Here is a 54,594-nt window from a genome sequence, read left to right as displayed (position 1 = left end):
ATATCGTCTCCAAGGCGGTGCTCGAGGCGCAGGGGTCGGTGTTCACCAACAAATATGCCGAAGGGTATCCGGGTAAGCGCTATTACCAGGGCTGTCACCCGTCCGACGAAGTCGAGCAGCTGGCGATCGACCGGGCGAAGCAGCTGTTCAATTGCGGCTTCGCCAACGTCCAGCCGCATTCGGGGGCGCAGGCCAACGGCGCGGTGATGCTCGCGCTGACCAAGCCCGGCGACACGATCATGGGGCTGAGCCTCGATGCGGGCGGGCACCTGACCCACGGCGCGCGCGCGGCGATGTCGGGCAAGTGGTTCAACGCGGTGCAATATGGTGTGACCGCCGACACGCATCTGATCGATTTCGACCAAGTCGAGCGGCTGGCCAAGGAACACCGCCCGAAACTCATCATCACCGGCGGGTCGGCCTATCCCCGCCAGATCGATTTCGCCAAGTTCCGCAGCATCGCGGACGAGGTCGGCGCGCTGTTCATGGTCGACATGGCGCATTTCGCGGGCCTCGTCGCGGGCGGCGTTCATCCGACCCCATTCGGCCACGCGCACGTCGTCACCACCACCACGCACAAGACGTTGCGCGGACCGCGCGGCGGGATGGTGATGACCGACGACGAGGCGATCGCCAAGAAGATCAACTCGGCGGTCTTCCCGGGGCTGCAGGGCGGCCCACTGATGCACGTCATCGCCGCCAAGGCGGTCGCGTTCGGCGAGGCGCTGCGCCCCGATTTCAAGCTCTATTCGGCGGCGATCATCGAGAATGCCAAGGTGCTCGCCGCGACGCTCAAGGAACGCGGGTGCAACCTCGTCTCGGGCGGGACCGACACGCATCTGGCGCTGGTCGACCTCACCCCGCTCGGGGTCACCGGCAAGGATGCGGACGAAGCGCTTGAGCGCGCTGGCATCACCTGCAACAAGAACGGCATCCCCAACGACCCGCTGCCCCCGGTCAAGACCAGCGGCATCCGCGTCGGATCGCCCGCCGGGACGACGCGCGGATTCGGTCCCGCCGAGTTCCGCGAAATCGGTAATATGGTGGCGGATGTGCTCGACGGATTGGCCAAAAATGGCGAGCAGGGCGACGCGCAGGTAGAAAATGCTGTGCAGCAGCGTGTTAATACGCTATGTCACCGTTTCCCGATCTACCAAGGACTGTAGAGATGACCGAGAATCTGACCCGCATGTGCCCGCATTGCGACGCCGCTTTGCCCGAGGGCGCCAAATATTGCCCGAGCTGCGGCGCCTATGTGACGGGCGACGGCGAAAGCACGTTCGAATCGGCCAAGACCTTCGTGATGAACAGCGCCGCGGAGGCCGAGGCCGCCGCGCGCGGGCTGCTCAAGGACGAGAACGCGCAGAAGATCGCCGGCGGCGCCGCGGTCGGCGCGGTGGCAGCGATCCTGCTGCCGATCTCGATGGCGACCGGCGCCCTGATTGGTGGCGGCATCATGGCGTATAATCGCTTCGCCAAGAAGGCGTGACGCGATAGGGTCCGTATTCGAAAGGATATGGACCCACGATGCGGTGCCCGTTTTGCGGACATGAAGACAGCCAGGTAAAGGATTCGCGCCCGACCGAGGATGGCGCCGCGATCCGCCGCCGCCGCCAGTGCGAAGGGTGCGCGGCACGCTTCACCACGTTCGAGCGCATCCAGTTGCGCGAGCTGACCGTGACCAAGAGCGAGGGGCGCCGCGAACCGTTCGAGCGCGAGAAGCTGCTCCGCTCGATCGAGATCGCGACGCGCAAGCGCCCGATCGAAGGCGTGCAGATCGAGCGGCTGGTGTCGGGTATCCAGCGCCAGCTCGAGACGCTGGGCGAGGCCGAGATATCGTCCAAGCGGATCGGCGAATTGGTGATGGAGGGGCTGAAGGGCCTCGATTCGGTCGCCTATATCCGCTTCGCGAGCGTCTATCGCGATTTCAGCGAGGCGAAGGACTTCGAGGAATTCGCGGGGAACGTGAGCGAGATGGGGAAGCCCTAGACTCGTCCGTCATGCCAGCGGAAGCTGGCATCTCTTGCGAGGAAAATTACGGCCTGAGACCCCAGCTTTCGCTGGGGTGACGGCATCTAAGCCGCCTTGCGCAACTCCAGCCGGCCCCAGATCTCGACCAGCGCGTCGGTCAGTTCGCGCATCATGCCTTCGTCATGCGTCGGCCCCGGCGTGAAGCGCAGGCGTTCGGTGCCGCGCGGCACCGTGGGGTAATTGATCGGCTGAACGTACACGCCGTATTCGGCGAGCAGGATGTCGCTGATCTTCTTGGCCTTGACCGGGTCGCCGACCATCAGCGGCACGATATGCGTGTCGCCGGGCATCACTGGCAGGCCAGCGTCGGTCATCATTCCCTTGAGCAGTTTCGCCGACGCCTGCTGCGCATCGCGCTCGGTGGTCGATTCCTTGAGGTGCCGCACGCTCGCCAGCACGCCCGCGACCAGCACCGGCGACAGCGAGGTCGTGAAGATGAACCCCGGCGCGTAGGAGCGGATCACGTCGATGATCGTCTGGTCGGCGGCGACATATCCGCCCATCACCCCGAACGCCTTGCCCAGCGTGCCCTCGATGATCGTGATGCGGTCGGCGACCTGGTCGCGCTCCGAAATCCCCCCGCCGCGCGGACCGTACATCCCGACCGCATGGACCTCGTCGCAATAGGTCAGCGCGTTGTACTTGTCGGCGAGGTCGCAGATCGCCGCGACGGGGGCGATGTCGCCCTCCATCGAATAGACGCTTTCGAACGCGACCAGCTTGGGAACGTTGGGGTCCTCGGCGGCGAGCAGTTCCTCGAGATGGGCCAAGTCGTTGTGCCGGAACAGCCGCTTCTCGCACCCCGAATTGCGGATCCCCGCGATCATCGAGGCGTGGTTGAGCTCGTCGGAGAAGATCACGCAGCCGGGGAGCAATTTGCCGAGCGTCGCGAGCGTCGCCTCGTTCGAGACGTACCCGCTGGTGAACAGCAACGCGCCTTCCTTGCCGTGCAGGTCGGCGAGCTCGGCCTCGAGGTCGACATGGTAATGCGTGTTGCCGCCGATGTTGCGCGTGCCGCCCGACCCCGCACCCACGTCATGGAGCGCTTCCTCCATCGCCGCGACGACCTTGGGGTGCTGGCCCATCGCGAGATAGTCGTTCGAGCACCATACGACGATCGGCTTGGGCCCGTTATGCCCAGCGAAGCAGCGCGCGTTGGGGAACGCGCCCTTGTTGCGCAGGATGTCGACGAAAACGCGGTACCGCCCCTCGGCGTGCAGCCGGTCGATCGCCTGGCTGAACACGCGGGCATAGTCGACGGGGCGCGAAGTCGCGGAATCGCTCATGGTGATTTGCCCGTTAGCGCGGCTCGTCGCGCATTTCCATCGAATATGCGTGCAAAACGTGCAGCCGCAATCGCGCTTTCCATCGGCAAGCGAGCCGCAGCGCGGCGCTAGAGCGATTCGGCGCGGTCGATGCCGTAACGTGCGAGCGCTCGCGCCAAGTGGCGCTCGGCATCGCCGAACCGGGTGAACACCGCGCGATGCACCGGGGCGGCCGGCCATGCTTGCCCCGCCGTCAGATGCGCGACGCGACGTGCGATCCCCGCCGCGCCATCGACGAACCGCACCGCGCGCGGCGCCACGGCGGCGAGTTCCTCGACCACCAGCGGGAAATGCGTGCAGGCGTTGACCACGACGTCGATCCGCTCGCCACCGGGTTGGTCGAAAAGGCCTGCGACCGCGGCGCGATACGCGGCTGGATCGGCGTCCTCGCCGCGTAACTTGGCCTCGGCCAATTCGACCAGCGCCGCCGATCCGTGGCGCAGCACCGTGCAATCGGTCGCAAACCGCGCCGCCAAGTCGTCGACATAGGGTTGGCGCACGGTGGCGTCGGTGCCGAGCACGCCGATCGTGCGCGTCTCGCTCAGTTCGGCGGCCGGCTTTATCGCCGGCACCGTCCCAACGATCGGAATGTCGAGCGCGGCGCGGACGTGGCCGAGCGCGATGGTCGAGGCAGTGTTGCACGCGATCACGATCAGCCGCGGATCGTACCGTTCGGCCAGCCGCCCGAGCAGCGCCGGCACGCGCGCGGCGATCTCCGCCTCGCTCTTGGTGCCATAGGGAAACGCCGCCGAATCGGCGACGTAGACCAGGCTCGCTTGCGGCAGCAGGTCGCGCAGCGCGGCGAGCACCGACAAGCCGCCGACGCCGGAATCGAACAACAGGATCGGGCGGTCGTCCATGCGCACCGGCCTGTGGACTGGCCCGGACGCGTGATCAAGATCAGTGGCGGTGGGCAACGGCTTGTTCTATATTCGCAACGACAGGGGGTGAAGCTTTGCCGACCGAGTATCTGTGGGGGCCGCCCGCGGCCGCGATGCTGTTGGGGTATCTGCTCGGCTCGATTCCGTTCGGGCTGATCCTGACGCGCGCGTTCGGTGCGGGCGACGTGCGCGCCATCGGTTCGGGCAATATCGGCGCGACCAACGTGCTCAGGACCGGGCGCAAGGAACTCGCGGCGGCGACGTTGCTGCTCGACGGCGCGAAGGGCGCGGCGGCGGTGCTGCTCGCCGCCTGGCTGTTCCCCGGGCATGAAGTGCCGGCGGCAGCGGCGGCGTTCCTCGGGCATTGCTATCCCGCCTGGCTGAATTTTCGTGGCGGCAAGGGGCTCGCGACGCTGCTCGGTATTTGCCTCGCGCTCTATTGGCCGATCGGGCTGGTCTTCGCGGTCGTGTGGCTCGCCCTGTTCGCGGTGCTGCGCATATCGTCGGTCGCCGGCATGGCCGCGGCGGTGGCGACGCCGGTGGCAGCGGCGTGGTTCGCGCGGTTCGACTTCGTGCTGTTGTTGCTCGCGCTTGCCGCGCTTGCCTTCTGGAAGCACCGCGCCAATATCGACCGGCTGATCCAGGGCACCGAGCCGCGCGTCGGGAGCAAGGCCGAAGAGAGTCAAGGTTGAGCGACCCGCGGATCGCGCGGCTACGGTTGATCCGCACGGCCGGGATCGGACCGATCACCTATCGCCAGCTGATCGCGCGGTTCGGCAGCGCCGAAGAGGCGATCGCCGCGCTGCCCGATCTCGCCGCGCGCGGCGGCGGCCGGGCGCCGCGGGTCGTTGACCCGACGGTGGCCGAGCGCGAGATCGCCGCGGTCGAGAAGCTTGGCGCGCGGTACCTGTTCCTCGACGATGCCGACTATCCCCCGCTCCTCGCCGAGCTCGACAATGCTCCCGCCGCGATGACGGTGCGCGGCGATATCGGCCTCGCGCGCCGCACCACCGTCGCGATGGTCGGCGCGCGCAACGCCTCGGCGGCGGCGTGCCGGTTCGCGCGCGGGCTCGCGGTCGAACTGGGGCGCGAGGGTGTGGTGGTCGTCTCCGGCCTGGCGCGCGGGCTCGACAGCGCCGCGCATCTGGGATCGCTCGCCACCGGCACGATCGGGGTCATCGCAAGCGGGATCGACATTGCCTTCCCGCCCGAAAATCGCGATTTGCAGGAGCAGGTCGCCAGCGAAGGCCTGCTGATCGCCGAACAGCCGCCGGGGATGGAGCCGCTCGCGCGCAACTTCCCGCATCGCAACCGGATCATCGCGGGGCTGGCGATCGGCACATTGGTGGTCGAGGCCGCGCCCAAATCGGGATCGCTCATCACCGCGCGGCTGGCGAACGAGGCCGGGCGTGACGTCATGGCGGTACCCGGCAGCCCGCTCGATCCGCGCGCACAAGGGTGCAACCAGTTGATCCGCGAGGGCGCGACGCTGGTGCAATCGGCGGCCGATATTCTCGAATCGATCCGCCCGATCGACGCGCGCATGGTGCGCTCGCCCGGCAGCGACTTCGCCGCGATGCCGCCCGCCGAACCGGGTGACGCCGACCGCACGCTGATCGCCGGCCTGCTCGGGCCGGTTCCGGTCGCGACCGACGAACTGATTCGTCAGTCGGGGCTGCCCTCGGCGGTCGTCGCGACGATCCTGCTCGAACTGGAACTCGCGGGCCGGCTCGAACGCCATGCCGGGGGAAGGGTGAGCCTGACATGACCGAAAAGCACACCTCTTGGCTGTTCCGCGGTGCCGCGATCTACGGCGCGATCCTGTTGCTTCCGGTCTATTTCCTCGAAGGCCGCGTCGCCGCGCCCGCCGTACGGCTGTCCGCGCCCGAATATTTCTATGGCTTCGTGGGTGCCGCACTTTCGTTCCAGATCCTCTACTGGATCGTCGGCGGTGCGCCGCGCAAATACCACGCGCTGATGCTGCTCGGCGTGGTCGCCAAGCTGAGCTTCTGGATTCCGACCGCGATCCTGTGGGGTATGGGCCGGACCGCGACGAGCACCTTCGCGCTGGTGTGCGGCGACCTGGTGCTGGCGATCGCCTTCTTCGTCGCTTGGATGTCGCTGCGATCGGGGGATTGACGCCTCCGCCCAAGCCTCCCCACCTTACACGCGTACACGTGAGGGGCGCCTTTTTCAGTCATGCAGCTTGTCATCGTCGAATCGCCGGCCAAGGCCAAAACCATCGAGAAGTATCTCGGTTCGGACTATCGCGTGCTCGCGAGCTACGGCCATGTCCGCGACTTACCGCCCAAGGACGGGTCGGTGAAGCCCGACGACGGCTTCGCGATGGATTGGGAGAATTATCCCGACAAGGCCAAGCAGCTCAAGGCGATCACCGACGAGGCGAAGAAGGCCGACCGGTTGATCCTCGCGACCGACCCCGACCGCGAGGGCGAGGCGATTTCGTGGCACGTGCAGGAAGTGTTGCGCGGGCGAAAGGCGCTGCCCAAGGACGTCCAGCGCGTGACGTTCAACGCGATCACCAAGGCGACGGTGACCGAGGCGATGCGGCATCCGCGCGAACTCGACGAGGATCTGATCGACGCCTATCGCGCGCGCCGCGCGCTCGATTATCTGGTCGGGTTCACGCTCAGCCCCGTGCTGTGGCGCAAGCTGCCCGGCGCCAAGTCGGCCGGGCGCGTCCAGTCGGTAGCGCTGCGGCTGATCGTCGACCGCGAGATCGAGATCGAGGCGTTTACGCCCCAGGAATATTGGTCGGTCGCCGCCACGCTCGAACAGGACGGCACGCCGTTCACCGCGCGGCTGGTCAAGTGGAACGGCGACAAGATCGACCGCCTGACGATCGGCGCCGAGGGCGATGCGATGCGCGCCAAGGCCGATGTCGAGAATGGCCGCTTCACCGTCCAGTCGGTCGAGACCAGGCCCGCAACGCGCAATCCGCCGCCGCCGTTCACCACCTCGACGCTGCAACAGGAGGCGGCGCGCAAGCTCGGTTTCTCGGCCAGTCACACGATGCGCGTGGCGCAGGGTCTCTATGAGGACGGCGCGATCACGTACATGCGCACCGACGGCGTCCAGATGGACGGCAGCGCGATTTCCGCCGCGCGCCACGCGATCACCAACCGCTATGACGCCAGCTACGTCCCCGACAAGCCGCGCATGTACCAGACCAAGGCGAAGAACGCGCAGGAAGCACATGAAGCGATCCGCCCGACCGATTTCGCCAGGGACCGCGCCGGGTCGGGCGACCATGCGCGGCTGTACGACCTGATCTGGAAGCGCGCGATGGCGAGCCAGATGGCGTCGGCGCGGATGGAGCGCACCACGATCGACCTGGCCGACGGCACCGGTCGCCATGGCCTGCGCGCGACGGGGCAAGTGGTAATCTTCCCGGGGTACATGGCGCTGTACGAGGAAGGGACGGACGACAGCGAAGACGAGGACGGCCGCCGTCTGCCACGCTTGCGCGACGGCGACGTGCCGGCCAAGCGCGAGGTGACTGCCGAACAGCATTTCACCCAGCCGCCGCCGCGCTTTTCCGAAGCGAGCCTCGTCAAGCGCCTCGAGGAACTCGGCATCGGGCGCCCGTCGACCTATGCCTCGACGATCCAGGTACTCAAGGACCGCGACTACGTCCGCGTCGAGAAGAACCGCTTCTTCGCCGAGGAATCGGGGCGGCTCGTCACCGCCTTCCTCGAGCGCTTCTTCGAACGCTATGTCAGCTACGATTACACCGCCGGACTGGAGGATGAGCTCGACGAGATTTCGGGCGGGCGCGCGCAATGGCAGGCGGTGCTCGACGCGTTCTGGCGCGACTTCAAGCCGCGTACTGCCGAAGTGATGGAGTTCAAGCCGTCCGAAGTCACGCAGCAGCTAGACCAGTTCCTCGCCCCCTATCTGTTCCCCGAGAAAGCCGACGGCGGCGACCCGCGGCTGTGCCCCAATTGCGGGCAGGGCCAACTTTCGTTGCGCGGCGGCAAGTTCGGCGCGTTCATCGCCTGCTCCAACTATCCCGAATGCAAATACACCCGCCGCTTCGCGCAAGGCGGGGCCGAGGGTGAGGACAGCGGGCCCGAAGGGCTGGGCAAGGACCCGGCGACCGGCCTCGAGGTCGAGCGCAAGTCGGGGCGGTTCGGGCCGTATATCCAGCTCGGCGAGGGCAAGGACGCCAAGCGCGCGTCGATCCCCAAGGACATTCCCGAGCTCGATCTCGAATGGGCGCTCAAGCTGCTGAGCCTGCCGCGCGAAATCGGCGCGCATCCCGAGAGCGGCAAGACGATCACCGCGTCGATCGGGCGCTACGGCCCCTATCTCGCGCACGATGGCAAATATGCGCGGCTGCAGTCGACGACGGAGCTGTTCGAGACGGGCATGAACGCCGCGGTGGTCAAGCTGGCCGAAGCGGCGGCGAATGGCGGGCGACCGCAGCGCGGGAGCCAGGCGCCGCTCAAGGTGCTCGGGCCGCATCCACGCACCGAAGCCGAGATCAAGCTAATGGAGGGGCGCTACGGCGCGTACGTCACCGATGGCACGACCAACGCGACTTTGCCGAAGTCGATCGACAAGGATGCGCTGACGCTGGAGGAAGCCGCGCAACTGATCGATGCGCGCGCCGCGACGGCGCCCGCCAAGGGCAAGCGCAAGCCTGCGAAGAAGAAGGCGGCTCCGAAGAAGAAAGCGGCGGCGAAGAAGGGCTAGTCGCGTTGAGGGTGAGCCGGGGCAGCCGTGACGAAAAAGCTACCGATGTAGGATTTCGTTTGATCTACCCTGGCCGATGCGCAGCCCGTCGAGCCCGCTTTCCGTTCTCCTCGCCTCACTGGTTCGGTGGGGCGCCGCTGCGCCGCTTCGCGATGGCGTCGGGGTGGCAGCACAGGTGCTTGGCTGCCGCGTGGATAGCGCGGTCGTCGCGCCCGTGGCGCGCTGGTGTCGCGTTCGGGACGCCTTACAGGCGCAAATCGGACCCAATTGGCCCATCGCCGTGCGAGTGTGAACTTTGCGCGGATGGGAAGTGACTCAGGCCGCGCGGCGGCTCGTTTCGTTGAGGAACGCGCGGGCCGCGGCCTGCGCCGTGGCGATTTCGCGTGCGGTCATTTCGTCGGCGACTTCGGCGCGGCAATATTGCGCCGCTTCGTGGCCGCGCACCGCCGCCAGGTTGAACCATTTGTGCGCCTCGACCAGGTCGATGTCCGCCCCCGAGGTGCCGGTCGAATAGACCACGCCGAGCTCGTAATAGGCGTCCGGATCGCCGCGCATCGCGTCGCGCATCCGGCTCTCGATCAGAAACTGCGCACTCTTCAGGCTGCTGCCCATGTCGCCAACCCCTTTTATCCCTTTGGCCGAATCAGATTGGCCGGGGAGGGGTCAACAAATGGTTAACGCGCTTTAACCGTGTTTTTCGTAGGCGCTATCGCGAGGTTGTCGATGAGGCGGGTGGTCCCGATCCGCGCCGCGGCGAGCAGGCGGCGGGGCTGGCCGGGTACAGGTTGGCCCAGTGTCGCGGCATCGACGAGCTCGACATAATCGACGGCGAACCCGGCATCGGCGAGCGACGTCAAGGCGGCAGCGATCGCGCCGTCCTCGCCTGCCTCGATCGCCCGCCTAGCCTCGGCCAGCGCCTTGGCCAGCGCCGCCGCCCGCGACCGCTCGTCGGGGGAGAGGTAAGCATTGCGCGACGACAGCGCCAAGCCATCCCCCTCCCGCACCGTCGACACCCCGACAATCTCCAGCCCGAAATCGAGATCGGCGACCATCCGCCGGATCACCGCGAGCTGCTGGAAATCCTTCTCGCCGAAATAGGCGGCATCGGGCCGCACCTGGTTGAACAGTTTCGCGACCACCGTCGCCACCCCATCGAAATGTCCCGGTCGCGCGGCACCATCCTGCCCCTCGCTCACCCCCGACACCGATACGTTGGTCGCGAACCCCGCCGGATACATTTTCTCGACCCCCGGCATCCACAGCAGGTCGCAGCCATGCGCGGTCAACAGCGCAATGTCCGCCACGGCCGGGCGTGGATAGCGCGCGAGATCCTCGTTCGGGCCGAACTGCTTGGGGTTGACGAAGATCGACGCGACCACCCGCGCGCCGGTCGCTCGCGCCGCATCGACTAGCGCCATATGCCCGGCATGGAGTGCGCCCATCGTCGGCACCAGCGCCACCCGCGATCCATCGGCGCGCAATGCCGCCACCGCGAGTCTCAAATCGGGCAGGCGATGGACGGTTTGCACGAGCCTATGCTTTCGATAGAGGAAGCCCACGCCTCTAACGGGCGCGGGTCGGGTCAGGCAACAAGGTCAGCATCGTGGCGAACGGCCGCACACACACTATCGTCTTCGCCAACGAAAAGGGCGGCACCGGCAAATCGACCACCGCGGTCCATGTCGCGATCGCACTGGCCGCCCGCGGCGCGCGTGTCGCCGCGCTCGACCTCGATCATCGCCAGCGCACGCTCGGCCGCTATCTCGACAATCGCGCGGCGACGATCCGGGCAACCGACCGCGACCTGCCGATGCCCGAATATGAGACGCTGAGCGACCAGACCGTCGAAGCGTTCGATGCCGCGGTCGACCGGCTGACGGGAGATGCCGATTACCTCGTGATCGACACGCCCGGCCGCGACGATCCGATCGCACGTGAGGCAGCCACCCGCGCGGACACGTTGGTCACGCCGATGAACGACAGTTTCGTCGATTTCGACCTGATTGGCCAAGTCCATCCCGATACGTTCAAGGTGACGAGGCCGAGCTTCTATTCCGAATTGATCTGGGACGCGCGCAAGGCCCGCGCGAAGGCAGACGGCGCGACGATCGACTGGGTCGTGCTGCGCAACCGCCTCCAGCATATCGAAGCGCGCAACATGCGCCGCGTGTCCGACGCACTCGACCAGCTGGCGAAGCGAGTCGGCTTCCGCATCATCCCGGGGCTCGGCGAGCGCGTAATCTATCGCGAGTTATTTCCAAAAGGCCTGACGATGATCGACAGCCGCGAGTTCGGCGAGATGGGGCTGAGCCACGTCGCCGCGCGGCAGGAGCTGCGCGAGATGATGGCCGCGCTCGCGCTGCCCGAGCCGGTGCTGCCGCTCTTCGCATGATCGCCAAGCTAATCGTCGCGCTGGCGGTCGCCTGGGCCGGCTGGTGGCTGTGGCAGGGGCCGAAGAAGGCCCACACCAGTGGACGGCGGCCGCAAGCGCCGAGGTCGCCCGCACCGCCGCCGACGGACCATGACGCCGCGCTCACCATCCTCGGCCTCGGGGCTGGCGCCAGCCCCGCCGATATCCGCGCCGCGCATCGCCGCTTGCTGCTTGCGGTCCACCCCGACCACGGCGGATCGGCCGACCTCGCGCAGCGCGTCAACGCCGCGCGCGATACCTTGCTCAAGCGGCAGGATTGAACTTTTCGGCGGCCTGACCGATTGGGCCAAAACCCTACAGGACACGCCATGACCCATCGCTTCGACCCCTCATCGCTCCGCGAGTACGATATCCGCGGGATCGTCGGCAAAACGCTGTCCACCGACGACGCGCGCGCGATCGGGCGCGGCTTCGCTACCGTCGTGCGCCGCGCGGGCGGCACGCGCGTCGCGGTCGGGCGCGACGGGCGCACCTCGTCGCCGGCGATGGAGGCCGCGCTGGTCGAGGGGCTGCTCGCCTCGGGCGTCGATGTCGTGCGGACCGGCATGGGCCCGACCCCGCAGCTATATTATGCCGAGGCCGAGCTTGAGGTGGATGGCGGCATCCAGATAACCGGCAGCCATAACCCCGCCGAGTATAACGGCTTCAAGATGGTCCTGCAGCACCGCCCGTTTTTCGGCGAGGACATCCAGAAGCTCGGCCGCGCGGCGGCGGAAGGCGACTGGGAAGAGGGCGCAGGCAGCGTTTCGGATGTCGATATCGTCGACAATTACGTCGGCCGGCTGTTGGCGGGCTATGCCGGCGGCGCCTACCGGATAGGGTGGGACGCAGGCAACGGCGCCGCCGGCCCGGTGATCGAGAAGCTGACGAAGCTCCTTCCGGGTGAACATCACCTGCTGTTCACCGATGTGGACGGCAATTTTCCCAACCATCATCCCGATCCGACCGAGGAAAAGAACCTCGCGCACCTCAAAACGCTTGTCGCGGACAAGAAGCTCGATTTCGGAGTGGCTTTCGACGGCGACGGCGACCGGATCGGCGCGATCGACGGCGAAGGGCGCGTGATCTGGGGCGATCAGATTCTGTCCATTCTGGCCGAACCTGTGCTCAAGGAACTGCCCGGCGCGACGATCATCGCCGACGTCAAGGCGAGCCAGGCGCTGTATGACCGCGTCGCCAAGCTCGGCGGCACCCCGTTGATGTGGAAGACCGGACATTCGCTCATCAAGACCAAGATGAAGGAAACCGGGTCGCCGCTCGCAGGCGAAATGTCGGGGCACATCTTCTTCGCGCACGATTTCTACGGCTTCGACGACGCGCAATATGCCGCGGTCCGGCTGATCCGCGCGGTGCACATGATCGGCAAGTCGATGACCGAGATCAGGAGCGCGATGCCGGCGATGGTCAACACGCCCGAGATGCGCTTCCAGGTCGATGAGAGCCGTAAGTTCGCGGTGGTCGACGAAGTGCTCGACCGGCTCGAGACCGAAGGCGCGACGGTCGACCGCACCGACGGCGCGCGCGTGACGACGCCCGACGGCTGGTGGCTGCTCCGAGCGTCGAACACGCAGGACGTGCTGGTCGCGCGCGCCGAAGCGAAGGATCAGGCGGGGCTCGCGCGCCTGCTCGCGCAAATCGATCGCCAACTCGCCATGTCGGGCCTCGTGCGCGGGCCGCAAGCGGGGCACTAGTGGCTTTTCGCGGCTGAAACGCCCATCTCGGAATGATGGCCAGCGCCCCCCCCTCGATCATCCGCGTCGTCGACCTCGAGACCACCGGCGAGACGCCCGGCGCGCATGGCGTGTGCGAGGTGGGGTGGCAGGACGTCGCGCTGGGCACGGACGGGCGCTGGGAGCTGTACGGCGAGGGCGGCAGTCGGCTGATCAATCCCGGCCGCCCGATCCCGCCGATCACGCAGGCGATCCACCACATTCTCGACGAACAGGTTGCCGATGCGCCGTTATGGTTCGACGCCGCGCGCCCGGTGCTCGATCCGTACCCGCGCCGCCTCGCACTCGCCGCGCATCGCGCCGACTTCGAAATGAAATTCTGTACGCCCAACATGACTCACGGGGCCGAGTGGATTTGCACGTGGAAGTGCGCGATGCGGCTGTGGCCCGATAGTCCGAGCTTCTCGAACCAGGTATTGCGTTACTGGCGCAAGCCGCACGGGATCGATCACGAGCGCGGTCTCCCAGCGCACCGCGCCTTCCCCGACGCGTACGTTACTGCCTTCCACCTCCGCGACATGCTCAACGAAGCGTCGGTCGAGCAATTGCTCAACTGGTCGCGCCAGCCCGGGCTGCTCCCACGCGTCCGCTGGGGCACCGATCGCGGCAAGGACTGGACCGAGATTTCGGAAACGAGTCTCAACGGCTTCCTGACCGACCGCGACCCCGATGTCCGCTTCACCGCCGAAACCGAAGTCGCGCGGCGGCGTGGCGGGGGCGCGGTGGGGCGGCCCAATCTCCAGGGCATGCTCCTCTGAACCGACTGATCTCGATCAAGGCGGCGTTGCTGGCGTTTCGTTTCGCCCCCGGCTAGGCCATCGCGATGTCGGGCGTAGTGTTGAAACGACTGGGGGCGCCCGAGGGATTGGCGCGCCGCTTCCTGGTCGCCTGTATGATCATCGGGCTGGCCGGGCTGATGCTGGTCGGGGTCGCTGCAGCCTGGGTCACGATGCGCACCGCCGAGCATACCAGCTCGGTCAACCACACTTATCAGGTCGAAGTCGCGATCGGGCATGTCCGCGCGTTGGTCGAGGAAACCGAAACCACGCGGCGCGGCTATTTGTTGAGCGGCAACCCAGCCTATCTCGACAGCCACCGAATCACCGCGGTGCAGATCGACCCAGCACTCGACGCGCTCGCCAAGCTGACCGCCGACAATCCGCGCCAAATCGCGCGCATCGCCGATCTGCGCCGGCAACTGGCCGCGATTCGCGAGCGGCAGGTGGAGACGATCGCGCAAGTGATGGGCGGTCGCCGTGATACCGCGGTCGCCGGTTTCGCGGTCGAAACCTACGCCCGCCGCATGCGCGCCGTCCGCACGACGATGACCGCGATGCTGGACGACGAACGCGACTTGCTGGTTCAGCGCGACGCCGCGCAACAGAACAGTCTGCGCGCCTTCTACATGATCCTCGCCGCGGCGGGGGTTTTGATCCTGATCGTCGCGACCGTCTCGCTGGCGACGGTGCTACGCTACACGCGCGACCTCGGCGCGGCGCGCGACCGGCTGCAATTGCTCAACACCGATCTGGAAGGCGCGGTCGCCGAGCGCACCGCCGATTTGACCCGCGCCAACGAGGAGATCCAGCGCTTCGCCTATATCGTCAGCCACGATCTGCGCTCGCCGTTGGTCAACGTGATGGGATTCACCGTCGAGCTCGACGCCGCGCGCGCCTCGCTTGCCGACCTGGTCGACCGCGCGACCAAATCCGCGCCCGAGATCGTCACCGACGACGCGCGGCTGGCGGCGAAGGAGGATTTACCCGAGGCGATCGGCTTCATCCGCAGCTCGACGCAGAAGATGGACCGGCTGATCAACGCGATCCTGCGGCTGTCGCGCGAGGGGCGGCGCACGCTGGCGCCCGAACCGCTCGACCTTGCAAGCATCGCACAAGGCATCAGCGACTCCTTACGCCACATTGCCGACGAGCGCGGCGCAGAGGTCATTGTCGAACAGCCGATGCCGCCATTGATCAGCGACCGTGTCGCGGTAGAGCAAATCCTGTCGAACTTGGTCGAGAACGCGGTCAAATACCTCTCTTCCGACCGCCCAGGCCGGATCGTTGTCAGCGCGCACGCCGACGGCTCGCGTCGCGTCATTTCGGTGACCGACAACGGTCGCGGCATCGCCGAGCAGGATCATACGCGCGTGTTCGATCTGTTCCGCCGATCGGGCACGCAGGACCAGCAAGGCGAGGGGATCGGTCTCGCACACGTCCGCGCGCTCGCCTATCGCCTCGGCGGCACGATCGACCTGTCATCCACCTTGGGCGAAGGGAGCGTTTTCCGAGTAACCCTGCCCGCCACGCTTTCTGAAACGGGACCATCAGTATGAACGACCACCGCTCTGTATCGATCGTCATGATCGAGGACGACGAGGGGCATGCCCGCCTCATCGAGAAGAATATCCGCCGCGCCGGCATCCTGAACGACATCACCCATTTCACCGACGGGACGACCGCGCTCCATTATTTGTTCAAACATCAAGACGGCCCCGCGCTCAACGGTCCGGCGCTGGTGCTGCTCGACCTCAACCTGCCCGACATGTCGGGGACCGACATCCTGACCAAGATCAAGGCCGAGGGCAGCCCGCTCAAGCGCACCCCCGTGGTCGTGCTGACCACGACCGACGACAAGGTCGAAATCCAGCACTGCTACGACCTCGGCTGCAACGTCTACATCACCAAGCCGGTCAATTATGAAAGCTTCGCGCAGGCGATCCGCCAGCTCGGGCTGTTCCTGTCGGTAATCCAGGTGCCCGAGGTCGAGGACTAAGTGCCGCAAAGCCTGCGCCGCCTGCTCTATATCGACGACGACGCCGGCCTCTGCCGGCTGGCGCAGCGTGCACTGTCGCGGCGCGGGTTCGACGTGACCGTCGCGCACAGCGGTGTGGAAGGCATCGCGATGGCGATGACCGAGCGATACGATTTGATCGCGGTCGACCATTACATGCCGGAGATGGACGGGCTGGCGACGCTGAAGGCGATCGGCAAACTGCCGTCGCCGCCGCCGGTGGTCTACGTCACGGGATCCGAGGAGGGACCGGTCGCGGTCGCCGCGCTCAAGGCCGGGGCGGCGGACTATGTCGTGAAAACTGTCGGCGACGATTTCTTCGACTTGCTCGCCGTGGCACTCGACCATGTCCGCGTGCGCGCCGCGCTCGAACGCGACAAGGCGCTGGCGGAGGAGCAATTGCGGGCGTCCAACGCGCGGCTCGAAGCGCTGCTGCGCGAGGTCAACCACCGCGTCGCCAACTCGCTCCAGCTCGTCACCGCGATGGTGCGGTTGCAGGCGAACTCGCTCGCCGACCCCGCCGCGCGCCAGGCGCTGGCCGACACCGAGCGCCGCATCGACGCGATCGCACAAGTGCACCGCAGCCTGTACGCGACCGACGATGCCGAGGGCGTCGACATGAAGGACTACCTGCAGGCGCTGATCGACGAACTGAGCGGTGCGTGGGCGAGCGAGAAGCCCAAGCGCGCGCTGAAGCTGGAAGCCGAATCGATCCGTCTCGCGGCCGACCGCGCGGTATCGCTCGGCGTGATCGTCAACGAGCTCGTCTCGAACGCGTTCAAATATGCCTATGGCCCGACTGGTCCGGGCGAGGTGCGCGTGTCGCTGACGCGCGACGACGGCGCGTTCCTGCTCGCGGTCGAGGATGATGGCGTGGGGCTGGGGCCGACGACGCGCACGCAAGGGTCTGGGCTCGGCAACCGGCTGATCGGCGCGATGGCCAAGAGCCTGCACGGCGCGGTCGAATACGATTCGGAGCGTGGCGGCCTGCGCGCGACATTGCGCGCGGCGATCGCCTAAAAGTCGACGGCGATACCCTTAAGCGTCCAATCGCCATAGCGCGTCGGATTCTGACCCAACGGATCGTCGTCCGGTTCTTCGACCTTTTCCGGCTCGGGCACCGGCGGGCTCGGAGTCAGATACGCGGGCGGCTTGACGTGCGGCGGGCGGGGCATGGCGAGCTCATTGCGGTGCGCGGGCTAAACGGCCACATGGGCCGGCGATGACCGGTCTTCAAGCATGAACCAGCCGCTTCCTCCAGGCGTGCCCGCACGCCAAGCCGCGCTGCGCTTACTCGACGCGGTATTGCGTCGGGGCGAGACGATCGAGCAAGCCGCCGGCCGCGCACTCGCCAGCATCCGCGCCGACAACGACCGCGCGCTGGCCCGCGCGATCGCGGCCGAAGTGCTGCGCCATTTGCCCGACCTCGACGCAATGATCGATTCGGCGACGCAGCGCCCGTTGCCGCATGACGCCAAGGCGCGCTTCGCGCTGCGCATCGCGCTCGCCCAGATGCTAGCGCTCGGGACCCCGGGGCATGCGGCGATCGCCACCGTGCTGCCGCTGATCGACGGCGGCCCGCGCAAGCTGGTCCACGGCGTGTTCGGCACGCTGAGCCGGCGCGGCGCGACCTTGCCCGATCCACCCGCACTCCCCGCCGACACCGCCGAGCGCTGGGCCGCGCAATGGGGCGACGCGATGGTCGAGGCCGCGCGCCGCGCGATGGCGACGCCGCCGCCAGTCGATCTGACGCTGAAAGGCGAACCCGCGCCGGAAGGGCTGGCCTTGCTCCCCGGCCATCGCCGCTTGCCGCGCGGCACCGCCATCCCCGATCTGCCGGGATACGACGAGGGCGCGTGGTGGGTGCAGGATATCGCCGCGTCGATCCCCGCGCGGTTGCTCGGCTCGGGCAGGGGCAGCGCGGTCGACGCCTGCGCCGCGCCGGGCGGCAAGACGATGCAACTCGCCGCCGCCGGATGGGACGTCACCGCGATCGATGTGGCCGAAAGTCGTCTCGCGCGACTTCGCGACAATCTGGAGCGCACGCATCTGTCGGCCGAGACCGTGGCCGGAGACGCGACGCGCTGGAGTCCCGCCGTGCCGGTCGATGCCGTGCTGCTCGACGCGCCCTGCAGCGCGACGGGGATCTTCCGCCGCCATCCCGACGTGATCCACCGCGTTCACCCAGCGCTGATCGAGCAGATGGCTGACCTCCAGCGCCACTTGCTCGCGCACGCCGCCGGCTGGCTCAATAAGGGCGGCACGCTGGTCTACGCGACCTGTTCGCTCGAACGCGCCGAGGGTGAGGAGCAGGCCGCAGCATTCCTGGCGGCCAACAAGGATTTCACGATCGACCCGGTCCGCGCCGACGAACTACCCGCCGGGATCGCGCCATCGCCCGAAGGCTGGGTCCGCATCGTGCCTGGCGCGCTGGAGGCGGAGGGCGGCTGCGACGGCTTCTTCATTGCCCGATTCGCGCGCGGCGGATAGAGCCTCAGTCATGCAACAGCCGGTCCGCATCGCCCCCTCGATCCTGAGTGCCGATTTCGCCAAGCTCGGCGAGGAAGTCCGCGCGATCGACGTGGGCGGCGCCGACTGGATCCATGTCGACGTGATGGACGGCCATTTCGTCCCCAACATCACGATCGGACCCGCCGCCGTGAAGGCGATCCGCCCCCACACCGCAAAGCCGCTCGACGTCCACTTGATGATCGCGCCGGTCGATCCCTATCTCGACCAGTTCGCCGAAGCCGGCGCCGACACGATCAGCATCCATGTCGAGGCCGGCCCGCACACGCACCGCAGCCTTCGCCACATCCGATCCTTAGGCAAGCGCGCGGGCGTGGTGCTGACCCCGCAGACGCCGGCCAAGGCGCTCGATTACCTCCTCGAAGAGGCCGACCTCGTGTTGGTCATGAGCGTCAACCCAGGGTTCGGCGGGCAAACCTTCATCGAATCCGCGTTGCGCAAGATCGAGGCGGTTCGGACGATGATCGACAAGCAGGGCCTTGCCGTCGATCTCGAAGTCGATGGCGGGATCGACCGCGACACCGCGCGCCAAGCGATCGCGGCGGGCGCCGACGCGCTGGTCGCCGGTACCGCGACCTTCAAGGGCGGCCCGTCCGCCTACGCCGCCAACATCGCCGCGTTGAGGGGCGGGTGAGCGACGACACGCCAGAGGAAATCGAGGAAGGCAAGCGGCTGATCCGCCACGGCGGCAGCGGCGGACTGAGCCTTGCCGAGCGCGTGTCCGAACGTTTCCGCCGTCTCGCCTGGCGCACCCCCTTGCACGCTTTCCGCCTGCGCGGGCGCCATCCGCTCAAGCTGATCGCGGTGCCCGAGGACCCGTTTCTGGGCGATCCGCGCCGCGGCAACGCCTTGCTCGAGGAACGCGTGAGCTTTCGCGGCGAGAGCGTCGCGTTCGCCGATCTCGACTTCGCCAAGCCGAGCTGGTCGAAACCGTTCGGCGAGCATCTCCACAGCTTCGCCTGGTTGCGCGACCTGTCGACCGTCGCCACGCGCCCGATCGGCGTTCCCATTGCCGAGGCGCTGATGCGCGCGTGGCTCGCGGTCCACGCCGAAAAGGTCAGCGAGCCGGCCTGGGGCGCCGAATTGTGGGGCCGCCGCATCCTCCATTGGACCGCGCACGCACCGCTGATCCTGTCTTCGAGCGATCTCGTCTACCGCAGCCTCGTGCTCAACACGCTGGCGCGCGGCGCGCGGCATCTCGACCGCGCGGCGGACAAGGCGCCCGCGGGCGTCGGGCGGATCGCGGCATGGTGCGGCGTGATCGCGGCGGGGTTGCTGATCCCCGGCGGCGATCCGCGCCGCCAAATCGGCGAGGACGGGCTCGCGCGCGCGATCGAGCAAGCGGTGCACGAGGATGGCGGCGTCGCGGCGCGCGCACCGGCGGCGCAGCTCGACATCATCATGCTGCTAACCATGTTCCGCGAAGTGTATGCGGCCCGCCGCCTCGCGCCACCCGCGGCTCTGTCGGCCGCGCTCGGGCGGATGGTTCCGGCGCTGCAGGGCGTGTGTCATGCCGACCATGGCCTGTCGAGCTGGCAGGGCGGCGGGCCGGTGCGGCCGGCGCGAATCGACGAGATCGTCGCGGCGACCGGGGTGCGTGCCCGCCCGCTGCGCCAGGCGCGCGACTGGGGATACCAGCGGCTCGCGCAAGGTGAAGCCGTGGTGATCGTGGACGCCGCGCCGCCGCCGATCGCGCAGCTGACCGCGGGCGGCTGCGCCTCGACGCTGGCGTTCGAGATGTCCGACGGGGCGGAACGGCTGGTAGTCAATTGCGGCGGCGCGCGCGCCGCGATCGCGCAGATCCCGCAAGCGCTCGCCGACGGGCTGCGCACCACCGCCGCACATTCGACGTTGGTGATCGGCGACAGCAATTCGACCGCTATCCATCCCGACGGAACGCTCGGCCGCGGCGTCGGCGAGGTAGAACAGGCGCGCCAGGAAAGCGCGGGCGGCAGCCGGATCGAGGCGAGCCATGACGGCTATGCCCGGCGCTTCGGGTTCCTGCACCGGCGGCAACTCGTCCTCGCCGCCGACGGCCGCGAGTTGCGCGGCGACGACATGCTCCTCCCCGCCGGCAAGCGCCGCAAGAGCGCGGCGACCAATTTCGCGATCCGTTTCCATTTGGGCGCGGGTGTCGAGGCCGCGCCGACCGCCGACGGCATGGCGGCACTTCTCCGTTTACCCTCGGGAAAGCTGTGGCAATTCCGCTGCCGCGGTGGCGTGCTGGCGATCGAGGAAAGCCTGTGGATCGACCCCGACGGGTGCCCGGTCTCGACCCAGCAGATCGTCATAAGCGGCGAAGCGAGTGCAGGCGGCGAAACGATCGGCTGGGCCTTGAAGCGCGCGAGCTGATTGGCCATGGGGGCGCCACCCATCCACAGGAGCGCTGGCATGCCGACCGATATCGTCCCGATCAGGCGCGCGTTGCTGTCGGTGTCCGACAAGAGCGGGATCGTCGAACTGGCAATGGCGCTGGCGGCGAAAGGTGTCGAACTGGTCTCGACCGGCGGGACCGCAACCGCGTTGCGCGAGGCTGGGCTCACGGTGCGCGACGTCTCCGACCTCACCGGCTTCCCGGAGATGATGGACGGTCGCGTCAAGACGCTCCATCCGATGGTGCATGGCGGGTTGCTCGCGGTGCGCGACCACCCTGAGCATGCCGCGGCGATGGACGCGCATGGGATCGGCACGATCGACTTGGTCGTGGTCAACCTCTACCCCTTCGCCGCGACTGTCGCGAAGGGCGCGGGACGCGACGAGATCATCGAGAATATCGACATCGGCGGCCCGTCGATGGTGCGCTCGGCGGCCAAGAACCACGCCTTCGTCGCGATCGTCACCGATCCCGCGGACTATGTAACGATCGCGCGCGGTGAGACGAGCCTCGACGAACGCCGCACACTCGCCGCCAAGGCGTTCGCCGCGACCGCGACCTACGATTCGATGATCGCCAGCTGGTTCGCCTTCGCCGATCAGGGCGAGCGTTTCCCCCAAACCCTGCCGCTGGTGCTGACGCGTTCGGGCGACGAGCTCCGCTACGGCGAGAATCCGCACCAGGCCGCCGCCTTCTACGCCGCGACCGGCCCCGTCGCGCGCGGCATCGGCCAGGCGCGGCAGGTGCAGGGCAAGGCGCTGTCGTACAACAACCTCAACGACGCCGACGCCGCGCTCGAACTGATCGCGGAATTTCGCTCCGCCGACCCGACTTGCGTCATCGTCAAGCACGCCAACCCCTGCGGCGTCGCCACCGCTCGCACCCTGGTCGAGGCGTACGAGGCTGCGTTTGCGTGCGACACGGTCTCGGCGTTCGGCGGGATCATCGCGGTCAACCGCCCGCTGGACGCCGCAACGGCGGAAGCGATCACAGGGATCTTCACCGAAGTCGTCGTCGCGCCCGACGCCGACGCCGAAGCGGTGACGCTGTTCGCGGCAAAAAGGAATCTGCGCCTGCTGCTAACCGGCGAGCTACCCGACCCGCGTCGTCCGGGCATCGCCGCCAAGTCGATCGCGGGCGGCTGGCTCGTCCAGAGCCGCGACAATGGGTCGATCGACGAAGGTGCCTTGCGGATCGTCACCAAGCGCCAGCCGACGTCGCAGGAAATGGCCGATTGCCGCTTCGCCTGGACCGTCGCCAAGCACGTCAAGTCGAACGCGATTGTCTATGCCAAGGACGGCGCGACCGCCGGGGTGGGCGCCGGGCAGATGAACCGGCTGGAAAGCGCGCGGATCGCGGCGTGGAAGGCGAAGGACGCCGCCGCCGAGGCCGGCTGGCCGCAACCGCGCACGATCGGGTCGGCGGTCGCATCGGATGCCTTCTTCCCGTTCGCGGACGGCTTGCTGGCGGCGGTCGAAGCGGGTGCGACCGCGGTGATCCAGCCGGGCGGCTCAATTCGTGATGACGAAGTGATCGCGGCCGCCGACGATGCCGGCCTAGCGATGATCTTCACCGGGATGCGGCACTTCCGTCACTGAGCGGGCGCACGCAGATTGCGCGAGCAATCTGCGAGACGCCACGGCGGGCAGCGGTCGAGCACAGCTCGTCCGTCTGACGGCGTGGCGCTACGACGCCTATAGCAGAAACCCCAGTTCCGGATCGGCCAATCCGCTCGCCCGGCGCGCAGCACGGCGGGCAAATGCCAGCGTGCATTTCTTGCGCCCGGCGGTGCTCAACGGATGCGTCGCCGCTTCGCGCAGGATCGCCGCGTCGTAGCGGTCGGCGACGATCACCCCCGATCGCTCGGGCAGGAAAGCTTCGCCGTGGAGCGGCCCGTGATCGAACCCCGCCGGCACCGCCCAGAAGAAGCGGTCGCAATGATCGAGGTAATCGAGCCATTTGCCGTCACCGAGCAGATCGGCGCGCGACACCTTGATCTCGACGATGACGATTTGCCCGCGCCCGTCGATCGCCATGATGTCGGCGCGGCGCCCGCCGTCGAGCGGCACTTCGCGCATCGCCGCCAGATCGTGCCGCGCGAGCATGCGGATGACGCCGCGCGCGACATCCGCCGCGCACAGCGCCTCGTCACCGATGGGCGGACAGCGGGGAGACGCGTCAAGCATCGCCCCGTTCTAGAACATCAGTGGAACATCGGGAAGCCCCGATGTCCGCTCACCGGAAGAAGATATGGTTGCCGATCGTTGTCACGCGCGCGCGGTTCCAGCCCGGCGAGACGCGGCGCGCGTGGAAATAGAGCGCGTTGGGCGCGGGATTGTCCCAGCCGTCCGCCAGCGCAATTTTCGCGATCGCGGTCGCGGTGCGGTATTGCGCGTTCGAGCCGACTGCCGGAATCCGGCCGCCGCGGACGAACGAGAACTGGCTCGGCTGCGTCACCACCGAACAGATCGAGGTCGGGAAACGCCCCGACTTGGTGCGGTTGATGATGACGTTGGCGACGGCGAGCTGGCCCGACAGGGGCTCGCCCTTCGATTCGAAATACACCGCGCCGGCGAGGCACGACAGTTCGGAATCCATCGCGCCCGGCGTGTCCTGCGCGGCGACGGCGGCGGCGAGGCTGGCATAGGCCATGCCCGGCGCGGGCGTCGGCGCGGTCGCGATCGAGACTTCGTCGGGCGTCGTGTCGGTGGCGGGGCTGAGCGCGGAACCGGGAACCGGAACGGTGCCCGGAAGGTTTATAGCGGGGAGGACGGCGGCGCTGACGGCCTCGACCGGGGTTCGCGCAACGTCCCAGGCCTTGCCCGGGCTGCTGATACCGATCAGCGCGATAAGAGCAACAAAAGTCGCCACGGGACCCGTGGCGCGAGAGAACGAAAGCATTCAAACCGACTTAAGTGCGGTTGGCGTGCGGACATGTACGGTCGCAACAAAAGGGGACCGCCCCGGACTACCACCCGACTGCGTAACCGTTAGGGATCGCACCCCATCGCGGCACAACGCGCATAATGATCATTCTGCCCTGCCATTGTGCAGTGCAGCAAGTCAATCGCCGAGCATTGTTTCAGCGACGAATCGTTCTGCCTGTGCGATATCTACCTCCACAACCCATAGATCCGGATCGCTCTTGCGACGCCGCATCCAGTAGTCGTTAACCTTGTCGTCACCTTCCGGGCCGGCCGCGATTAGCGCCGTTTCACCCCTTGGCCCGATACCACGTTCGTAGGCCCGCGCGTTCTCGCCCCGGTGTTGCGCGATCACCAGGATCGCGCCAGCGGTCGCATCGCCTTTTGCTAGGATCGTCGCGCATCCGCCTTCACGGCCCGCCCGCCGCACCAGCGCGTTGACCAGCGCGCCGCTCGCCAGCCGCGCGCTCAGCTCGCATATCCTTTCAGTCCCGCGAGCGGGATCGACGAGCGCATGAAGGTGCCGGTGCCGCGCGCCGCTTCTTCGCCATCGGCATCGATCAGCCGCGCCTCGCCGACGAACACGCGGCGCTGGCCGCTCACCCAACGCCCCTCGGCGATTACCGGCCCGGCCTTGATCGGGCGGGTGAATAGCAGGTTGAACGCCGTGGTGAGCAGAAACCGGTCGGTGACCAGGCTGTTGCACGCGTAGAAGGCGGCATCGTCGAGCATCTTGAAATAGCTCGTCCCGTGCGCGGCGCCGCCAGCGTGATAATGGTCGTCCTCGATCCGGAAGTCGATCCGCGCAACCCCGCTATCGACGATCTGCAGATGCGAGTGGAACAGGCGGTTGATCGGCGCGGCGGCATAGAGCGATTCGAGCGCGCGAAAGTGCGCCGCCGCTCCGGCTTCAGGCGGCATCGCGCGCCTCGTCGGGTGCGAGGAGCACGTACATCGCATCCTTCGACCCAGCCCCGCGCAGCTTGGCGACGAACTGCGCGTCGCGCAGCGCGCGCGACACTCGTGCCAGTGCCTTCAGGTGATCGGCGCCGGCATCGGGCGGCGAGAACAAGGCAACGACCAGGTCGACCGGCAATTCGTCGATTGCATCGACATCGATCGGCTTGGCCAGCGTCGCGACCACGCCCCGAATTGTATCGATCCCGCCGATCCGTGCATGCGGGATCGCGACCCCGCTGCCGAACCCGGTCGAACCGAGCTTCTCGCGCGCCGCGAGTCCCTCGGCGGCCGTCTTCGCGTCCATGCCATAGGCGGCGGCGGCGAGCTGGCCGAGCTGCTGGAACAGCGCCTTCTTGCTCACCGCCGCCAGTCCCTCGGCGACGCCCTCGGGCCGGATCAGGTCCGACAGATCGTTGCTCATCGTGGTCCGGTCAGCTTGCCCGGTGCGGTTCGACCCAGCCGATCGTCCCGTCGCCGCGCCGATAGACCATGTTGTACGCCCCCGTCCCCGAATTGCGGAACATCAACGCTTGCGTGTTGCGGAGGTCGAGCATCATTACCGCGTCGCTGACGCTCGCGTCGGGCACGTCGACGCGCGTTTCGGCGATGATCGCCGGCGCGTCGGCGGGCTCGTCCTCAGTCGGTTCCTGGAACAAGGTGTAGCCGGCATTGTCGTAGCCGTTCGCCTCGCCGCCATCGGCACCGTCGGCGCCCTTGCGGTCCTTCAGCCGACGCATGTAGCGGCGCAGCTGCTTTTCGATCTTGTCCGCGGCGCCGTCGAACGCGCCGTGCGCGTCATAGCCGTCGTTGCGCGCCTTGAGCACCAGTCCCTGCATCACGTGCGCGACCACGTCGCAGGTAAAGCCGACGTCGTGCGGCCCCTTGCCGAAGGTGACCTGGGCGGAAATCGCGCGCGAGAAATATTTGTCGGCGATTCCTTGGAGACGAGACTGGACCGAGGTTTTCAGGGCATCGCCGGTTTCGACCTGGTGGCCCGAGACACGAATATCCATCGTCATTTTCTCCATTATTGGCCGGGCCGGCGCTGCTACGCTCGGCCTTGCACACGCGTCAACCGGACGCGTCGGCCCCCCATAACGGGTTCTTCAGCCTGGCGACGAACGCGGCGTGGCGCGCCAGTTCGTCGTCGCTCAGCGGAAAAAGTCGCATCGGCCGCGGCTGCGCCACCCGCGGATCCTCGTCGAGCACGGGGATCGCGATCTCCTCGTCGCTGACCAGCGTAAGCCCGATCTGGCGGCCGCCGGTCAGCTCGACATAGACCTGACAGAGCAATTGCGCATCGAGCAGCGCGCCGTGAAGCACGCGGTGGCTACGATCGATCCCGTAGCGGGTGCACAGCGCGTCGAGCGAATGCTTGGCGCCCGGGTGACGCTGGCGTGCCATCGCGACGGTGTCGATCATGCGGTCGAGCGCGATGATCTCGCGCCCCAATCTGCCGAGCTCGCCGTTCAAGAAACCGAAGTCAAAGCTCGCATTGTGCGCGACGAGCATCGCGTCGCCGATAAATTCGAGCAGCTCCTCGACCTTCTCGTGAAACTTGGGCTTGTCCGACAGGAAGGCGTCCGACAGTCCGTGGATGCGCTGTGCCTCCGCCGGCATCGCGCGCTCGGGATGGAAATAAGCGTGATAGGTGCGGCCCGTCTCGATCCGGTTGATCATCTCGACACAGCCGATTTCAACCAGACGGTCGCCGCTGTTGAACGAGAGGCCGGTGGTTTCGGTGTCGAAGACGATTTCGCGCATTGATCTGATTATCGACCCTCGCCCGCCGACACGCAAGCAATGACATGACGCACGGCGGCGCGAGTTTGATCCATCGGGCAGTCGGTGGGGATGACGAAATCGGCGCGTGCGCGCTTGTCGGCGTCGGGCATCTGGCGCGCGAGAATCTCGGCGAGACGTTCCTTCGTCATGCCCGGCCGTGCGAGGACGCGATTGGCTTGAGTCGCGGTATCGGCCGACACGACGACAGTCACATCGACCGCCGTGTCGCCACCCGTTTCAAACAGTAAGGGCACGTCGAAGACCACCATCGCGGCGTCGGCATGCCGTGCCAGAAACGCGGCGCGTTCCTCGCCGACTGCCGGGTGGACGATCGCCTCAAGCCGCTGGAGCGCCGCCGGATCGCCGAACACGCGCGACCCTAGCTTGGCGCGGTCGACGCCCGCGACGCCGGTCGTCCCGGGGAACGCCGCCTCGATCGCGCCAACCAGGCGCCCGCCAGGCCCTTGCAACTTGCGCACCGCGGCATCCGAATCGAACACCGCAACGCCTTCGCCGGCGAACATCTGCGCGACGGTCGACTTGCCCATCCCGATCGATCCGGTGAGCCCGATCGTTTTCATGTCAGCAATGCCCGCAACTCGTCGTCGCGCTCGCGCGGCGGCGCGGCGCTGAAGAACAGTTCGAACGCCAGCGCGGCCTGGCCGATCAGCATCTCCAGCCCGTCGACCGTGTCGAGATCGCGGTCGCGCGCCGCCTTGAGCAAACCGGTTCCGAGCGGGGCATAGACCACGTCGTATACCACCGCATCGTCGGGCAGCGCCGACAGATCGAGGTCGAGCGGCGGTTGCCCGACCATGCCGAGCGACGACGCGTTGACGAGCAGCGCCGCAGGCGGGACCGGCGCGTCGAGCTTGAGCGCGTCGCCATTGAGCCCGAAGCTCGCGAGCAACGCCGCGCCCTTCAACGGATTGCGGTTGAGCAACGTCACCCGCCCGACGCCGACGCGCGACAAGGCGAACAGGATCGCGCGCGCTGCGCCGCCCGCGCCAACCACCACGACCGGCTGGCCGGCCAGGTCCATGTCGGCGATCGGCGCGTAGAAGCCGGCGGCGTCGGTGTTGGTGCCGACCAGCGCGTCGCCGTCGCGGAACACCGTGTTGATGGCGCCGATCGACGATCGCACCAGCCCACGATCCTCGACGAAATCGAGCGCGGCGAGCTTGTGCGGAATGGTGATGTTGCACCCGAGCCAGTCGGAGTCGGCGCGGCGCTCAGCGAAATAGTCGCCCAATCCTTCGGCACTCACCTGCATCGCGCGATACTGGGCGTCTATCCCCAGCGCCGTCAGCCAGAACCCGTGGATAGCCGGCGATTTCGACTGCGCGATCGGGTCGCCGATCACTTCCGCGTATTTCATGACGCCAACTCCCCGCGCACCCGCAGATAATCGAGGACGGGCAGCAGCGGCATGCCGAGCACGGTGAAATGGCTGCCGTCGATCTTCGCGAACAACTGCACCCCCGGCCCTTCGATCCGGAAACACCCGACGCACCCGGCGATCGCGGGCCATTCCCGGTCGAGATACGAATCGATGAAGTCGGCGGACAGCGACCGCACGACGAGTCGCGCGCGCTCGACGTGGCGCCATACCGGACGCCCGGCCTCGGCGACCACCGCCGCGCTCCACAGGTCGTGCGTCCCACCCGACATCGCGCGCAGATGATCGGCCGCGTCGTCGCGGCTGACCGGCTTGTCGAGCAGGGTCCCGTCGGCGAGCGCGACGATCGAATCGCTCCCGAGCACCAGCGCTTGCAGGTGCGCCTGCGACACCTTGATTGCCTTCAGCTCGGCGAGCGCATCGGCGATGTCGCGCGGGGGTTGTCCGGCCATCGCCGCCTTGACGCCATCCTCGTCCACGCGCGCCGGTTCCGCGGCATACGCGACTCCCGCGGCATCGAGCATCGCCCGGCGCGAGGCGCTTTGCGAGGCGAGGATCAGTCTCATTGATCGCCCGCCTGGTCGTTGACCATGCCGATGATCGCCGCCGCGGTTTCCTCGATCGATCGGCGCGTCACGTCTATCACCGGCCAGCCATTGTCGGCGAACATGCGCCGCGCATAGGCGACCTCGCGCGTCACCGCTTCCTGATCGACGTACGCCGTCTCGGGGTTCTGGTTGAGCGACAGCAGCCGGTTGCGCCGCACCTGGATCAGCCGGTCGGCGCTTGTGGTCAGCCCGACGACGAGCGGGTTCTTCAACTCGAAAAGCATCGGCGGCGGCGGCGATTCGGGGACGATCGGGATGTTCGCGGTCTTGTACCCGCGGTTGGCGAGATAGATACTCGTCGGCGTTTTCGACGTGCGCGACACGCCCGCGAGGACGATGTCGGCCTCCTCCCAATTCTCCCAGTTCACCCCGTCGTCGTGGGCGATGGTGAACTGGATCGCGTCGACGCGCTGGAAATAGGCGGCGTCGAGCACATGTTGCCGCCCCGGCCGCGCCTTGGCCTGCTGGCCAAGCAGGTTGGAGAGCGCGTCGTTGACCGGATCAAGCGGCGCAACCGCGGGCAAGCCGAGCGTGCGGCACCGCGTCTCCAGCGCGCGGCGCATCTCACTCGACACCAAAGTGAACAACACGAGTCCCGGATTGTGCGCAATCTCCTGCAGGATGCGCTCGAGATGCGCTTCGCTGCGCACCATCGGCCAGAAATGGCGGATCGTCTCGACATCGTCGAACTGCGCGAGCGCGGCCTTGGCGATATTCTCCAGCGTCTCGCCGGTGGAGTCGGACAGGAGGTGGAGATGGAGACGCAAATCAGCGATCCGGAAACCCTGTGGGCAACATCGGCAAAACCGCTAGCGCAACCCGTCCGCTCCGCCAAGCGACGCCGGGCGGTGGAAAAACGGGTCCGCTATCCACAGCGCCGCCAACAGCCGATCGTTCCCCGCACAGGCTGTGGAAAACGGGGATGGCGACCACGAATCGCAGCGTTTGCGAGGAACCGCCGCGGTCAAGCTGTGGGTGATTGCGGGACAGCCGCATAAACCCCGGCATCCACGCGCCAACAGCTTCAACAACCTTCTTCTATATATTCTATATGACTCTTGAATCGGGGCGGGTTTGGGGGAAAGCCATGACCGTGACGCCGATGTGCGGGCTATCATAAGGGACTAGGCATGGACTTCCTCGCCTCGATCTATCTGTGGCTGAAGGCGGCGCACGTCATCTTCGTGATCTTCTGGATGGCGGGGCTGTTCATGCTCCCGCGCTATCTGGTCCATCACCAGGAATCGCTCGGCACGCCCGAGGCCGACAAATGGGTCGAGCGCGAGGGCAAGCTGCGCCGCATCATCATGACCCCCTCGATGATCCTGGTCTGGGTGTTCGGGCTGACGATCGCGACGGTCGGCCAGCATTGGCAGGAAGGCTGGCTCCACGCCAAACTGCTGTTGGTGATCCTGATGACGGGGTATCACGGCTGGATGACCGCCTATGCGAAGAAGCTCGCGGCCGGCAATGCGACGCTGACGAGCAAACAGCTCCGCCTGGTCAACGAACTGCCTGCCTTGTTTGTCGCGCTGATCGTCATTCTGGTGATCGTCAAACCCTTCTGACCGCCTTGACTTGATCGGGCCACGTCCATAAGTCCGGTCGGCGAGCGACGCCTCCCCGGCGCGTTCAGCCTTCCCCTCCAGCATTGTCGCGTTCCTTCGCAGACAGACGCTCGAAAAATCCCCCGAAAAATTCCCGGACACGCCCGAAATGCATCTCAAAGATCTCAAGAAGAAAGCTCCCGCCGAACTCGTCGCCATGGCGGAGGAATTGGGCGTCGAGAGCGCGTCGACGCTGCGCAAGCAGGACCTGCTGTTCGCGATCCTCAAAGAGCAGGCCGAAAACGGCGACCAGATCATGGGGCTGGGCACAATCGAGGTGCTGCCCGACGGGTTCGGTTTCCTGCGCAGCCCCGAGGCGAATTACCTCGCCGGCCCCGACGACATCTACATCTCGCCCAACCAGGTCCGTAAATTCGGTCTCAGGACCGGTGACACGGTCGAAGGCGAAATCCGGGGCCCGAAGGACGGCGAGCGCTATTTCGCGCTCACGCGGCTCACGGCGGTCAATTTCGACGATCCCGATGCGGTGCGCCACCGCGTCAATTTCGACAACCTCACCCCGCTCTATCCCGAGAGCAAGCTGACGCTCGACGCGATCGACCCGACGATCAAGGACAAGAGCGCGCGCGTCATCGACATCGTCAGCCCGCAGGGCAAGGGCCAGCGCACGCTGATCGTGGCACCCCCGCGCGTCGGCAAGACGGTGATGCTGCAGAACATCGCCAAGGCGATCACCGACAACCATCCCGAAGTCTTCCTGATCGTGCTCCTCATCGACGAGCGCCCCGAGGAAGTCACCGACATGCAGCGCTCGGTGAAGGGCGAGGTCGTCTCCTCGACCTTCGACGAGCCCGCGACGCGCCACGTCCAGGTTGCCGAAATGGTAATCGAAAAGGCCAAGCGGCTGGTCGAGCACAAAAAGGACGTCGTGATCCTGCTCGATTCGATCACGCGTCTCGGCCGCGCCTACAACACCGTCGTGCCGAGCTCGGGCAAGGTGCTGACCGGCGGCGTCGATGCCAATGCGTTGCAGCGCCCAAAGCGCTTCTTCGGCGCCGCCCGCAACATCGAGGAAGGTGGCAGTCTCTCGATCATCGCGACCGCGCTGATCGATACCGGCAGCCGCATGGACGAAGTCATCTTCGAAGAGTTCAAGGGCACGGGCAACTCCGAAATCGTCCTCGACCGCAAGGTCGCCGACAAGCGCATCTTCCCGGCGCTCGACGTGGGCAAGTCGGGCACGCGCAAGGAAGAGTTGCTGGTCGACCAGGGCAAGCTGTCGAAGATGTGGGTCCTGCGCCGCATCCTGATGCAGATGGGCACGATCGACGCGATGGAATTCCTGCTCGATAAAATGAAGAATTCGAAAACCAATGAGGATTTCTTCGATTCAATGAATCAATGACGAGTTCGGCCTGAATAGCCTCGCTATTTCAGGACTCGAACCGGCACGGCCGGCGGGCCGAAAGCCCGGCCGACGACGCGGATTCACTCCGCGCCGTTTTTGTTTACGCCGATACCCGCCGCGGCAAAGCCGCGTCGTCGGACCTCGCCGTAGCGAGGCCGGCCGGTAGCGCGCTTAAGTCTCGCTTTAGCAACGCTAAAGCGGTAGGCCGCGCGCTCCATGCAGGATTTCAGCATCGCCGACGTCTTCACCGCCGCGGGTCTTGCGACGCTCGGCCAGGTGATCCTGATCGACCTGATCTTCTCCGGCGATAACGCGATGGTGCTCGGCGCGCTGACCGCCGGGCTACAACCCAAGCAACGCAAGCAGATCCTCGCGTTGGGTGTCGTCCTGGCGATGATTTGCCTGATCGGTTTCGCGCTGGTCGCGACACAATTGCTCCAAATTGTCGGGCTGCTATTCGCCGGCGGATTGCTGCTGTTGTGGGTGGCCTGGAAACTGTGGCGCGATATCGGTCCCAAACGCGCGCCGACGGTCTATGACGACTCGTCGACGCCTGAAATCGAGGGTGTGAAAGGCAAGACCTTCGGCCAGGCGGCGGTCCAAGTCGCGATCACCAACCTATCGCTTAGTCTCGACAATGTACTCGCCGTCGCCGGCGCGGCGCGCGACCATCCGGCGGTGCTGTTGTTCGGACTCGGCTTGTCGGTGACGCTGATGGCGGTCGCCGCCAATTTCATCGCGCGCGTAATCGAACGCTATCGCTGGACCGCCTATATCGGTCTGCTGGTAATCCTCTATGTCGCCGGGTCGATGATCTATCACGGCCTGGTCGATCGCGACATCGGGGTGTTGAAGCTGATTGGCTTGTGATCGGTCTTTGGCGGACAGCAGAAGGCCCCCACTATCGCGATAGCGAGGGCCCCAAATCGGCGCGTCCGCCGAATCTTACTGCGTATGCACGGGGGCGTTCGACGAACTTTTGTTCAAGCTGATCGCATGGTCGCAATCGCGCTCGTGCACGTACGATTCGCCGGACGAGATGATCTCGTGGTTTGCCGCCCGCAGCCGCCAACGCCACTGCGTCCCGTCCTTATATTTCTGATAATGCATATCGGCTTCCTTTCCGCGACCTCATGTCGCCCAACAATCATGTGACACCGTATCTAGTGGGTCAAAGTATTTTTTAGCACAATATGTAGATATAAGTTCGCTTACGAAAGATTTCCTAGTGCTCACCACGATTTTATATTTAAATTACTGAGAACAACTATGATTATTGACAGCCATTACGCGCGAAAAGCAGCGCTTCTTGCTGGCCTCCCTTCCGTGGCAATGATCGGCTATTTGGAAAGGACGGGCGTTTTCGTCCCCACCAAGAGACGTCCCAAGCATCGGGGAACGAGGCGCAAGTACACGTTTCGCGATATCCTCGTGCTGAAAACCATCGCTACCCTTCTCAGAAACGGTGCGTCGGTCGCTGCATTAAAGTCAGCTCTGGAGGGTCTTCAGCGTCTTCCATGGAAGGCAGAGGAAACCGTGCTCGAAGATAAGGCCGGCCCCATCAGGCATCTGGTTGTCAGCTCTCAGCGAATTTACCTGGTCAGATCGAAGGATGAGCTAATCGATTTGGCAGCCGGCAACCAACTTTCGTTCTCGTTTTTGATCGATCTGGAAAAACTGCACACGGAATTAGCCCAGGAATGGCGTCAGGAAAGACTTCAGTTCAGCCACTGACGTTATCGCGAAAGAATGCCATCGTCCGCTCATCGGCGAGCGTTGCCGCATCGTCGACCCGTCGCTTGCCGAACTCTGTCGCGAAGCCGTGGTCGACGCCGGGATAGTCATGCAGCGTGACCTTGGGATGATCGTCGAGCCCCGCGTGCATCGCAGCCTGGACATCGGGCGTCACGAAATGATCGGCGCCCGCGATGTGGAGCATCAATGGCCGCGCGATCGCGTGCTTTTCGCCGAGCAGCCCGTCGATTCCGACCGCGTAATAGCCGACGCTGGCGTCCACGTCGGTCCGCGCTGCAGTCATATATGCGAGCCGCCCACCCAAGCAGTAACCGACAACGCCAACCTTGCCGCCGCCGACCTTCGCGCGCGCGGCGCGAATCGTTGCCTCGATATCCCGGATGCCCATGTCCTGATCAAACTTGCGCATCCAGCTCAGCGCGGCCTGGAACTGGTCGGGGATATCGGGGTCGAGCTCGATCCCCGGCTCGAGCCGCCAGAACAGATCGGGCGCGACCGCCAGATACCCCGCTTCCGCGAGCTGGTCGCACTTGCGGCGAATGCCGGCGTTGACCCCGAAAATCTCCTGGATCACGATGATCGCCGCGCTCGCGCTCCCGCCGGCCGGCTCGGCGACGTGCGCGGAGAACGAGCCGTCGCCGTCGAATGTCTCGATGCTGATCGTCGCGGTCATCGTCGCTCTCCTTGCTAGCCGTCGCGATAACGGGGCATAGTGGCGTCACGGTAGCAGCACGCCGACGCTGCTCAAGCGGGAAGGTTCGCGATGAAGATCAATGTCGAGGTGGATTGCACTCCCGAGGAAGCGCGCCGCGCGGTCGGCCTGCCCGACCTGTCGCCAATCCACGATGTCTATATCAAATCGATCCTCGGCGCGATGGACGGTGCCGTGATCAAGCCGGAAATACTTGAAAACATGATGAAAAACTGGATGCCGATGGGCGATGCCAGCATGGCGTTCTGGCGCGGGCTGTTCGACAGCGCGACAGGCAAGAAGAAGGATTGACGCCAAGACGGTGGCCGGAAGCGCCCATGACGACGATCTTCGCGCCATCGACGGGGATGCCGCCAGCCGCGATCGCGATCGTGCGGATCAGTGGTCCGGGGGCGCTGGCGGCCGGCCGCGCGCTCGCCGGAGAGTTGCCCGCCCCGCGTGAAGCGCGTGTTCGCACGTTGCGCGACCCCGCCAGCGGCGACCATCTCGACCGGGCGCTGGTACTCGTGTTTCCGGGGCCGGCGACCGCGACCGGCGAGGATTTGGTCGAATTTCACCTCCACGGCGGGCGCGCCGTGGTCGCAGCAGTGGAAGCAACGCTGGCGGCGCAACCGGGATTGCGGCGAGCCGAGTCCGGCGAGTTTACCCGGCGGGCGCTTACCAACGGTCGGATCGATCTCGCCGAAGCAGAGGGCCTTGGCGACCTGCTGATGGCGGAAACCGAATTGCAGCGGCGCGCGGCGCTCGCCATGGCCGATGGCGCCTTGTCGCGGCGGATCGCGGGGTGGCGAACGGGCCTGCTGGGACTGACCGCTCAACTCGAAGCGTCGCTCGATTTCGCCGACGAGGCCGATGTGCCTGATGCGTTGCTCGACGACATTCGCGACCGCGCCCGGGCGACCGCGGCGGAGATGATCGCGATACTCGCCGTGCCCCCGGTCGAGCGGCTGCGCGATGGAGTCCGCGTGGTGCTAGCGGGGCCGCCCAATAGCGGAAAATCGACCCTGCTCAATGCCCTGGCTCAACGCGAGGCGGCGATCGTCTCGCCGATCGCCGGCACCACGCGCGACCGGATCGAGGTCGCGGTCGCGCGCGACGGCATCCCGTTCGTGCTGACCGACACCGCCGGGCTACGCGACGACAGCGAGGATGCGATCGAGCGAATCGGCATGGCGCGCGCCGACGAAGCGATCGCCGGCGCCGACATCACATTGTGGCTGGGCGACGATCCGCCACCCTCGCCAGCGATGCTGCAGATTCACGCCCGCGCCGATCTGCCGGGCCGCGCCGGCCTTCCTCCCGGGGCAGCGCTGGCGGTATCGGCGCGGAGCGTTGAATCGGTGGAAACGCTGTGGGGCGAAGTGGCACGACGAGCCGCTGCATTGCTTCCCAAACCCGGAGATTTGGCGCTGAATAAACGCCAGATTAGCCATTGTCGCGAAGCGGTAGAGGCGTTGGGTGATGTCGGGTCGAGCGACGAACTCGTCGTGGCAGACGCTTTGCGCCGCGCTAATGGCGCGCTCGCGCGCATAACGGGCGACGTGGGGATCGAGCCCATGCTCGACGCACTGTTCGGCAAATTCTGTGTCGGAAAATGAGTGTTCCACGTGGAACAAGCTGCTAACCGGCCGCGCATGAGTAAATTCGATGTCATTGTCGTCGGCGGCGGCCACGCTGGGGTAGAGGCGGCCGCTGCGGGCGCGCGTTGCGGCGCGCGCGTGGCGTTGGTGACGTTCGACGCCGGCAATATCGGCACGATGTCGTGCAACCCGAGTATCGGTGGCCTCGGCAAGGGTCATCTCGTGCGCGAAGTGGATGCGTGTGACGGCATTATCGCACGAGCGGCGGATGCGGCAGCGATCCATTATCGCATGCTCAACCGCAGCAAGGGTGCCGCAGTGCGCGGGCCACGCGTGCAGGCCGATCGCATGCGCTTTGCGGTGGCGGTGCGCGCGCTGCTTAAGGAACACGACCGGGTCAGCATCCTCTCTGGCGAGGCAGCATCCCTTCTCATTGAACGCGGTGCCACCGCGGGCATCGTACTGGCCGATGGCACCGCCGTTGCGGCGCGCGCGGTAGTGCTCGCGACGGGGACATTCCTCGGCGCGCGGATGTTTCGCGGGGGAGACCGCGAGGTCGGCGGCAGGCTGGGCGAGCGCGCGGCCACGGCGATGGCGGATCAGTTGCGGGCGCTGGGGCTGCCGATGGCGAGGCTCAAGACCGGCACCCCGCCGCGCCTAGACGGTAGAACGATCGACTGGGCGCGGCTCGAGCCTCAACCGTCGGACGACGAGCACTGGACGATGTCGCCGCTGTCGTGCAGCCGCCCGCTTCCCCAGCTCGCCTGCGCGATTACGCGCACGACCGAGCGCACGCACGATATCATTCGCGCGGCGCTGGGCGATTCTCCGCTGTTCGGCGGTGCGATCGAAGGTGCCGGCCCGCGGTACTGCCCGTCGATCGAGGACAAGGTGCACCGCTTCGGCGACCGCGACGGGCACCAGATCTTCCTCGAACCGGAAGGACTCGACGACGCGACCGTTTATCCTAACGGCATTTCCACGTCGTTGTCGGCCGACGCCCAGACGGCCCTGATCGCATCGGTACCTGGGCTGGAGCGTACCCGGATCACGGCGTTTGGTTATGCGGTAGAGTACGACCATCTCGACCCGCGCTCGCTCGATCACCGTCTGGAGCTGGCCACGCTCCCCGGGTTGTTCTGCGCGGGCCAGATCAACGGCACGACGGGATATGAGGAGGCGGCGGCGCAGGGGTTGGTCGCTGGTGCCAACGCCGCCGCCAGCGCGCTTGGCCTCGCACCGTTCCTGCCCGACCGCGCGCAAAGCTATCTTGGCGTCATGGTCGACGACCTCGTGCTGCAAGGCGTGACCGAGCCCTATCGCATGCTCACCGCGCGCGCCGAATTCCGCCTGCGGCTCCGCGCCGACAATGGCGAGACGCGGCTATCACCGATCGCGGAAGAGGCAGGATTGCTCGGCGAAGATCGGCTGCGCCATCTCCGCTCCCGCGAGTCGGAACGCGCCACCATCGACCAAGCGCTGTCGCATCCGATTTCGGCTAGCGCGCTGGCGCACACCGGCGTTGCCCAGGACGGTGCGCGCCGCGCCGCGCGCGACTGGCTTCGCTTCCCCGGCGTCGATCTCGCCGACGTCGCGCCCGACCTGGCCGGCGTCATGACGCCGGTCCTTGCCGAGGCGATCGACGATGCGCGTTACGCGCCCTACGTCGAGCGCCAGGAAGCCGAAGTCGCCGAACTGCGCGCGAGCGAGGGCGTGATCCTGGGGGGCGCCGTAGACTTTGCCGCCATTCCGGGTTTGTCGATCGAGATGGTCGAACGCCTGACCGCCGCGCGTCCGAACAATCTCGCCGAAGCCGGGCGCGTTCGCGGGGTCACGCCCGCCGCGATGACCGCCATCCTGCTCCACGCCAGCCGGCGCGCGGCGTGACCGAGGAGGAGGCGCGCGCCTGGGCCGCGGCGCGATTCGATTCGACGGCGATGGACCGGCTCGATCGGCTGGCGGCGATCGTCATGGCGGAAAGCGATCGGCAGAATCTCGTCGCGCGATCGACGCTCGATTCGATCTGGTCGCGCCATATCGTCGATTCGCTCCAGTTGGTGGCGTGGGGACCCGAAGGTCGGTGGATCGACGTCGGGACGGGAGCCGGATTCCCGGGACTCGCCGTTGCCGCCGTCGAGCCCGAGCGCAAGATGATCCTGGTGGAGCCGCGCCGCTTGCGCGCCGAATATCTTGGTGCGGCGGTGGCACAACTGGGCCTCGACAACGTCGTAGTTGCACCCACCAAAATCGAGTCCGTACGTGAAAAGGCGAAAGTCATTTCGGCACGTGCGGTGTCGCGGATCGGCGCACTGTTCACTTCGGCTGAGCGTTGCGCCGATAATGAGACGATCTGGCTGCTTCCAAAGGGCACGAGCGCCCACGAGGAGGTGGCGGAGGCTCGGCGGACGTGGCATGGAGTGTTCCACGTGGAACAGAGCGTCACCCATCCGGATTCGGCGATCGTCGTCGCGCGCGGCGTGAGGCGGCGATGACCGTCATCGCGGTCGCCAACCAGAAGGGCGGGGTCGGCAAGACGACCACCGCGATCAATCTCGGCACCGCGCTCGCCGCGACGGGGAAGCGCGTGCTGATCGTCGACCTCGATCCGCAGGGCAACGCGTCGACGGGACTGGGCATCCACCGCGCCAATCGCGCGGTTTCGAGCTACGAAGTGTTAATCGGCCAAGCTGCCGTCTCCGACGCGGCCATCGCCACGGCGGTCCCCAAGCTCGATATAGTGCCCGCGACGGTCGACCTGTCGGGTGCCGAGATCGAACTCGTCGACTATGAGGAGCGCACGCATCGGCTCGATCACGCCTTGGCGGCGACCGATGACCGCTGGGATGTGATTTTGATCGACTGCCCGCCCTCGCTCGGCCTGTTGACGATCAACGCGATGGTGGCAGCCGATTCGCTGCTCGTGCCGCTCCAGTGCGAATTCTTTGCTTTAGAAGGGCTTAGCCAGCTGCTGAGCACGGTCGAGCGAATCCGGTCGCGGTTCAACCCAGGGCTCGCGATTCTCGGCGTCGCGCTCACCATGTACGATCGCCGCAACCGCTTGACCGAGCAGGTGTCGTCGGATGTCCGCGCCGTGCTGGGTAAGGTCGTGTTCGATACCGTCATTCCGCGCAACGTGCGGCTGTCTGAGGCGCCAAGCCACGGCGTGCCGGCGTTGATCTACGATTATCGGTGTTCGGGATCGGAGGCGTATATGGCGCTAGCGCGCGAGTTGATCGGGCGATTGCCCCCGGCCAAGCCGGCGATCGCGGCATGAGCGAGTCGCGAAAGCCCCGCCCCGGCTTGGGTCGCGGTCTCAATGCGTTGCTCGGCGATATCGCCGCCGAGCCGGTGCCGACAAAGGGTGAGGCGTCTGCGGGAATCCGCATGATGCCCGTGGGTGCGCTGACCCCCCAGCCCGGCCAGCCGCGCCGCGCCTTCGACGATTCGGCGCTCGACGAACTGTCGCAATCGATCGCAGCGCGCGGTGTGCTCCAGCCGATCCTCGTCCGCCCGCACGGCCGCAATTACCAGATCGTCGCGGGCGAACGCCGCTGGCGCGCGGCGCAGCGCGCGCGGCTCCACGAAGTCCCCGTCATCGTGCGCGAGCTTGACGATGCCGAGACGTTCGAGGTCGCGCTGCTCGAAAATATCCAGCGTCGCGACCTCAACGCGGTCGAAGAGGCGGAGGCGTACAAGCGGCTGATCGGCGAGTTCGGCCATACCCAGGAAGCGCTGGCCAAATTGGTCAGCAAATCGCGCAGTCATATAGCTAACCTGTTGCGATTGCTCGATCTTCCGGACGGCGTGCTGGCGCTGTTGACCGATGGCCGGATCGACATGGGGCATGCGCGCGCGTTGATCGGCGCCCCCGATGCGGAGCGGCTCGCGGCGGAGGTCGTCGCCAAAGGATTGTCAGTGCGCGACACCGAGCGGCTCGCGCGCTCGGCCAAGACCGGCGACGCCGGCGGCGGTTCGAGCGGCGGCGGTGGGCGCAACGCCGACATCGCCGCGCTCGAGCGCCAGTTGAGCGACGTGATCGGGCTTGGCGTGAAGATCAGCTACGGTCCCAAGGGCGGCACGCTCACGGTCGCCTATTCGACGCTCGATCAGCTCGACATGGTGTGCCAGCGGCTGACCGGCGAACCGATCTAAGTCGTTGATTTAGCGCGCTCTTGCGGCAGCGCGCGTCGTTTCGGTGATCGCCACGTCGGACAGGATTTCCCCTGCCCCGCCCGCTGCCATCTGCGCGCGTTCGGCGCGGCGCAGCCGGTCGATCGCGGCCGCGATGTCCGCCGATTTCCATCGCTCGACCTGACGCACGGTGCTGGCCACCTCGCGAAAGTGGACGTGGCGTGCCTTGACGACCGCAGCGGCCGGCCTGCCGCTTTCGACCTCGGCGCGCATCGCCGCCAGCGTCATCAGCTTGCGCACCATCTGGCGGAGCAATGGAATCGCCGCGCCGCCCGATTCGGTGAAACGGCCGAGTGCGCGCGCGATATCGCGCACGCGCCCCTCCAGCGCGGCATCGACGACGTCGGACATCTGCGCGTCGCCCAATTCCGCGCCCAGCGCGTCGAGCGCATCGTCGTCGAGGTCGCGCGGCCGGTCGGCGGCGGCGTCGAGGTAGAGCGCGAGCTTCTCGATCTCGCGCGCGATCACCGCGCGGTCACCGTTCGATGCGGTCATCAACCGCCGCGCCGCGTTCTGCGTCGGGCGCAGGCCTTGGTCGCGCGCGATTCCCGCGACCATGCGATCGGCATTGGCACCGTCAGGCACATAACAGGCGAAGCTCATCGCCGCAGGTTCGGCGACCGCGAACTCGACCAGTTTGCCTTTGCCGCGCAGGCCCGGCCCCAGAAACACGACCGGATGTTCGACATGCGGCTCGGCGATCAGCAACCGCGCGGCCTCGAGCGCGTCGTCGCCCACCCCGCTGACCAGGATCCAGCGCCGCCCGCCGAACAGCGCGAGCGATCGCGCCTCGTCGACCACGCGACCGGGATCACCCTTCAGCGACGATCCGTCGATCGCGACCTTCTCCGCATCGGTGCCGAGCGCGCGGCCAAGCCTGGCGGCATGGTCGGCGGCGCCGGCTTCGTCGGGGCCGTGAAGCAGGTAGAGCCGGATCGCCGGCGACGCCGCGTCCAATGCGCTAATCAATTGATTTTCGGACGCTTTCACTTGGCCGAGGCGCGGCGCGTGTAGATCGCAATACGCGTCACGATCTGATCGGCGACGATGTTCGACAGGTTTTCGAGCGCGGTGTTCTCGGCCGCGATCGTGGCATATTCCGAACTGACGACGTCGATCCCGGCATCCGACCCGGCGGTCGCGTCGAGCAAGGTTTCGCCGGTCGCGGCATCGACCAGTTGGTAGCGTGCGCGCAGCGAGCGGCGCTCGCGCGTGATGGTGTTGTCGCTGCGCACGCCGAGACCGACGATCGAATCGTCGAGCTTCACCTCGAGCCGGTATTTCGCCGCCCCGCCATCCGAGCCGGGTAGGCGGTCGCGCAGCGCGTTGCTCATCAGATAGCCCGTTTTACCCGCGATCGGCGCGACCTCGATCTGCGCCAGCCTGCGCGCGACCGGTCCCGATCCGCCTCCTTCGTACAGTGGGTGCAGCCCGCAGGCAGGGAGCGCAAGGGCGAGCAGGAGGACGAGTCGCTTCATGCCACCAGATTGACCAGACGGTCGGGTACGACAATCACCTTCTTCGGTTCGGCGCCATCGAGCACGCGAATCACGTGCGCGCTGGCGCGTGCGGCGGCCTCGACCAGTGCTTTGTCGCTGCCCTTGGGCATGACCAGCGTGTCTCGCAGCTTCCCGTTGACCTGAATCGCGATCGTCACTTCGTCCTCGACCAGCAACGCGGGGTCGTAGCTCGGCCACTCGGCGTCAGCGACGAGCCCCTCCCCGCCCATCGCAGCCCAGGCTTCCTCGGCGAGGTGCGGCGTCATCGGCGCGACGAGGCGGACCAGCGCCCGGGTCGCCGTGGTGCGCGACGCCGACGGCGCGGCCTTTTCGATCGCATTGACCAGTTCGTACAGTTTGGCGACCGCCTTGTTGAACTGCAGCGCCTCGATATCGGTCGCGACCCCCGCGATCGTCTGCGCGAGCTTGCGGTCGAGCGCGGTGTCGGTGCCGTCGGTGTCCTCGATCGCCTCAACCAGCCGCCAAAGCCGCTGCGTGAAGCGCCACGCGCCCTCGATCCCGCTCTCCGACCATTGCAGGTCACGCTCGGGCGGCGAATCGGATAGCATGAACCACCGCGTCGCGTCGGCGCCGTACTGATCCACGATCGGCTCGGGATCGATCGTGTTCTTTTTCGACTTCGACATCTTCTCGATGCGGCCGACCGTAATCGGCTGGCCGGTCGCAACTTCCTTGCCGCCGCGCACTTCGTCGGGCGACAGCCATTTGCCCTCGGCGGACTTGTACGTCTCGTGCGTCACCATGCCTTGCGTGAATAAGCCAGCGAACGGCTCGGTTACGTCGAGCATATCCATGTGGCGCAGCGCCCGCGTCCAGAACCGCGCGTAGAGCAAGTGCAGGATCGCATGCTCGACCCCGCCGATATACTGGCCCACCGGCAGCCATTGCTCGGCCACCGCCCGGTCGAACGCCTTGTCCCGGGGCTGGCTCGCGAAGCGGATGAAATACCACGACGAATCGGCGAAGGTATCGAGCGTATCGGTCTCGCGCACCGCTTCGCCGCCGCACGAGGGGCAGGCGACATGCTTCCACGTCGGGTGGCGGTCCAACGGATTGCCGGGAATGTCGAACGACACGTCCTCGGGCAACACCACCGGCAGCTGATCGCGCGGCACCGGCACCGCGCCGCACGCGCTGCAATGGACGATCGGGATCGGCGTGCCCCAATACCGCTGGCGGCTCACCCCCCAGTCGCGCAGGCGATAGACGGTGGTGCCGTGGCCCCAGCCGCCGCCTTCCGCGCGCGTGATGACCTCGCGCTTGGCCTCCTCGACGTCCATCCCGTCGAGGAAGTGCGAGTTCACCAGCGTTCCTGGGCCGCCATAAGCCTCGGCTTCGGCGAATGCCGGGTCGGTCTTGTCACCATCGGACACGACACGGCGGATGCGCAGACCGTATTTGCTGGCGAATTCGAAGTCGCGCTGGTCGTGCGCGGGCACACCGAACACCGCGCCGGTGCCATATTCCATCAGCACGAAATTGGCGATGTAGAGCGGCAGCTTGATCGCTTCGTCGAACGGGTGGGTCACGGTCAACCCGGTGTCGAACCCGAGCTTTTCCTGCGTTTCGAGCTCGGCGGCGGTAGTCCCACCCTGCTTGCACAGCTCGACGAAGGCGGCTGCATCGGCGTTGCCTGCCGCAACCTTTTGCGCGATCGGGTGGTCCGCCGCGACCGCGACGAAGCTCGCGCCGAAGATCGTGTCGGGGCGCGTGGTGAAGACCTCGACCTCGCCGCCGTCGCTGATCTTCCAGCGAAACTGCAGCCCCTGGCTCTTGCCGATCCAGTTTTCCTGCATCAGCCGCACCTTGTCGGGCCAATGCTTGAGCTCGCCCAACCCCTCAAGCAACTCATCGGCGAACTGCGTGATCTTCAAAAACCACTGGGAGAGCTTGCGCTTCTCGACCAGCGCCCCCGACCGCCAGCCGCGCCCGTCGATCACTTGCTCGTTGGCCAGCACGGTCATGTCGACCGGGTCCCAGTTGACCGACGATTCCTTGCGATAGACCAGCCCCGCCGCCAGCATATCTAGGAACAGCGCCTGCTCGTGCCCGTAATAGTCGGGCTCGCACGTCGCCAACTCGCGGCTCCAGTCGAGCGCGAATCCCAGCCGCTTCAGCTGCGCCTTCATCGTCGCGATGTTCTGGCGGGTCCATCCGCCCGGATGCACGCCCTTTTCCATCGCGGCGTTTTCCGCCGGCATGCCGAACGCGTCCCACCCCATCGGGTGGAGCACTTCCATGCCTTTCATCCGGCGATAGCGCGCGAGCACGTCGCCCATCGTGTAGTTGCGGACGTGGCCCATGTGGATCCGCCCCGACGGGTACGGAAACATCTCGAGCACGTACGACTTGGGCTTGGGGCTATCGTCCTTCGCGGCGAACGTCTGGCGTTCGTCCCACACCTTTTGCCACTGGGCGTCGGCCTTCAGTGGATTGAAGCGTGACATGATCGTTTTCCTGTTGGGCGGGCATTACCCGCCCACCGGGTTTACCTAATTGGCGACGGCAGCGCGACGCAGGTCACGCGCACGCGTAAGGATGATGTCCTCGAGTTTCTGGACGGTCGCCGCCTGCACCGGGGCCGCGACCCACTGCCCGCCCTGATTGACCTGACGCAGCGCCGCGACGCGGACCGCGTCGGCGCGCAGATCCTGGTCGAGGATCGTGACCGTAACCTTCATCCGCTCGGTCGGTGCCGACGGATTGACGTACCAGTCGGTGACGATGACGCCGCCGTTCGAATCGGTCTGGAGCAGCGGCATGAAGCTCAGCGTGTCGAGCGTCGCGCGCCACAGATAGGCGTTGACGCCGATCGTGGTGACTTTGGACGCGGCGATGTCCGCCTGCATGCGGGCCTTGTTGCCATGGCTGCAGGCGGCAAGCGGCAGCAACAGGGCCAGATACGCGGCGGTGCGCAAACGAGTCATCGACAATTCCTGACACAGATAGGACGGACGCGCATCTATAGATGCTCAAGGCCGCGCCGCAAGCGCGCATCGTGGAGTCGGCCAGTTCCGCCCATGTGGACATGATGCAACACTTGCCGTGAAAAGCGCATTGTCGGTGGCGGCGATGGAACGATCCGTGATAGGGCGAGTCTGAACTGAGAGTCGGTCGGAGTCGCCGTGATCGCAAAGCGGGCAATTGTCGGAACGTTGGTCGGGGCGCTTGCCGTCGCCGGCGCGTTCGCGATGCCCGCGTTCGGGACCCCGGATACGGCGCATCGGACCGCCAGGTCGTTGCTGCCGCAGCGGATTTTCTTCACGCCCGCCTCGGCCGACCCGAAGCTGGCGGCGCTGATCGCGCGCAACGGGATCGGCAACGCCGCGTTCCGCTTCACCCCCGCCGACACCAGCGGTGCGCGTCGCCCGATCGCGGTGGCGCTGCAGATCAACACGCCCAAGGCCGGAATCGTCACGCTGCGCGGGTCGAGCGCCGATATCGCGCCGCCGTCGGTCGGTGTTGCGCCGATCGCGTACAATCTCACTTCGACGACCGCCGCCAAGCGGCTGACCGTCCCCGGCGATGCGCCGAAGATGGATCTGGGCACCTCGTTCAGCGGTCGCCGGATCGAGCCGGGCTTCAACCTGAGCAAGCCGTCGAAGCTGAAGGCCGTGACCGACCGTCCGTCGACCGACACGGCGCTGACCAGCGACACGCCGCAGATGATCAATGTGGGCGGCGCTTACTCGCTCCGCCGCAACCTGGATGTGACCGCAGGTGTACGCTACAAGTCGCAAGACCGCGACCGCCTGACACCGCTGCCCGACAATCGTGCCGACAGCCAGGCGGTGTACGTCGGGACGACATTTAAGTTCTGACTTCTTGCCCTGATTTAGCAGGGCTAAATCAGGTATCAGCAAGAAGTCCGGCCGGCGTCGCGGGAGCGAGGACCGACGACGCGGCTTTGCCGCGGCGGGCTTTCAACCGTCGCTGTCCAGGCATCGATCGCCGCCCAGCCGTAGAACGCGCGCAGCGGGCGAAATCGCGCCGCATCCATCCCGCCCAACGCAATTGCCGGCACGCGCAGCCGCCGCGCAATCTTCTCGGCCGCCTTGACGCCAAGCACCGTTCCGCCCGGATGCGAGCGCGTCGCAAACACCGGCGACACAAACACCATATCCACTCCCCGGCGCACGGCCGCCTTAGCCTCACCCCAAGAATGCGCCGACGCTGTGCGCAGTCCCACGCCCCTTCCGTTGTGCACCCCGTCCGCGCCAACCCCGCACCACGCCCCGGCGCGCACCACAACCAGCGCGCGCGCGCGCGCGACCCGCATCACCCGCGCGAACAACGCCTGCCGCTCCGCCGCCGGCGTCGCATAATGCCGGAACACCACCCCGCTTCCGCGCGGCAACCGCCGCAGCGCGGCCCACAGTTCGTCACCCTGCCGCTCGTCGGTCATCAGCCAAACCCTGGTTATTTGGGGGTGCGGGAGGGGGTGGCGGCGTGGCACGGTGCTCTCTATAGCGCCCGCCATGACGACCGACGACCCCGCCGCGCGGCTCGCCGGCGTTCTCGACCAGATCGCGCGCGCGAAAAAACTTGCCGGGCGCAGCGATGCGGTCGAGCTGATCGCGGTGTCGAAGACGCATCCGGCCGAGGCGATCGAGCCGCTGATCGCCGCGGGACAACGCGTGTTCGGCGAGAATCGCGTACAGGAAGCACAGGCCAAGTGGCCCGCATTGCGCGAGGCGCACCCTGACATTCGCCTCGCGTTGATCGGCCAGTTGCAATCGAACAAGGCGAGCGAAGCGGTCGCGCTGTTCGACCAGATTCATTCGCTCGACCGGCCGTCGCTGGTCACCGTACTCGCCAAGGCGATGGACGCGGCGGGCAAGCGGCCCGCGTGCTTCATCCAGGTCAATATCGGCGACGAGCCGCAGAAGGGCGGCTGTGCGGTTGCCGACCTGCCCGCCTTGCTGACCGAAGCGCGTGCCGCCGATCTTCCGCTCGCCGGATTGATGGCGCTGCCGCCTGCCGACGTCGAGCCCGCCCCGTATTTCGCGTTGCTCGCCAAGCTGGCGCGCGACCATGGGCTGGCGGGGTTGAGTATGGGGATGTCGGGCGATTTCGCGACCGCGGTGACGCTCGGCGCGACGCACGTTCGCGTTGGATCGGCACTGTTCGGGGCGCGCGCGTGAGGTTCGCGGGATCGCCCCGAAGCGATCGATCCCCCGGATCAATCGCCCGCAAGTTCGGGGCGCTCCTATTCGATTTCGACGGGGTGCTGATCGAAAGCGAATATGTCGGCAACAAGCAGATCGCCGATTATCTGACCGGCATCGGCCACCCGACCACGCCCGAGCAGTCGATGGCCAATTTTATGGGCTATTCGGGGGCGGATTTCCTGGCGAAGGTCGAGGCGTGGATCGGCCGCCCGCTGCCGGCGGATTTTCATACCGCGCGCGCCGCGGAGGATGACCGCGTGATGGCCGAGGGGATCGGCGAAGTCGCCGGCGCGGTCGATTTCGTCGAGTCGCTTCCCGCTGATCTGCCCAGGGCGGTAGTGTCGTCGAGTTCGACCCGCTGGATCCGCCGTCACCTCGACCATATCGGGCTGGGTGGCGCGTTCGGCGATCATATCTATTCGGGCCGCGAGCACGTGATACACGGCAAGCCCGCGCCCGACCTCTATCTATTCGCTGCAGACCAGCTCGGCGTCGCGATCGCCGACTGCGCGATCATCGAGGATTCGATCGTCGGCGCGACCGGCGCGGTGGCGTCGGGCGGGTACGTGATCGGGTTGTGCGCGGGGAGCCATTGCGCGGCCGACCACGCCGACCGGTTGCGTGGGGCGAGAGTGGACGCTGTGGCGAGCGATTTCGCCGAGGTCACGAAACTGCTGGAAATGTAGGATTTCGTGTGAAACCGTCGTTGCTGCTCTTTGGCAGGGGCGGCGATAAACGGATCGAGCGACAGGCCGGATGTCGACGCCGATAGTGTCAACTTAGTGTCAACTTCCGCCGCGCGGTTCAGAGCTGGTGCCCGGTCCGGTCGCGCTTGGTCGCTAGGTATTTTGCGTTGAACGGGTTGGGCGGGAGCGCAATGGGCACGCGTTCGGCGACTTGGATTCCGGTTGCCTCGAGCACGCGGACCTTCTCCGGATTGTTGGTCAGCAAGCGGATCCGCGTCTGCCCGAGCAGGTCGAGCATCCGCGCCGCGACGCGGAAATCGCGCGCATCGACCGCGAAGCCGAGCCGCGTATTGGCGTCGACCGTATCGAATCCCTGATCCTGCAGTGCATAGGCGCGCAGCTTGTTGACCAGCCCGATCCCGCGTCCCTCTTGCCGCAGATATAGCAGGATGCCCCAGCCGGTTCTCTCCATCGCGTAGATCGCGGCGTGCAGCTGCGGCCCGCAATCGCACTTCAGGCTGCCGAGCACGTCACCGGTCAGGCACTCGCTGTGGAGGCGGACGAGCGGCGGGTTGCCGTCGGGCTGGCCGACGATCAGCGCGATATGCTCGCCGGGCGAATCGGGCGAACGGAACGCGACGATCTCCGACCGTTCCGAACCCGCGACGGGCAGGTGCGCGCGGGCGGCGATCGCCAGGTGGATCGGGTCCTCGAAATCCGCGACGTCGGCAATGGAGATCGCTGGCTCGCTCGCGACGCCGACAAAAAAGGCGGGCAGAACCCCGGCTGTCCGCGCCAAACCGAGGGCTGCCGCCATGACGTCAGCGTCGGTGACGGGGATCGCGCGGAACGGTCCCTTCATCGGCGTCGCCATGTCGAGCTGCGGGTCGGCGAGCGCCACCGCGCAGTCGAAATCGATCCAGAAGGTGCGCTCGACCAGCACCGGCGAATCGGGAACGGCGGCCTCGATCTGGTTGGCGAGCTTGAGCGTCACCGCGCGCCCCGCCGACAGCAGGATCGGCGAGTCGCCCGCGGGATCGAACGCCGCCAGCCGCCCCGCGTCGGCAGTCTCGATCGCGAGCAGCCCGACCGGATCGCCGCCCCCGCCAATCGCGATCGGCCAGCCGCGCCGCAGCGAGTCGATCGCGCGGGCGACGTCGCGCGTGCTCAAAGGTCGAACTCGGTCAGGATCGGGACATGGTCCGATGGCTTGAGCCAGTTACGGCACGCCTCGAACACTGTGTGCGACGTGGCGACCGCGGCGACATCGGCGGTCGCCCACATATGATCGAGCCGTCGCCCGCGGTCGTTGACCGTCCAGTCGGGCGAGCGATAGCTCCACCACGTGTGCAGCCGCGCCGGTGCCGGATGGAAATGCCGCCCGAGGTCGACCCAGCTGTTCGAATCCTTGAGCCGTGTTAGCGCCTCGACCTCGATCGGCGTATGGCTGACGACCTTGAGCAGCGCCTTGTGGTTCCACACGTCGCTCGGCAGCGGCGCGATGTTGAGGTCGCCGACCAGGATCGTCGGGCAATCGAGGCTCGCCGACCACGCGGCCATCCGCCCGACGAAATCGAGCTTCTGCCCGAACTTGGGGTTGAGGTCGCGGTCGGGAATGTCGCCCCCGGCCGGGACGTAGACGTTCTCGAGCCGCACGCCGTTCGCCAGCCGCACTCCGACGTGCCGTGCCTCGCGATTGGCCTGCCAGTCGAACCGGTCGTCCTCGGCGAGCGGCACGCGGCTCAAGATCGCGACGCCGTGGTGCATCTTCTGCCCGTGGAGGATGATCGTCTTGTAACCGAGCCGACGGAACGGTTCCTGCGGGAAGTCCTGGTCGATCACCTTGGTTTCCTGGAGGCACAGGATATCCGGCGCGGCCTCGCGCAGGAACCGCTCGACGATCTCGATGCGGAAACGGACCGAATTGATGTTCCAGGAGACGATCTTCACGGGAGAGGACTTAGGGGGTCGGAAGGGGTTCGTCACCTGCCCGCCGCGGCAAAGCCGCGTCGTCGGTCGGCGCGGAGCGCCGCCGGCCGTGCGACCGGCGAGTCTTGGCGCGGCACGCGCCATGCCGCCAGACGCAGAAAGGCCCCCGCTCCGGGGGCATGGAGCGAGGGCCGACCTAGCGTTCGTCACGCAGGCGGGAAATGGGCCGTTCCAGGCAACAGGGGGAAAATCCTGAACCGCCCCACATCCGCGATGACTGTATTAGTCGGACAATGCTGTCGCCCAGATGAACGGAACATTCATTTTCGCGGAGCCGTCGGCGTCGGGTCGTTGAAGCGGAACGTTCCGTCGGAAATCGGCACGTTGAACTTCTGGCCCGACAACCGGATCGTCGTGCGGTTGTTCTGCGCGTCGAGCGCCACCCAGCCACGCAGCATCAACCCGGCGGGCGCCGAAGCGTTCTTTTCGAAGATCAGCGTGATCCGCCCATATTCAGGATGCTTGGGGTCGTTCGCTTCGACCGACAGGATCGCCGGGTCGGCGGTCGGCACCATCCTGGCATAGCGCGAAATGTCCTTGGACGGATCGAGCAGCACGCCGAGCGGCGACCCGCCGATCGGCCAGCGTTGTTTCTGCTTCACCGAATAATCGAGGAACCACAGCGAATTGCCGTCGGCGACGACCAGGATCGGCACGCCCTTTTCGTACTGGAATCGGATCTTGCCCGGACGCTTGAGCGACAAGGTGCCGGTCAGCGTCTTGCCGTTGCGGTCGGTCTGCGTGAACGTCGCGGTCATCGATCGCACCGCCGCGAGGTGCGCCTGGATCTTGGCGAGGTCGGGCGAGGCAGCGGGCGCTGCGGCGACGAGGGCGGGTAGGGCAAGCAGCGCGAGGGCGCGAGACGTCACGGAATTTCTCCTAAAGGTGCCGCGAGCGATGGCGCGGCCGTCTTGAACCCGTTGTGAACGCGCCGGATCAGAGCGGGTTGCCGTCGCGGTCGCGCAGCACTTCGCGGCGGCCGACATGGTCGGGGCGTCCGACGATGCCGTCCTTCTCCATCCGCTCGATCAGGCGCGCGGCCGAATTATAACCAATCCGCATCTGGCGCTGAAGCCAGCTGGTCGACGCTTTCTGGCTCTCGACCACTAACTGGATCGCGCCGCGATATTGCTGATCCTCGGCCGAATCCTCGCCCAGCGGCGCGCCGTCGAGCGCGAAGCCGTCGTCGCTCTCCTCAGTCACCGACTGGACGTAATCGGGCTGCCCCTGCGCGCGCCAGTGATCGGCGACCGCGCGGACCTCGTCGTCCGACACGAACGGCCCATGCACGCGGCTGATCTGCTTGCCGTACGCCATGTACAGCATGTCGCCCTTGCCGAGCAGCTGCTCGGCGCCCTGTTCGCCCAGGATCGTGCGCGAATCGATCTTCGACGTGACGTTGAAGCTGATCCGCGTCGGCAAGTTCGCCTTGATGACGCCGGTGATGACGTCGACCGACGGGCGCTGCGTCGCCATGATCAGGTGGATCCCCGCCGCGCGCGCCTTTTGCGCGAGCCGCTGGATCAGGAATTCGACCTCCTTGCCCGCGGTCATCATCAGGTCGGCGAGCTCGTCGACGACGATGACGATCTGCGGCAACGGTTGGAAGTCGAGCTGCTCCTCTTCGTACACCGGCTTGCCGTTCTCGTAGCCGATCTGGACCTTGCGCCCGAGCGGTTGGCCCTTCGCTCTTGCCGCGCGAACCTTGTCGTTGAAGCTCGCCAAGCTCCGCACCCCGACCGACGACATCTGGCGGTAGCGCTCCTCCATCTGCTCGACCGCCCATTTGAGCGCGCGCACCGCCTTGGCCGGATCGGTGACGACGGGGGCGAGCAGGTGCGGGATATCGTCGTACATGCTCAGTTCGAGCATCTTGGGATCGATCATGATCATTTTGCACTGATCGGGGTTGAGCCGATAGAGCAGCGACAGGATCATGCAGTTAAGCCCGACCGACTTGCCCGATCCCGTCGTGCCCGCGACGAGCAGGTGCGGCATCGGCGCGAGGTCGACCACCACCGGATCGCCGGCGATATTCTTGCCGAGAATCAGCGGGAGCGAGGCCGATTGATCCTCGAACGTGTCGCTCGCGACCAGCTCGTGCAGGCTCACCGTCTCGCGCTTGGCATTGGGCAGCTCGATCCCGATCACGGTGCGGCCGGGTACGGTCGCAACGCGCGCGGAGATCGCCGACATGTTGCGCGCGATATCATCGGCAAGCTGGATCACGCGGCTCGCCTTGATCCCCGGCGCGGGATCGAGCTCGTACATCGTCACCACCGGGCCGGGACGCACTTCGATGATCGATCCCTTGACGTGGAAGTCGTCGAGCACGGTTTCGAGCAGCCGCGCGTTGCGCTCGAGCGCAGCCTTGTCGACCGGGCCGTTGGCCGAGGGCGGCGGCGCCTTGAGCATATCGAGGGTCGGCAGGCGGTAATTGTCGCGCAGGTCGAGGCTGGCCTGTTTAGGGCCGCGCGCAGGCTTGGGTTGCGCGACGGCGGCGCTGCGTTCGGCGATCACCGGGCCCGGGCGCGCGTCGGGCAGCGCGAGCGCGCGCGGCTGGCGGATCGTCTGTTCGGGTGCGGGCGCGGGTTCGCGCCGGTCGGTCAGCCGTTCGGACCGGGCGGAGAGCGCGATCCGCGGCATGCGCGGCAGGCCGAGTCCCAAGCTCATGAACCACACCACCGCGCCCACGATGACGAAGGCGAGCTCGACCAGTCGCTCGCTCCACAGGATGGCGGTCGGGTTGCCGATCAGCGTGATGACCCAATCGAGCGCGCCCGCCACGACCATGCCGACCAGCCCACCGAGTCCCGCGGGCCAGCGCAACGATGCGGCAGGCGACCAGAAGGCCAAGCCCGTCGCGACCAACGCGATCCCGACGGTGGCAACGGTCAGCATCCGTCCCCAGTGCCCAATCGGCTCGTCGCGCCACAGGCGAAGCCCGCAGATCGCGCCGACCGCGAGCAGCCCGCTCACCGGCAGGCCGAGGATCGACAGCGCAAGGTCGGCAATGAACGCGCCCGGCGTGCCGAACAGGTTTTCCGCCGGGCCACCCGCCGCGGTGCTGAGCGAGGGATCGCCCGAACGATAGGTGAGCAAGGCGGCGGCGAGCGCTAGAGTCAGCGTCAGCACCGCGATCGCGCCGACCATCCGCCAGCCGCGCGCCGCGCCCGCCTTCACTGTCTCGCGCCAAAGCGGCGGCTGCGCGCGGCTCGCCATGATCGATACCCCCGAAATGTCCGCTGTTCGTTCGCGCTAGATTCTCGCGCTTGCCGAGTCCGCCGTCAAGCTGGTGCGACGGGGGGCGGCGCGCTAGGGCGGTTGCCATGAATCAAGCGGACGTCCTCATTCTCGGCGGCGGTCTGGTCGGCAGCGCACTCGCGGTGGCGCTCGATGCGCACGGGCTGACCAGCGTCGTGGTCGATCCGGCCGATCCGGCGGTGGTGACCGCGCCGGGGTTCGACGGGCGCGCCTCGGCGATCGCCAGCGCGCCGATGCGGATGCTCGAGGCGATCGGCGTGGCCGGCCGGCTGGCGGGCAAGGGCTGCCCGATCGAGGGCATCAGGGTGAGCGACGGGCTGAAGCCCGGCGCACTCGATTTCGTGCCGCAGGAGGGCGAGGACGCGCTTGGCACGATGTTCGAGAATCGCGACCTTCGCACCGCGTTGCTCGACGCGGCGGGGGCGGCGAGCCGCGTCGATCTGCGGATGCGGACCAGCGCGCACGAAGTCGTGCGAGACGACTTCGGCGTTCGCGCGACGCTGAGCGACGGCAGCGAAGTCCGTGCGTCGCTGCTGGTCGGGGCGGAGGGGCGCAACTCGCCGACGCGCGAGGCGGCGGGGCTCAACACCGCGCGCTGGAGCTACGATCACGTCGCGCTGGTGACCTCGATCGGGCACGAGTTCAGCCATGAGAACGTCGCATACGAAATCTTCTATCCCGAAGGGCCGTTCGCTATCCTGCCCTTGATCGACGACGCGCGCGGGCACCGCTCGGCGATCGTCTGGTCGGTGCGTACCGCGCAGGCGCCCGGGATGCAGAAACTCGGCGAGCGCGGGTATCTTGCCGAATTGAGCCGCAAGATGGGCGGGTTCCTCGGCGACCTGACCTGGCTCGGCCCGCGCTTCGCGCATCCGCTTGGCTTTCACCACGCCGCGACGATCACCGCCGAACGCCTCGCTTTGGTCGGTGACGCCGCACACGGCATTCATCCAATCGCGGGGCAGGGAGTCAACGTCGGTTTCCGCGATGTCGCCGCGTTGGTCGAGGTGCTGGTCGACGGCAAGCGAATCGGACTCGACCTCGGCGACCCGGCCTTGCTCAAGCGCTACCAGCGCTGGCGCAGCCTCGACACCTTCATGGTCAGCCTCGCGACCGATGGGCTGACTCGCCTGTTCGGCATCCCCGGTGACACCGCCAACGCCATCCGCCGGCTCGGGCTGTCGGCGGTGCAGCGGTCGCCCGCACTCAAGGATCGTTTCATCGCGGAAGCGCGTGGCGAATCGGGTGCGCTGCCCAAGCTATTGGCCGGGCTGACCGTCTAGCCCATCCGCCGCAACAACCGCTCCACCGACCGGTGGTTGCTCGATTCCTTGCCGCAATCCTTCTCGATCGCAAGCTTGAGCAATTCGAGCTGGTGCTGGGTCAGATGCTCGACCCCGATAAAGCCGTTCCGGGCGTCGCTGGTGGCGCGGATGATCTCGTCGAGCTTGGCCTGAATCGCCGATCCGTCGCGATTCTGCGCGTTCTGGATGAGGAACACCATCAGGAAGGTGACGATCGTCGTGCCGGTGTTGATGATCAGTTGCCACGTGTCCGAATAATGAAAGATCGGTCCCGTCACGCCCCATATGATGACGATCAGCAATGCGGCAATGAACGCCGGTGGCCGGCCCGCCCATCCTGCAACCTTTTCCGCGATCTTCTCGAACATCCTCTCCATCACGAACTCCCTTGAAGCTGGTTGGGGGACTGCCACTTTCCGCTCGGTCCCGCTATGGCGGGGATCATGACCCAGATCAGCGTCGCCGCGCTCCAGCTCGGCTTTTCCAACGATACGACTCGCAACATCGCCAAGGTGTCGCGCTTGGTGCGCGAGGCCCACGCCAAGGGTGCCCGGGTGATCCTGCCGCCTGAACTGTTCGAGGGCGAATATTTCTGCCGGGTCGAGGACGAGGGGCTGTTCGCGCAGGCCAGGCCGACCGCCGAGCATCCGTCGGTGGTCGCGATGCAGGCGCTCGCCGCCGAGCTGAAGGTGTGGATCCCGACCAGCTTCTTCGAAGCTGACGGCCCGCACCACTACAACAGCCTCGCGATGGTGAACCCGGACGGCAAGGTCGCGGGCGTCTACCGCAAGAGCCACATCCCCGACGGGCCCGGCTATGAGGAAAAATTCTATTTCCGCCCCGGCAATACCGGGTTCAAGGTGTGGGACGGCCCGGACAAGACGACGCTCGGCGTCGGCGTGTGCTGGGACCAATGGTATCCCGAAACCGCGCGCGCGATGATGCTGATGGGCGCGG

General features: G+C 66.7%; 61 protein-coding genes (2 of these 61 running past the window's edge). 33 read left to right on the top strand and 28 right to left on the bottom strand.

The window, feature by feature from the left end; genetic code table 11:
• The 3 genes in view from glyA to nrdR are tightly spaced (at most 38 nt apart) and all read left to right on the top strand, a layout consistent with a single transcriptional unit that may run on beyond the window.
• A protein-coding gene (gene glyA, locus E7773_RS08725; protein WP_293990259.1) for a serine hydroxymethyltransferase crosses the window boundary here: on the top strand, positions 1–1,166 show its 3' portion. 148 nt of this gene lie to the left of the window's left edge; only the last 1,166 of its 1,314 coding nucleotides appear in the window; its start codon lies off the left edge, out of view; its stop codon occupies positions 1,164–1,166.
• Between the two features lie 2 nt (positions 1,167–1,168).
• Positions 1,169–1,489, top strand: a complete 321-nt coding sequence (locus E7773_RS08720) for a zinc ribbon domain-containing protein (protein ID WP_293990257.1) — start codon at positions 1,169–1,171, stop codon at positions 1,487–1,489.
• A 38-nt stretch (positions 1,490–1,527) separates the two neighbouring features.
• On the top strand, positions 1,528–1,989 hold the full coding sequence (gene nrdR / locus E7773_RS08715; RefSeq protein ID WP_293990255.1) for a transcriptional regulator NrdR: 462 nt from the start codon (positions 1,528–1,530) through the stop codon (positions 1,987–1,989).
• A gap of 86 nt (positions 1,990–2,075) precedes the next feature.
• On the opposite strand, the gene hemA is transcribed toward nrdR, so the two are convergent.
• Together hemA and murI are read right to left on the bottom strand one after the other, a co-directional pair.
• Positions 2,076–3,317 carry a 5-aminolevulinate synthase gene (hemA, locus tag E7773_RS08710; protein WP_293990253.1) on the bottom strand — a complete coding sequence of 414 codons (1,242 nt, stop codon included), beginning with the start codon at positions 3,315–3,317 and terminating at the stop codon, positions 2,076–2,078.
• Between the two features lie 107 nt (positions 3,318–3,424).
• Positions 3,425–4,216, bottom strand: a complete 792-nt coding sequence (gene murI / locus E7773_RS08705) for a glutamate racemase (RefSeq protein ID WP_293990251.1) — start codon at positions 4,214–4,216, stop codon at positions 3,425–3,427.
• Between the two features lie 134 nt (positions 4,217–4,350).
• Between murI and plsY the strand changes: the two genes are divergently transcribed.
• The 4 genes from plsY to topA are packed head-to-tail and all read left to right on the top strand — an operon-like array spanning position 4,351 to position 8,956.
• Positions 4,351–4,929: a glycerol-3-phosphate 1-O-acyltransferase PlsY gene (gene plsY / locus E7773_RS08700; RefSeq protein WP_293990772.1), complete on the top strand. Its 579-nt coding sequence runs from the start codon at positions 4,351–4,353 to the stop codon at positions 4,927–4,929.
• A complete protein-coding gene (gene dprA, locus E7773_RS08695; RefSeq protein WP_293990249.1) occupies positions 4,926–6,005 on the top strand; it encodes a DNA-processing protein DprA in 1,080 nt (359 codons plus the stop codon). Before plsY ends, dprA begins: the two co-directional genes overlap by 4 nt.
• Positions 6,002–6,376 (top strand): hypothetical protein, encoded by a 375-nt coding sequence (locus tag E7773_RS08690; RefSeq protein WP_293990247.1) that lies wholly within the window; start codon positions 6,002–6,004, stop codon positions 6,374–6,376. The genes dprA and E7773_RS08690 overlap by 4 nt, the downstream gene beginning before the upstream one ends.
• A 60-nt stretch (positions 6,377–6,436) precedes the next feature.
• A complete protein-coding gene (gene topA / locus E7773_RS08685) occupies positions 6,437–8,956 on the top strand; it encodes a type I DNA topoisomerase (protein ID WP_293990245.1) in 2,520 nt (839 codons plus the stop codon).
• A 315-nt stretch (positions 8,957–9,271) separates the two neighbouring features.
• On the opposite strand, the gene E7773_RS08680 is transcribed toward topA, so the two are convergent.
• Both E7773_RS08680 and panC read right to left on the bottom strand, forming a co-directional pair.
• Complete coding sequence (locus E7773_RS08680) at positions 9,272–9,568, bottom strand: hypothetical protein (protein WP_293990243.1); 297 nt, start codon at positions 9,566–9,568, stop codon at positions 9,272–9,274.
• A 62-nt stretch (positions 9,569–9,630) separates the two neighbouring features.
• Positions 9,631–10,485 carry a pantoate--beta-alanine ligase gene (panC, locus tag E7773_RS08675; RefSeq protein ID WP_293990241.1) on the bottom strand — a complete coding sequence of 285 codons (855 nt, stop codon included), beginning with the start codon at positions 10,483–10,485 and terminating at the stop codon, positions 9,631–9,633.
• Between the two features lie 74 nt (positions 10,486–10,559).
• Between panC and E7773_RS08670 the strand changes: the two genes are divergently transcribed.
• From E7773_RS08670 to E7773_RS08640, 7 genes are all read left to right on the top strand, one after another.
• Complete coding sequence (locus E7773_RS08670; RefSeq protein WP_293990239.1) at positions 10,560–11,348, top strand: division plane positioning ATPase MipZ; 789 nt, start codon at positions 10,560–10,562, stop codon at positions 11,346–11,348.
• Positions 11,345–11,647, top strand: a complete 303-nt coding sequence (locus E7773_RS08665) for a J domain-containing protein (protein ID WP_293990237.1) — start codon at positions 11,345–11,347, stop codon at positions 11,645–11,647. The genes E7773_RS08670 and E7773_RS08665 overlap by 4 nt, the downstream gene beginning before the upstream one ends.
• A gap of 48 nt (positions 11,648–11,695) precedes the next feature.
• Entirely contained in the window at positions 11,696–13,078 is a 1,383-nt protein-coding gene (gene pgmG / locus E7773_RS08660; protein WP_293990235.1) for a phosphoglucomutase/phosphomannomutase PgmG, read from the top strand.
• 35 nt (positions 13,079–13,113) lie between these two features.
• Entirely contained in the window at positions 13,114–13,875 is a 762-nt protein-coding gene (locus E7773_RS08655; RefSeq protein WP_293990234.1) for a 3'-5' exonuclease, read from the top strand.
• Positions 13,876–13,955: 80 nt separating this feature from the next.
• Positions 13,956–15,452, top strand: coding sequence for an ATP-binding protein (locus E7773_RS08650; protein WP_293990233.1), 1,497 nt, complete (start codon positions 13,956–13,958; stop codon positions 15,450–15,452).
• Entirely contained in the window at positions 15,449–15,892 is a 444-nt protein-coding gene (locus E7773_RS08645) for a response regulator (protein ID WP_293990232.1), read from the top strand. The genes E7773_RS08650 and E7773_RS08645 overlap by 4 nt, the downstream gene beginning before the upstream one ends.
• On the top strand, positions 15,893–16,930 hold the full coding sequence (locus E7773_RS08640) for a histidine kinase dimerization/phosphoacceptor domain -containing protein (RefSeq protein ID WP_293990231.1): 1,038 nt from the start codon (positions 15,893–15,895) through the stop codon (positions 16,928–16,930). It begins immediately after the preceding gene.
• Here the strand turns inward: E7773_RS08640 and E7773_RS08635 are convergent.
• Positions 16,927–17,085 carry a DUF1674 domain-containing protein gene (locus E7773_RS08635; protein WP_293990230.1) on the bottom strand — a complete coding sequence of 53 codons (159 nt, stop codon included), beginning with the start codon at positions 17,083–17,085 and terminating at the stop codon, positions 16,927–16,929. The two genes, E7773_RS08640 and E7773_RS08635, sit on opposite strands and share 4 nt — an antisense overlap.
• A gap of 64 nt (positions 17,086–17,149) precedes the next feature.
• Here E7773_RS08635 and E7773_RS08630 point away from each other — a divergent pair, with 64 nt between their 5' ends.
• The 4 genes from E7773_RS08630 to purH are packed head-to-tail and all read left to right on the top strand — an operon-like array spanning position 17,150 to position 22,411.
• Complete coding sequence (locus E7773_RS08630) at positions 17,150–18,400, top strand: transcription antitermination factor NusB (protein ID WP_293990229.1); 1,251 nt, start codon at positions 17,150–17,152, stop codon at positions 18,398–18,400.
• Between the two features lie 10 nt (positions 18,401–18,410).
• The gene (gene rpe, locus E7773_RS08625; protein ID WP_293990228.1) at positions 18,411–19,073 is read left to right on the top strand and encodes a ribulose-phosphate 3-epimerase; all 663 of its coding nucleotides are present in this window, start codon (positions 18,411–18,413) and stop codon (positions 19,071–19,073) included.
• Positions 19,070–20,791 (top strand): heparinase II/III family protein, encoded by a 1,722-nt coding sequence (locus tag E7773_RS08620; RefSeq protein WP_293990227.1) that lies wholly within the window; start codon positions 19,070–19,072, stop codon positions 20,789–20,791. Before rpe ends, E7773_RS08620 begins: the two co-directional genes overlap by 4 nt.
• Before the next feature lie 39 nt (positions 20,792–20,830).
• Entirely contained in the window at positions 20,831–22,411 is a 1,581-nt protein-coding gene (purH, locus tag E7773_RS08615; RefSeq protein ID WP_293990226.1) for a bifunctional phosphoribosylaminoimidazolecarboxamide formyltransferase/IMP cyclohydrolase, read from the top strand.
• Between the two features lie 96 nt (positions 22,412–22,507).
• Here purH and E7773_RS08610 read toward each other — a convergent pair whose 3' ends face one another.
• The 11 genes from E7773_RS08610 to E7773_RS08560 form a co-directional block, all read right to left on the bottom strand.
• The gene (locus E7773_RS08610; protein WP_293990225.1) at positions 22,508–22,999 is read right to left on the bottom strand and encodes an MmcB family DNA repair protein; all 492 of its coding nucleotides are present in this window, start codon (positions 22,997–22,999) and stop codon (positions 22,508–22,510) included.
• 49 nt (positions 23,000–23,048) lie between these two features.
• A complete protein-coding gene (locus E7773_RS08605; protein ID WP_293990224.1) occupies positions 23,049–23,684 on the bottom strand; it encodes a cell wall hydrolase in 636 nt (211 codons plus the stop codon).
• Between the two features lie 192 nt (positions 23,685–23,876).
• Complete coding sequence (locus tag E7773_RS08600; RefSeq protein ID WP_363130230.1) at positions 23,877–24,197, bottom strand: DUF1491 family protein; 321 nt, start codon at positions 24,195–24,197, stop codon at positions 23,877–23,879.
• Positions 24,198–24,205: 8 nt separating this feature from the next.
• A complete protein-coding gene (locus E7773_RS08595; protein WP_293990223.1) occupies positions 24,206–24,658 on the bottom strand; it encodes a PaaI family thioesterase in 453 nt (150 codons plus the stop codon).
• Positions 24,648–25,118 carry a PTS sugar transporter subunit IIA gene (locus E7773_RS08590; protein WP_293990222.1) on the bottom strand — a complete coding sequence of 157 codons (471 nt, stop codon included), beginning with the start codon at positions 25,116–25,118 and terminating at the stop codon, positions 24,648–24,650. Before E7773_RS08590 ends, E7773_RS08595 begins: the two co-directional genes overlap by 11 nt.
• A 10-nt stretch (positions 25,119–25,128) precedes the next feature.
• Positions 25,129–25,710, bottom strand: a complete 582-nt coding sequence (gene raiA / locus E7773_RS08585; protein ID WP_293990221.1) for a ribosome-associated translation inhibitor RaiA — start codon at positions 25,708–25,710, stop codon at positions 25,129–25,131.
• A gap of 58 nt (positions 25,711–25,768) precedes the next feature.
• On the bottom strand, positions 25,769–26,461 hold the full coding sequence (gene dnaQ, locus E7773_RS08580; protein WP_293990220.1) for a DNA polymerase III subunit epsilon: 693 nt from the start codon (positions 26,459–26,461) through the stop codon (positions 25,769–25,771).
• A gap of 8 nt (positions 26,462–26,469) precedes the next feature.
• A complete protein-coding gene (coaE, locus tag E7773_RS08575; RefSeq protein ID WP_293990219.1) occupies positions 26,470–27,063 on the bottom strand; it encodes a dephospho-CoA kinase in 594 nt (197 codons plus the stop codon).
• Positions 27,060–27,860: a shikimate dehydrogenase gene (locus E7773_RS08570; RefSeq protein WP_293990218.1), complete on the bottom strand. Its 801-nt coding sequence runs from the start codon at positions 27,858–27,860 to the stop codon at positions 27,060–27,062. Before E7773_RS08570 ends, coaE begins: the two co-directional genes overlap by 4 nt.
• Positions 27,857–28,447, bottom strand: coding sequence for a nucleoside triphosphate pyrophosphatase (locus E7773_RS08565; protein ID WP_293990217.1), 591 nt, complete (start codon positions 28,445–28,447; stop codon positions 27,857–27,859). The genes E7773_RS08570 and E7773_RS08565 overlap by 4 nt, the downstream gene beginning before the upstream one ends.
• Positions 28,444–29,256 carry a pyruvate, water dikinase regulatory protein gene (locus E7773_RS08560; RefSeq protein ID WP_293990216.1) on the bottom strand — a complete coding sequence of 271 codons (813 nt, stop codon included), beginning with the start codon at positions 29,254–29,256 and terminating at the stop codon, positions 28,444–28,446. The genes E7773_RS08565 and E7773_RS08560 overlap by 4 nt, the downstream gene beginning before the upstream one ends.
• A gap of 363 nt (positions 29,257–29,619) precedes the next feature.
• Between E7773_RS08560 and E7773_RS08555 the strand changes: the two genes are divergently transcribed.
• The 3 genes from E7773_RS08555 to E7773_RS08545 all read left to right on the top strand — a co-directional run bounded on the left by E7773_RS08555 (position 29,620) and on the right by E7773_RS08545 (position 32,335).
• On the top strand, positions 29,620–30,057 hold the full coding sequence (locus tag E7773_RS08555; RefSeq protein ID WP_293990215.1) for a CopD family protein: 438 nt from the start codon (positions 29,620–29,622) through the stop codon (positions 30,055–30,057).
• 148 nt (positions 30,058–30,205) lie between these two features.
• Positions 30,206–31,462 carry a transcription termination factor Rho gene (rho, locus tag E7773_RS08550; RefSeq protein WP_293990214.1) on the top strand — a complete coding sequence of 419 codons (1,257 nt, stop codon included), beginning with the start codon at positions 30,206–30,208 and terminating at the stop codon, positions 31,460–31,462.
• A gap of 219 nt (positions 31,463–31,681) precedes the next feature.
• Positions 31,682–32,335: a YjbE family putative metal transport protein gene (locus E7773_RS08545; RefSeq protein ID WP_293990213.1), complete on the top strand. Its 654-nt coding sequence runs from the start codon at positions 31,682–31,684 to the stop codon at positions 32,333–32,335.
• Positions 32,336–32,410: 75 nt separating this feature from the next.
• Here E7773_RS08545 and E7773_RS08540 read toward each other — a convergent pair whose 3' ends face one another.
• Positions 32,411–32,575, bottom strand: coding sequence for a DUF1508 domain-containing protein (locus E7773_RS08540; RefSeq protein ID WP_293990212.1), 165 nt, complete (start codon positions 32,573–32,575; stop codon positions 32,411–32,413).
• Between the two features lie 159 nt (positions 32,576–32,734).
• Between E7773_RS08540 and E7773_RS08535 the strand changes: the two genes are divergently transcribed.
• On the top strand, positions 32,735–33,199 hold the full coding sequence (locus E7773_RS08535) for a MerR family transcriptional regulator (protein WP_293990211.1): 465 nt from the start codon (positions 32,735–32,737) through the stop codon (positions 33,197–33,199).
• Here the strand turns inward: E7773_RS08535 and E7773_RS08530 are convergent.
• The gene (locus E7773_RS08530; protein ID WP_293990210.1) at positions 33,189–33,893 is read right to left on the bottom strand and encodes a dienelactone hydrolase family protein; all 705 of its coding nucleotides are present in this window, start codon (positions 33,891–33,893) and stop codon (positions 33,189–33,191) included. The two genes, E7773_RS08535 and E7773_RS08530, sit on opposite strands and share 11 nt — an antisense overlap.
• A 90-nt stretch (positions 33,894–33,983) precedes the next feature.
• Here E7773_RS08530 and E7773_RS08525 point away from each other — a divergent pair, with 90 nt between their 5' ends.
• The 6 genes from E7773_RS08525 to E7773_RS08500 are packed head-to-tail and all read left to right on the top strand — an operon-like array spanning position 33,984 to position 39,664.
• The gene (locus E7773_RS08525) at positions 33,984–34,223 is read left to right on the top strand and encodes a DUF6489 family protein (RefSeq protein WP_293990208.1); all 240 of its coding nucleotides are present in this window, start codon (positions 33,984–33,986) and stop codon (positions 34,221–34,223) included.
• A gap of 26 nt (positions 34,224–34,249) precedes the next feature.
• Positions 34,250–35,530, top strand: a complete 1,281-nt coding sequence (mnmE, locus tag E7773_RS08520; RefSeq protein WP_293990206.1) for a tRNA uridine-5-carboxymethylaminomethyl(34) synthesis GTPase MnmE — start codon at positions 34,250–34,252, stop codon at positions 35,528–35,530.
• Between the two features lie 36 nt (positions 35,531–35,566).
• Positions 35,567–37,399, top strand: coding sequence for a tRNA uridine-5-carboxymethylaminomethyl(34) synthesis enzyme MnmG (mnmG, locus tag E7773_RS08515; RefSeq protein ID WP_293990204.1), 1,833 nt, complete (start codon positions 35,567–35,569; stop codon positions 37,397–37,399).
• Positions 37,396–38,004: a 16S rRNA (guanine(527)-N(7))-methyltransferase RsmG gene (rsmG, locus tag E7773_RS08510; protein WP_293990202.1), complete on the top strand. Its 609-nt coding sequence runs from the start codon at positions 37,396–37,398 to the stop codon at positions 38,002–38,004. The genes mnmG and rsmG overlap by 4 nt, the downstream gene beginning before the upstream one ends.
• On the top strand, positions 38,001–38,786 hold the full coding sequence (locus E7773_RS08505; RefSeq protein WP_293990200.1) for an AAA family ATPase: 786 nt from the start codon (positions 38,001–38,003) through the stop codon (positions 38,784–38,786). Before rsmG ends, E7773_RS08505 begins: the two co-directional genes overlap by 4 nt.
• On the top strand, positions 38,783–39,664 hold the full coding sequence (locus E7773_RS08500) for a ParB/RepB/Spo0J family partition protein (RefSeq protein ID WP_293990198.1): 882 nt from the start codon (positions 38,783–38,785) through the stop codon (positions 39,662–39,664). Before E7773_RS08505 ends, E7773_RS08500 begins: the two co-directional genes overlap by 4 nt.
• A gap of 9 nt (positions 39,665–39,673) precedes the next feature.
• Here E7773_RS08500 and holA read toward each other — a convergent pair whose 3' ends face one another.
• Genes holA through E7773_RS08480 form a run of 4 tightly spaced genes read right to left on the bottom strand, consistent with a single transcriptional unit; the run spans position 39,674 to position 44,150 of the window.
• A complete protein-coding gene (holA, locus tag E7773_RS08495) occupies positions 39,674–40,672 on the bottom strand; it encodes a DNA polymerase III subunit delta (protein ID WP_293990196.1) in 999 nt (332 codons plus the stop codon).
• Positions 40,673–40,689: 17 nt separating this feature from the next.
• Positions 40,690–41,181 carry an LPS assembly lipoprotein LptE gene (lptE, locus tag E7773_RS08490; protein WP_293990194.1) on the bottom strand — a complete coding sequence of 164 codons (492 nt, stop codon included), beginning with the start codon at positions 41,179–41,181 and terminating at the stop codon, positions 40,690–40,692.
• Complete coding sequence (leuS, locus tag E7773_RS08485; protein WP_293990768.1) at positions 41,178–43,673, bottom strand: leucine--tRNA ligase; 2,496 nt, start codon at positions 43,671–43,673, stop codon at positions 41,178–41,180. Before leuS ends, lptE begins: the two co-directional genes overlap by 4 nt.
• Positions 43,674–43,715: 42 nt before the next feature.
• Positions 43,716–44,150 (bottom strand): DUF3576 domain-containing protein, encoded by a 435-nt coding sequence (locus E7773_RS08480; protein WP_293990192.1) that lies wholly within the window; start codon positions 44,148–44,150, stop codon positions 43,716–43,718.
• 198 nt (positions 44,151–44,348) lie between these two features.
• Here E7773_RS08480 and E7773_RS08475 point away from each other — a divergent pair, with 198 nt between their 5' ends.
• A complete protein-coding gene (locus tag E7773_RS08475) occupies positions 44,349–45,044 on the top strand; it encodes a hypothetical protein (protein ID WP_293990190.1) in 696 nt (231 codons plus the stop codon).
• A gap of 35 nt (positions 45,045–45,079) precedes the next feature.
• Here E7773_RS08475 and E7773_RS08470 read toward each other — a convergent pair whose 3' ends face one another.
• The gene (locus E7773_RS08470) at positions 45,080–45,628 is read right to left on the bottom strand and encodes a thiamine phosphate synthase (RefSeq protein WP_293990188.1); all 549 of its coding nucleotides are present in this window, start codon (positions 45,626–45,628) and stop codon (positions 45,080–45,082) included.
• A 73-nt stretch (positions 45,629–45,701) separates the two neighbouring features.
• On the opposite strand from E7773_RS08470, the gene E7773_RS08465 reads away from it, so the two are divergent.
• Positions 45,702–46,367: a YggS family pyridoxal phosphate-dependent enzyme gene (locus E7773_RS08465; RefSeq protein WP_293990187.1), complete on the top strand. Its 666-nt coding sequence runs from the start codon at positions 45,702–45,704 to the stop codon at positions 46,365–46,367.
• A gap of 41 nt (positions 46,368–46,408) precedes the next feature.
• The gene (locus E7773_RS08460; protein ID WP_293990766.1) at positions 46,409–47,080 is read left to right on the top strand and encodes an HAD family phosphatase; all 672 of its coding nucleotides are present in this window, start codon (positions 46,409–46,411) and stop codon (positions 47,078–47,080) included.
• 118 nt (positions 47,081–47,198) lie between these two features.
• Here the strand turns inward: E7773_RS08460 and ribA are convergent, their stop codons facing one another.
• The 4 genes from ribA to E7773_RS08440 form a co-directional block, all read right to left on the bottom strand.
• Positions 47,199–48,251: a GTP cyclohydrolase II gene (gene ribA, locus E7773_RS08455; protein ID WP_293990186.1), complete on the bottom strand. Its 1,053-nt coding sequence runs from the start codon at positions 48,249–48,251 to the stop codon at positions 47,199–47,201.
• Positions 48,248–49,030 carry an exodeoxyribonuclease III gene (locus E7773_RS08450; RefSeq protein WP_293990185.1) on the bottom strand — a complete coding sequence of 261 codons (783 nt, stop codon included), beginning with the start codon at positions 49,028–49,030 and terminating at the stop codon, positions 48,248–48,250. Before E7773_RS08450 ends, ribA begins: the two co-directional genes overlap by 4 nt.
• A 299-nt stretch (positions 49,031–49,329) precedes the next feature.
• The gene (locus E7773_RS08445; RefSeq protein ID WP_293990184.1) at positions 49,330–49,938 is read right to left on the bottom strand and encodes an outer membrane lipoprotein carrier protein LolA; all 609 of its coding nucleotides are present in this window, start codon (positions 49,936–49,938) and stop codon (positions 49,330–49,332) included.
• Between the two features lie 67 nt (positions 49,939–50,005).
• Positions 50,006–52,291: a DNA translocase FtsK 4TM domain-containing protein gene (locus tag E7773_RS08440; RefSeq protein WP_293990183.1), complete on the bottom strand. Its 2,286-nt coding sequence runs from the start codon at positions 52,289–52,291 to the stop codon at positions 50,006–50,008.
• Between the two features lie 107 nt (positions 52,292–52,398).
• Between E7773_RS08440 and E7773_RS08435 the strand changes: the two genes are divergently transcribed.
• A complete protein-coding gene (locus E7773_RS08435; RefSeq protein WP_293990182.1) occupies positions 52,399–53,616 on the top strand; it encodes a UbiH/UbiF/VisC/COQ6 family ubiquinone biosynthesis hydroxylase in 1,218 nt (405 codons plus the stop codon).
• Here the strand turns inward: E7773_RS08435 and E7773_RS08430 are convergent.
• Complete coding sequence (locus E7773_RS08430) at positions 53,613–54,014, bottom strand: low affinity iron permease family protein (RefSeq protein ID WP_293990180.1); 402 nt, start codon at positions 54,012–54,014, stop codon at positions 53,613–53,615. The two genes, E7773_RS08435 and E7773_RS08430, sit on opposite strands and share 4 nt — an antisense overlap.
• A 66-nt stretch (positions 54,015–54,080) precedes the next feature.
• Here E7773_RS08430 and aguB point away from each other — a divergent pair, with 66 nt between their 5' ends.
• Positions 54,081–54,594, top strand: partial view of an N-carbamoylputrescine amidase gene (aguB, locus tag E7773_RS08425; protein WP_293990178.1) — the 5' portion only. Its footprint extends 338 nt past the window's final position; only the first 514 of its 852 coding nucleotides appear in the window; its start codon is at positions 54,081–54,083; its stop codon lies beyond the right edge, outside the window.

The organism is Sphingomonas sp., from assembly GCF_004799495.1.
In the GTDB taxonomy this organism is placed as follows: domain Bacteria; phylum Pseudomonadota; class Alphaproteobacteria; order Sphingomonadales; family Sphingomonadaceae; genus Sphingomonas.
Note: the sequence above shows the minus strand (reverse complement) of the source record. Positions and strands in the feature narration are given on the sequence as shown.

Excerpts from the sequence above, each read along its gene's own strand:
- E7773_RS08530 (WP_293990210.1), bottom strand. The coding sequence starts at position 33,893 with ATGACCGCGACGATCAGCATCGAGACATTCGACGGCGACGGCTCGTTC.
- E7773_RS08545 (WP_293990213.1), top strand. The coding sequence starts at position 31,682 with ATGCAGGATTTCAGCATCGCCGACGTCTTCACCGCCGCGGGTCTTGCG.
- E7773_RS08535 (WP_293990211.1), top strand. The coding sequence starts at position 32,735 with ATGATTATTGACAGCCATTACGCGCGAAAAGCAGCGCTTCTTGCTGGC.
- E7773_RS08630 (WP_293990229.1), top strand. The coding sequence starts at position 17,150 with ATGAACCAGCCGCTTCCTCCAGGCGTGCCCGCACGCCAAGCCGCGCTG.
- E7773_RS08645 (WP_293990232.1), top strand. The coding sequence starts at position 15,449 with ATGAACGACCACCGCTCTGTATCGATCGTCATGATCGAGGACGACGAG.
- E7773_RS08665 (WP_293990237.1), top strand. The coding sequence starts at position 11,345 with ATGATCGCCAAGCTAATCGTCGCGCTGGCGGTCGCCTGGGCCGGCTGG.
- E7773_RS08525 (WP_293990208.1), top strand. The coding sequence starts at position 33,984 with ATGAAGATCAATGTCGAGGTGGATTGCACTCCCGAGGAAGCGCGCCGC.
- dnaQ (WP_293990220.1), bottom strand. The coding sequence starts at position 26,461 with ATGCGCGAAATCGTCTTCGACACCGAAACCACCGGCCTCTCGTTCAAC.
- E7773_RS08470 (WP_293990188.1), bottom strand. The coding sequence starts at position 45,628 with ATGACCGACGAGCGGCAGGGTGACGAACTGTGGGCCGCGCTGCGGCGG.
- raiA (WP_293990221.1), bottom strand. The coding sequence starts at position 25,710 with ATGGATATTCGTGTCTCGGGCCACCAGGTCGAAACCGGCGATGCCCTG.
- E7773_RS08465 (WP_293990187.1), top strand. The coding sequence starts at position 45,702 with ATGACGACCGACGACCCCGCCGCGCGGCTCGCCGGCGTTCTCGACCAG.
- coaE (WP_293990219.1), bottom strand. The coding sequence starts at position 27,063 with ATGAAAACGATCGGGCTCACCGGATCGATCGGGATGGGCAAGTCGACC.
- E7773_RS08500 (WP_293990198.1), top strand. The coding sequence starts at position 38,783 with ATGAGCGAGTCGCGAAAGCCCCGCCCCGGCTTGGGTCGCGGTCTCAAT.
- E7773_RS08610 (WP_293990225.1), bottom strand. The coding sequence starts at position 22,999 with ATGCTTGACGCGTCTCCCCGCTGTCCGCCCATCGGTGACGAGGCGCTG.
- E7773_RS08590 (WP_293990222.1), bottom strand. The coding sequence starts at position 25,118 with ATGAGCAACGATCTGTCGGACCTGATCCGGCCCGAGGGCGTCGCCGAG.
- E7773_RS08690 (WP_293990247.1), top strand. The coding sequence starts at position 6,002 with ATGACCGAAAAGCACACCTCTTGGCTGTTCCGCGGTGCCGCGATCTAC.
- E7773_RS08540 (WP_293990212.1), bottom strand. The coding sequence starts at position 32,575 with ATGCATTATCAGAAATATAAGGACGGGACGCAGTGGCGTTGGCGGCTG.
- lptE (WP_293990194.1), bottom strand. The coding sequence starts at position 41,181 with ATGAAGCGACTCGTCCTCCTGCTCGCCCTTGCGCTCCCTGCCTGCGGG.
- purH (WP_293990226.1), top strand. The coding sequence starts at position 20,831 with ATGCCGACCGATATCGTCCCGATCAGGCGCGCGTTGCTGTCGGTGTCC.
- E7773_RS08435 (WP_293990182.1), top strand. The coding sequence starts at position 52,399 with ATGAATCAAGCGGACGTCCTCATTCTCGGCGGCGGTCTGGTCGGCAGC.
- E7773_RS08655 (WP_293990234.1), top strand. The coding sequence starts at position 13,114 with ATGGCCAGCGCCCCCCCCTCGATCATCCGCGTCGTCGACCTCGAGACC.
- plsY (WP_293990772.1), top strand. The coding sequence starts at position 4,351 with ATGCTGTTGGGGTATCTGCTCGGCTCGATTCCGTTCGGGCTGATCCTG.
- pgmG (WP_293990235.1), top strand. The coding sequence starts at position 11,696 with ATGACCCATCGCTTCGACCCCTCATCGCTCCGCGAGTACGATATCCGC.
- E7773_RS08555 (WP_293990215.1), top strand. The coding sequence starts at position 29,620 with ATGGACTTCCTCGCCTCGATCTATCTGTGGCTGAAGGCGGCGCACGTC.
- E7773_RS08430 (WP_293990180.1), bottom strand. The coding sequence starts at position 54,014 with ATGGAGAGGATGTTCGAGAAGATCGCGGAAAAGGTTGCAGGATGGGCG.
- E7773_RS08440 (WP_293990183.1), bottom strand. The coding sequence starts at position 52,291 with ATGGCGAGCCGCGCGCAGCCGCCGCTTTGGCGCGAGACAGTGAAGGCG.
- E7773_RS08505 (WP_293990200.1), top strand. The coding sequence starts at position 38,001 with ATGACCGTCATCGCGGTCGCCAACCAGAAGGGCGGGGTCGGCAAGACG.
- murI (WP_293990251.1), bottom strand. The coding sequence starts at position 4,216 with ATGGACGACCGCCCGATCCTGTTGTTCGATTCCGGCGTCGGCGGCTTG.
- E7773_RS08635 (WP_293990230.1), bottom strand. The coding sequence starts at position 17,085 with ATGCCCCGCCCGCCGCACGTCAAGCCGCCCGCGTATCTGACTCCGAGC.
- rpe (WP_293990228.1), top strand. The coding sequence starts at position 18,411 with ATGCAACAGCCGGTCCGCATCGCCCCCTCGATCCTGAGTGCCGATTTC.
- E7773_RS08720 (WP_293990257.1), top strand. The coding sequence starts at position 1,169 with ATGACCGAGAATCTGACCCGCATGTGCCCGCATTGCGACGCCGCTTTG.
- hemA (WP_293990253.1), bottom strand. The coding sequence starts at position 3,317 with ATGAGCGATTCCGCGACTTCGCGCCCCGTCGACTATGCCCGCGTGTTC.
- topA (WP_293990245.1), top strand. The coding sequence starts at position 6,437 with ATGCAGCTTGTCATCGTCGAATCGCCGGCCAAGGCCAAAACCATCGAG.
- mnmE (WP_293990206.1), top strand. The coding sequence starts at position 34,250 with ATGACGACGATCTTCGCGCCATCGACGGGGATGCCGCCAGCCGCGATC.
- nrdR (WP_293990255.1), top strand. The coding sequence starts at position 1,528 with ATGCGGTGCCCGTTTTGCGGACATGAAGACAGCCAGGTAAAGGATTCG.
- mnmG (WP_293990204.1), top strand. The coding sequence starts at position 35,567 with ATGAGTAAATTCGATGTCATTGTCGTCGGCGGCGGCCACGCTGGGGTA.
- E7773_RS08570 (WP_293990218.1), bottom strand. The coding sequence starts at position 27,860 with ATGAAATACGCGGAAGTGATCGGCGACCCGATCGCGCAGTCGAAATCG.
- E7773_RS08480 (WP_293990192.1), bottom strand. The coding sequence starts at position 44,150 with ATGACTCGTTTGCGCACCGCCGCGTATCTGGCCCTGTTGCTGCCGCTT.
- E7773_RS08680 (WP_293990243.1), bottom strand. The coding sequence starts at position 9,568 with ATGGGCAGCAGCCTGAAGAGTGCGCAGTTTCTGATCGAGAGCCGGATG.
- rho (WP_293990214.1), top strand. The coding sequence starts at position 30,206 with ATGCATCTCAAAGATCTCAAGAAGAAAGCTCCCGCCGAACTCGTCGCC.
- E7773_RS08565 (WP_293990217.1), bottom strand. The coding sequence starts at position 28,447 with ATGAGACTGATCCTCGCCTCGCAAAGCGCCTCGCGCCGGGCGATGCTC.
- E7773_RS08595 (WP_293990223.1), bottom strand. The coding sequence starts at position 24,658 with ATGCCGCCTGAAGCCGGAGCGGCGGCGCACTTTCGCGCGCTCGAATCG.